General features: G+C 60.0%; 56 protein-coding genes and 3 pseudogenes (1 of these 59 cut by a window edge). 26 read left to right on the top strand and 33 right to left on the bottom strand.

All coding sequences use genetic code 11. The features are described from left to right. Positions 1-855, top strand: partial view of a murein transglycosylase A gene (gene mltA / locus GA0061098_RS31445; protein ID WP_165637719.1) — the 3' portion only. Its footprint begins 684 nt before the window's first position; only the last 855 of its 1,539 coding nucleotides appear in the window; its start codon lies beyond the left edge, outside the window; the stop codon is at positions 853-855. Continuing rightward, complete coding sequence (locus tag GA0061098_RS31440) at positions 852-1,442, top strand: Smr/MutS family protein (protein ID WP_091965354.1); 591 nt, start codon at positions 852-854, stop codon at positions 1,440-1,442. Before mltA ends, GA0061098_RS31440 begins: the two co-directional genes overlap by 4 nt. On the opposite strand, the gene GA0061098_RS31435 is transcribed toward GA0061098_RS31440, so the two are convergent. The 5 genes from GA0061098_RS31435 to hslV form a co-directional block, all read right to left on the bottom strand. Further along, positions 1,439-2,563, bottom strand: a complete 1,125-nt coding sequence (locus GA0061098_RS31435; protein ID WP_091965353.1) for a hypothetical protein — start codon at positions 2,561-2,563, stop codon at positions 1,439-1,441. The genes GA0061098_RS31440 and GA0061098_RS31435 overlap by 4 nt on opposite strands. A 212-nt stretch (positions 2,564-2,775) precedes the next feature. Then, on the bottom strand, positions 2,776-4,080 hold the full coding sequence (gene hslU / locus GA0061098_RS31430; RefSeq protein ID WP_091965352.1) for an ATP-dependent protease ATPase subunit HslU: 1,305 nt from the start codon (positions 4,078-4,080) through the stop codon (positions 2,776-2,778). Positions 4,081-4,129: 49 nt separating this feature from the next. Beyond that, positions 4,130-4,747 carry a DUF2585 domain-containing protein gene (locus tag GA0061098_RS31425; protein ID WP_091965351.1) on the bottom strand — a complete coding sequence of 206 codons (618 nt, stop codon included), beginning with the start codon at positions 4,745-4,747 and terminating at the stop codon, positions 4,130-4,132. Further along, the gene (locus tag GA0061098_RS31420) at positions 4,744-5,226 is read right to left on the bottom strand and encodes a GNAT family N-acetyltransferase (protein ID WP_091965350.1); all 483 of its coding nucleotides are present in this window, start codon (positions 5,224-5,226) and stop codon (positions 4,744-4,746) included. Before GA0061098_RS31420 ends, GA0061098_RS31425 begins: the two co-directional genes overlap by 4 nt. A 3-nt stretch (positions 5,227-5,229) precedes the next feature. After that, a complete protein-coding gene (hslV, locus tag GA0061098_RS31415; protein ID WP_018323528.1) occupies positions 5,230-5,790 on the bottom strand; it encodes an ATP-dependent protease subunit HslV in 561 nt (186 codons plus the stop codon). Positions 5,791-5,990: 200 nt separating this feature from the next. On the opposite strand from hslV, the gene hisB reads away from it, so the two are divergent. The 8 genes from hisB to GA0061098_RS31375 all read left to right on the top strand — a co-directional run bounded on the left by hisB (position 5,991) and on the right by GA0061098_RS31375 (position 11,250). Further along, positions 5,991-6,584, top strand: a complete 594-nt coding sequence (gene hisB / locus GA0061098_RS31410; protein WP_018323527.1) for an imidazoleglycerol-phosphate dehydratase HisB — start codon at positions 5,991-5,993, stop codon at positions 6,582-6,584. 67 nt (positions 6,585-6,651) lie between these two features. Beyond that, positions 6,652-7,182: a DUF2628 domain-containing protein gene (locus GA0061098_RS31405; RefSeq protein ID WP_091965349.1), complete on the top strand. Its 531-nt coding sequence runs from the start codon at positions 6,652-6,654 to the stop codon at positions 7,180-7,182. Beyond that, a complete protein-coding gene (gene hisH / locus GA0061098_RS31400) occupies positions 7,179-7,829 on the top strand; it encodes an imidazole glycerol phosphate synthase subunit HisH (protein ID WP_091965348.1) in 651 nt (216 codons plus the stop codon). Before GA0061098_RS31405 ends, hisH begins: the two co-directional genes overlap by 4 nt. 166 nt (positions 7,830-7,995) lie before the next feature. Next, a complete protein-coding gene (gene hisA / locus GA0061098_RS31395) occupies positions 7,996-8,739 on the top strand; it encodes a 1-(5-phosphoribosyl)-5-[(5-phosphoribosylamino)methylideneamino]imidazole-4-carboxamide isomerase (protein ID WP_091965347.1) in 744 nt (247 codons plus the stop codon). Between the two features lie 3 nt (positions 8,740-8,742). Continuing rightward, positions 8,743-9,516, top strand: a complete 774-nt coding sequence (gene hisF, locus GA0061098_RS31390) for an imidazole glycerol phosphate synthase subunit HisF (protein ID WP_018323523.1) — start codon at positions 8,743-8,745, stop codon at positions 9,514-9,516. A gap of 90 nt (positions 9,517-9,606) precedes the next feature. Next, on the top strand, positions 9,607-9,927 hold the full coding sequence (locus tag GA0061098_RS31385; RefSeq protein WP_018323522.1) for a phosphoribosyl-ATP diphosphatase: 321 nt from the start codon (positions 9,607-9,609) through the stop codon (positions 9,925-9,927). A gap of 27 nt (positions 9,928-9,954) precedes the next feature. Further along, positions 9,955-10,911, top strand: coding sequence for a type I pantothenate kinase (gene coaA / locus GA0061098_RS31380; RefSeq protein ID WP_028139389.1), 957 nt, complete (start codon positions 9,955-9,957; stop codon positions 10,909-10,911). A 99-nt stretch (positions 10,912-11,010) separates the two neighbouring features. Further along, complete coding sequence (locus GA0061098_RS31375) at positions 11,011-11,250, top strand: SIR2 family protein (RefSeq protein WP_091965415.1); 240 nt, start codon at positions 11,011-11,013, stop codon at positions 11,248-11,250. A gap of 4 nt (positions 11,251-11,254) precedes the next feature. On the opposite strand, the gene GA0061098_RS31370 is transcribed toward GA0061098_RS31375, so the two are convergent. The 5 genes and pseudogenes from GA0061098_RS31370 to GA0061098_RS31350 form a co-directional block, all read right to left on the bottom strand. Next, positions 11,255-12,313 carry an AI-2E family transporter gene (locus tag GA0061098_RS31370; RefSeq protein WP_165637718.1) on the bottom strand — a complete coding sequence of 353 codons (1,059 nt, stop codon included), beginning with the start codon at positions 12,311-12,313 and terminating at the stop codon, positions 11,255-11,257. Positions 12,314-12,541: 228 nt separating this feature from the next. Continuing rightward, the gene (locus GA0061098_RS31365; RefSeq protein ID WP_091965346.1) at positions 12,542-13,171 is read right to left on the bottom strand and encodes a histidine phosphatase family protein; all 630 of its coding nucleotides are present in this window, start codon (positions 13,169-13,171) and stop codon (positions 12,542-12,544) included. A 104-nt stretch (positions 13,172-13,275) separates the two neighbouring features. Beyond that, positions 13,276-15,513, bottom strand: a complete 2,238-nt coding sequence (locus GA0061098_RS31360; RefSeq protein WP_165637717.1) for a PAS domain-containing hybrid sensor histidine kinase/response regulator — start codon at positions 15,511-15,513, stop codon at positions 13,276-13,278. A gap of 126 nt (positions 15,514-15,639) precedes the next feature. Further along, positions 15,640-16,113 carry a hypothetical protein gene (locus GA0061098_RS31355; protein WP_091965344.1) on the bottom strand — a complete coding sequence of 158 codons (474 nt, stop codon included), beginning with the start codon at positions 16,111-16,113 and terminating at the stop codon, positions 15,640-15,642. Positions 16,114-16,210: 97 nt separating this feature from the next. Continuing rightward, positions 16,211-17,656, bottom strand: a pseudogene (locus GA0061098_RS31350) (YifB family Mg chelatase-like AAA ATPase); the annotation flags it as partial. A 729-nt stretch (positions 17,657-18,385) separates the two neighbouring features. Here GA0061098_RS31350 and GA0061098_RS31345 point away from each other — a divergent pair. Next, the gene (locus GA0061098_RS31345) at positions 18,386-19,342 is read left to right on the top strand and encodes a hypothetical protein (RefSeq protein ID WP_091965343.1); all 957 of its coding nucleotides are present in this window, start codon (positions 18,386-18,388) and stop codon (positions 19,340-19,342) included. 422 nt (positions 19,343-19,764) lie between these two features. On the opposite strand, the gene GA0061098_RS31340 is transcribed toward GA0061098_RS31345, so the two are convergent. The 7 genes from GA0061098_RS31340 to GA0061098_RS44170 form a co-directional block, all read right to left on the bottom strand. Further along, the gene (locus GA0061098_RS31340; RefSeq protein WP_091965342.1) at positions 19,765-22,584 is read right to left on the bottom strand and encodes a DNA polymerase; all 2,820 of its coding nucleotides are present in this window, start codon (positions 22,582-22,584) and stop codon (positions 19,765-19,767) included. Then, a complete protein-coding gene (locus tag GA0061098_RS31335) occupies positions 22,581-22,895 on the bottom strand; it encodes a hypothetical protein (protein WP_091965341.1) in 315 nt (104 codons plus the stop codon). Before GA0061098_RS31335 ends, GA0061098_RS31340 begins: the two co-directional genes overlap by 4 nt. A 167-nt stretch (positions 22,896-23,062) precedes the next feature. Next, a complete protein-coding gene (locus tag GA0061098_RS31330; protein ID WP_091965340.1) occupies positions 23,063-24,370 on the bottom strand; it encodes a hypothetical protein in 1,308 nt (435 codons plus the stop codon). Between the two features lie 130 nt (positions 24,371-24,500). Next, entirely contained in the window at positions 24,501-25,031 is a 531-nt protein-coding gene (locus GA0061098_RS31325) for a hypothetical protein (protein WP_091965339.1), read from the bottom strand. A 732-nt stretch (positions 25,032-25,763) separates the two neighbouring features. Next, positions 25,764-25,988, bottom strand: coding sequence for a hypothetical protein (locus tag GA0061098_RS46355; RefSeq protein ID WP_430649282.1), 225 nt, complete (start codon positions 25,986-25,988; stop codon positions 25,764-25,766). 206 nt (positions 25,989-26,194) lie between these two features. Beyond that, positions 26,195-26,617, bottom strand: a complete 423-nt coding sequence (locus GA0061098_RS31310; protein WP_091965337.1) for a rolling circle replication-associated protein — start codon at positions 26,615-26,617, stop codon at positions 26,195-26,197. 47 nt (positions 26,618-26,664) lie between these two features. Further along, complete coding sequence (locus GA0061098_RS44170) at positions 26,665-27,240, bottom strand: hypothetical protein (RefSeq protein WP_129590996.1); 576 nt, start codon at positions 27,238-27,240, stop codon at positions 26,665-26,667. Here GA0061098_RS44170 and GA0061098_RS31305 point away from each other — a divergent pair. After that, complete coding sequence (locus GA0061098_RS31305) at positions 27,239-27,631, top strand: hypothetical protein (protein ID WP_091965413.1); 393 nt, start codon at positions 27,239-27,241, stop codon at positions 27,629-27,631. The two genes, GA0061098_RS44170 and GA0061098_RS31305, sit on opposite strands and share 2 nt — an antisense overlap. Positions 27,632-28,154: 523 nt before the next feature. Here the strand turns inward: GA0061098_RS31305 and GA0061098_RS31295 are convergent. Further along, positions 28,155-28,388: a helix-turn-helix domain-containing protein gene (locus tag GA0061098_RS31295; RefSeq protein ID WP_091965335.1), complete on the bottom strand. Its 234-nt coding sequence runs from the start codon at positions 28,386-28,388 to the stop codon at positions 28,155-28,157. 76 nt (positions 28,389-28,464) lie between these two features. Here GA0061098_RS31295 and GA0061098_RS31290 point away from each other — a divergent pair, with 76 nt between their 5' ends. Beyond that, positions 28,465-29,355 carry a hypothetical protein gene (locus GA0061098_RS31290; RefSeq protein ID WP_091965334.1) on the top strand — a complete coding sequence of 297 codons (891 nt, stop codon included), beginning with the start codon at positions 28,465-28,467 and terminating at the stop codon, positions 29,353-29,355. Between the two features lie 348 nt (positions 29,356-29,703). Here the strand turns inward: GA0061098_RS31290 and GA0061098_RS31280 are convergent, their stop codons facing one another. Then, positions 29,704-29,913: a response regulator gene (locus GA0061098_RS31280; protein WP_091965332.1), complete on the bottom strand. Its 210-nt coding sequence runs from the start codon at positions 29,911-29,913 to the stop codon at positions 29,704-29,706. 325 nt (positions 29,914-30,238) lie between these two features. On the opposite strand from GA0061098_RS31280, the gene GA0061098_RS47035 reads away from it, so the two are divergent. Next, complete coding sequence (locus GA0061098_RS47035; protein WP_283808013.1) at positions 30,239-30,361, top strand: hypothetical protein; 123 nt, start codon at positions 30,239-30,241, stop codon at positions 30,359-30,361. Here the strand turns inward: GA0061098_RS47035 and GA0061098_RS46350 are convergent. Then, positions 30,358-30,627, bottom strand: coding sequence for a hypothetical protein (locus GA0061098_RS46350; protein WP_091965331.1), 270 nt, complete (start codon positions 30,625-30,627; stop codon positions 30,358-30,360). The two genes, GA0061098_RS47035 and GA0061098_RS46350, sit on opposite strands and share 4 nt — an antisense overlap. 283 nt (positions 30,628-30,910) lie before the next feature. On the opposite strand from GA0061098_RS46350, the gene ppk2 reads away from it, so the two are divergent. Beyond that, positions 30,911-31,744, top strand: a complete 834-nt coding sequence (gene ppk2 / locus GA0061098_RS31270) for a polyphosphate kinase 2 (RefSeq protein ID WP_091965330.1) — start codon at positions 30,911-30,913, stop codon at positions 31,742-31,744. Positions 31,745-32,006: 262 nt separating this feature from the next. Here the strand turns inward: ppk2 and GA0061098_RS47505 are convergent, their stop codons facing one another. The 3 genes from GA0061098_RS47505 to GA0061098_RS31255 all read right to left on the bottom strand — a co-directional run bounded on the left by GA0061098_RS47505 (position 32,007) and on the right by GA0061098_RS31255 (position 34,582). Next, on the bottom strand, positions 32,007-32,405 hold the full coding sequence (locus tag GA0061098_RS47505; protein WP_091965329.1) for a hypothetical protein: 399 nt from the start codon (positions 32,403-32,405) through the stop codon (positions 32,007-32,009). Positions 32,406-32,578: 173 nt separating this feature from the next. Continuing rightward, on the bottom strand, positions 32,579-33,751 hold the full coding sequence (locus tag GA0061098_RS31260; protein WP_091965328.1) for a patatin-like phospholipase family protein: 1,173 nt from the start codon (positions 33,749-33,751) through the stop codon (positions 32,579-32,581). Positions 33,752-33,802: 51 nt separating this feature from the next. Then, positions 33,803-34,582: a 3-hydroxybutyrate dehydrogenase gene (locus GA0061098_RS31255; protein ID WP_091965412.1), complete on the bottom strand. Its 780-nt coding sequence runs from the start codon at positions 34,580-34,582 to the stop codon at positions 33,803-33,805. A gap of 202 nt (positions 34,583-34,784) precedes the next feature. On the opposite strand from GA0061098_RS31255, the gene GA0061098_RS31250 reads away from it, so the two are divergent. The 3 genes from GA0061098_RS31250 (at position 34,785) to GA0061098_RS31240 (ending at position 37,806) form a co-directional block, all read left to right on the top strand. After that, complete coding sequence (locus tag GA0061098_RS31250) at positions 34,785-35,639, top strand: SDR family oxidoreductase (protein ID WP_091965327.1); 855 nt, start codon at positions 34,785-34,787, stop codon at positions 35,637-35,639. Between the two features lie 74 nt (positions 35,640-35,713). Next, complete coding sequence (locus GA0061098_RS31245; RefSeq protein ID WP_091965326.1) at positions 35,714-36,133, top strand: DoxX family protein; 420 nt, start codon at positions 35,714-35,716, stop codon at positions 36,131-36,133. 383 nt (positions 36,134-36,516) lie between these two features. Then, positions 36,517-37,806, top strand: coding sequence for a DNA methyltransferase (locus GA0061098_RS31240; RefSeq protein ID WP_091965325.1), 1,290 nt, complete (start codon positions 36,517-36,519; stop codon positions 37,804-37,806). On the opposite strand, the gene GA0061098_RS31235 is transcribed toward GA0061098_RS31240, so the two are convergent. Both GA0061098_RS31235 and GA0061098_RS31230 read right to left on the bottom strand, forming a co-directional pair. After that, positions 37,724-40,252: a hypothetical protein gene (locus GA0061098_RS31235; protein ID WP_129590995.1), complete on the bottom strand. Its 2,529-nt coding sequence runs from the start codon at positions 40,250-40,252 to the stop codon at positions 37,724-37,726. The genes GA0061098_RS31240 and GA0061098_RS31235 overlap by 83 nt on opposite strands. Positions 40,253-40,278: 26 nt before the next feature. Then, complete coding sequence (locus tag GA0061098_RS31230) at positions 40,279-40,539, bottom strand: hypothetical protein (RefSeq protein WP_091965323.1); 261 nt, start codon at positions 40,537-40,539, stop codon at positions 40,279-40,281. Positions 40,540-41,023: 484 nt separating this feature from the next. Between GA0061098_RS31230 and GA0061098_RS31225 the strand changes: the two genes are divergently transcribed. The 4 genes from GA0061098_RS31225 to GA0061098_RS31215 all read left to right on the top strand — a co-directional run bounded on the left by GA0061098_RS31225 (position 41,024) and on the right by GA0061098_RS31215 (position 43,964). Then, on the top strand, positions 41,024-41,674 hold the full coding sequence (locus GA0061098_RS31225; RefSeq protein ID WP_091965322.1) for a recombinase family protein: 651 nt from the start codon (positions 41,024-41,026) through the stop codon (positions 41,672-41,674). Between the two features lie 205 nt (positions 41,675-41,879). Beyond that, entirely contained in the window at positions 41,880-42,575 is a 696-nt protein-coding gene (locus GA0061098_RS31220; RefSeq protein WP_165637716.1) for an HNH endonuclease, read from the top strand. A gap of 56 nt (positions 42,576-42,631) precedes the next feature. Further along, positions 42,632-43,297, top strand: a complete 666-nt coding sequence (locus GA0061098_RS44165; protein WP_129590993.1) for a hypothetical protein — start codon at positions 42,632-42,634, stop codon at positions 43,295-43,297. Continuing rightward, positions 43,245-43,964 (top strand): hypothetical protein, encoded by a 720-nt coding sequence (locus tag GA0061098_RS31215; protein ID WP_091965320.1) that lies wholly within the window; start codon positions 43,245-43,247, stop codon positions 43,962-43,964. Before GA0061098_RS44165 ends, GA0061098_RS31215 begins: the two co-directional genes overlap by 53 nt. A gap of 392 nt (positions 43,965-44,356) precedes the next feature. Here GA0061098_RS31215 and GA0061098_RS31210 read toward each other — a convergent pair whose 3' ends face one another. After that, the gene (locus tag GA0061098_RS31210) at positions 44,357-44,725 is read right to left on the bottom strand and encodes a hypothetical protein (protein ID WP_091965319.1); all 369 of its coding nucleotides are present in this window, start codon (positions 44,723-44,725) and stop codon (positions 44,357-44,359) included. 406 nt (positions 44,726-45,131) lie between these two features. Between GA0061098_RS31210 and GA0061098_RS31205 the strand changes: the two genes are divergently transcribed. Next, positions 45,132-45,761 carry a hypothetical protein gene (locus GA0061098_RS31205; protein WP_091965318.1) on the top strand — a complete coding sequence of 210 codons (630 nt, stop codon included), beginning with the start codon at positions 45,132-45,134 and terminating at the stop codon, positions 45,759-45,761. A gap of 180 nt (positions 45,762-45,941) precedes the next feature. Here the strand turns inward: GA0061098_RS31205 and GA0061098_RS45260 are convergent, their stop codons facing one another. The 3 genes and pseudogenes from GA0061098_RS45260 to GA0061098_RS47500 form a co-directional block, all read right to left on the bottom strand. Then, complete coding sequence (locus GA0061098_RS45260; RefSeq protein ID WP_165637715.1) at positions 45,942-46,082, bottom strand: hypothetical protein; 141 nt, start codon at positions 46,080-46,082, stop codon at positions 45,942-45,944. Positions 46,083-46,131: 49 nt separating this feature from the next. After that, the gene (locus GA0061098_RS31200) at positions 46,132-47,895 is read right to left on the bottom strand and encodes a recombinase family protein (RefSeq protein WP_245323708.1); all 1,764 of its coding nucleotides are present in this window, start codon (positions 47,893-47,895) and stop codon (positions 46,132-46,134) included. A 34-nt stretch (positions 47,896-47,929) separates the two neighbouring features. Next, positions 47,930-48,031 (bottom strand): annotated as a pseudogene (locus tag GA0061098_RS47500) (ATP-binding protein); the annotation flags it as partial. A 227-nt stretch (positions 48,032-48,258) separates the two neighbouring features. Between GA0061098_RS47500 and GA0061098_RS31195 the strand changes: the two are divergent. Together GA0061098_RS31195 and GA0061098_RS31190 are read left to right on the top strand one after the other, a co-directional pair. After that, positions 48,259-48,504, top strand: coding sequence for a PilZ domain-containing protein (locus GA0061098_RS31195; RefSeq protein ID WP_091965316.1), 246 nt, complete (start codon positions 48,259-48,261; stop codon positions 48,502-48,504). Between the two features lie 79 nt (positions 48,505-48,583). Continuing rightward, a complete protein-coding gene (locus GA0061098_RS31190; protein WP_091965315.1) occupies positions 48,584-49,357 on the top strand; it encodes a tetratricopeptide repeat protein in 774 nt (257 codons plus the stop codon). A 21-nt stretch (positions 49,358-49,378) separates the two neighbouring features. Here the strand turns inward: GA0061098_RS31190 and GA0061098_RS31185 are convergent, their stop codons facing one another. The 4 genes from GA0061098_RS31185 to cpaB are packed head-to-tail and all read right to left on the bottom strand — an operon-like array spanning position 49,379 to position 53,807. Further along, on the bottom strand, positions 49,379-50,668 hold the full coding sequence (locus GA0061098_RS31185; protein WP_091965314.1) for a CpaE/TadZ family protein: 1,290 nt from the start codon (positions 50,666-50,668) through the stop codon (positions 49,379-49,381). Next, entirely contained in the window at positions 50,665-51,399 is a 735-nt protein-coding gene (locus GA0061098_RS31180) for a CpaD family pilus assembly protein (RefSeq protein ID WP_091965313.1), read from the bottom strand. The genes GA0061098_RS31185 and GA0061098_RS31180 overlap by 4 nt, the downstream gene beginning before the upstream one ends. Before the next feature lie 55 nt (positions 51,400-51,454). Next, positions 51,455-52,972, bottom strand: a complete 1,518-nt coding sequence (locus GA0061098_RS31175; protein WP_091965312.1) for a type II and III secretion system protein family protein — start codon at positions 52,970-52,972, stop codon at positions 51,455-51,457. Between the two features lie 13 nt (positions 52,973-52,985). After that, positions 52,986-53,807, bottom strand: coding sequence for a Flp pilus assembly protein CpaB (cpaB, locus tag GA0061098_RS31170; protein WP_091965311.1), 822 nt, complete (start codon positions 53,805-53,807; stop codon positions 52,986-52,988). A gap of 563 nt (positions 53,808-54,370) precedes the next feature. Between cpaB and GA0061098_RS31165 the strand changes: the two are divergent. Next, a pseudogene (locus GA0061098_RS31165) lies at positions 54,371-54,553 on the top strand (IS110 family transposase); the annotation flags it as partial.

Here is a 54,553-nt window from a genome sequence, read left to right as displayed (position 1 = left end):
AAGATCGCCGGCCGCGGGCTCGAGATCGCCTGGCTGAAGGATCCGACCGATCTGTTGTTCGCGCAGATTCAGGGCTCGGCGCGGATCAAGTTCGACGACGGCGGCACGGTCCGGCTGAATTACGACGCCTATAACGGCTATCCCTACACTGCCGTCGGGCGCGTCCTGATCGAGCGCGGCATCATTCCGAAGGAAGAGATGTCGATGCAGAAGATCAGGGAATGGATGACGCAGAATCCTGATGGCGCCAAGGAGCTGCGCCGCGCGAACCGCGCCTACATATTCTTCCGCGAGGTCAACCTCTCCGACAAGGAGGAGGCGGTGGGCGCGCAGGGCATTCCGCTGACGGCCGGACGCTCGATCGCGGTCGACAAATCGCTGCATGTCTACGGCACGCCGTTCTTCATTGAGGGCGAGCTGCCGATCGAGTCCGAACGCTCGAAGACGCCGTTTCATCGGCTGATGATCGCACAGGATACCGGCTCGGCCATCATCGGCCCCGCGCGCGCCGATCTGTTTTTCGGCGCCGGCGCGGATGCCGGCCGCGTCTCCGGACGGCTGCGCCACCCCATGCATTTCGTGATGCTGGTGCCGAAGGGCCTCGATCCCTCGGTGCGCGGCGCACGGCTGCCGGTGCCCGATCCGCGCCCCTCGGAGAAGATCGCCAAGCTGTTTCCGCAAACCGATCCCGGGAAGGGGACGGCGAAGCCGGCTACTGCCGCCGGCCCCGCGGAAACCAAGAGCGACACGGTCGCCATCGCGGGTCCAGTCCCGCTGCCGGCGCCGCGCCCCGTGATCGAGCCCGCTTCCGAACCGCAGCGACCGGTGAAGAAACGGCCCCATCGGCAGCAATGAAGCGATCGTCCCGTCCGCCCGTGCTCGAGCCTCGCCCCTCGCCGCGCCGCCGCGCGCTGAGCGAGGAGGAGCGCGAGCTGTGGGAGGTCGTTGCCAAACAGGTCAAGCCGCTGAGGAAGCACCGCGCGGTGAAGGCGCATGTCGCGCCGCGCACCGAGCCTTTGCCCGCAGCACCCGTCACGCGGCCCGCGTCATCGCCACGGCCGGTCGCCGCTGCACCGGCGCCCCGCGCCGCAAAACCGGCCGTCCCGCCCCTGGCGCCGCTCGGCAAGCGCGAGCGCACAAAACTGTCGCGCGGCCGCAGCGAGATCGAGGCGCGGCTCGATCTGCACGGCATGACACAGACGCGCGCGCATCGCGCCCTGACCGGATTCCTGCACCGCGCCCATCACGACGGCCTGACCTTCGTGCTCGTCATCACCGGCAAGGGCCGCAGCGGCGGCGAAAGCGGCGTGCTGCGCCGCCTGGTGCCGGAATGGCTGAGCCTGCCGGAATTCCGCGCCTTCGTCGTCGGCTTCGAGACGGCGCATATCGGCCATGGCGGCGAGGGCGCGCTGTATGTGCGGATCAGGCGGGCGAGGTTTTAGAACGGCCGGATGATTCCGACGCGCGGGATCAGCGTGAGGATCAAGCCGAAGATATTCGTCTTCTGATCCTCTGCCGGAATCAGCGGCGCCTCGCGCGCGGCCGGCAGCATCTTCACCGTATGCAGGAGCAGGAACATGCAGACCGCCCAGTTCGAGATCCAGCGCGAATAGTCGAACACCATCGCAAACATCACGAGATAGGCGAGGCTGATTCCGATCAGTGCCGCGAGCACGAGGCGGCGGTGCGTCTCGCTTGCGAGCGCTCCGATCAGCTTGGCAAAATAGTGCCACAGCGGCGTGTGCAGCCAGATCAGCAGCGCGAACACGGGCACGCCGAGGATGTTGTGCGGCAGGCGTCCCCAGGTGTCCGAGACCTCCTTCGCCAGCGGCTGGTACCAGATGTAGGCGAATTGCAGCAGGTCGGTTCGCGAGGGATCGGCCATCCGGCTCTTCAGATAGGCGACGAAATCCGCTTCAGGGATCGGCATCGTTCCCAAAAATTGCGCCGCAAAGAACAGCACCGCGACAATGAGCAGGGCGACGATGCCGAAGGCGACGTTGCCGCGATTTAGCCCGCAGGCGAGATAGTGCCTGATCACGACGATGGTGACGATCGTCGGCACATACATCAGCAGATGAATGTGGTGGATCAGCACGAGAACGATCGAGAACAGCGCGGCCAAAGCCACGAACAGCAGCGACCCCGCCGGCATCAGCAGCAGGACGAGCGCCAGCGCGCAGCCATAGATGTCGAAATGGCCGAGCGTGTGCATGAAGTTCTTGAGGAAGAACGGCGAGCCCGCGATGAAGACGAACAGCGGCAGCGTTTTCGCGGTGAAGCCAAAGCTCTTCTGAAACAGCCTTGCGTATAGGCCGAGCGTCACCAGCCACGTCACCCCGCCGATCGCGAACACCGACCAGACCGGCACCTTGTCCGTGAACAGCGCGACGATCGCCCCGATCAGCGCGCGCTTGATGAAGCCGAAATGGTAGTCGACCAGGAGATGGATGTAGGGGACGTAAGGCGGCAGCTGGATCTTGTGAACGAACACGCCGACGATAACCGCGGCGTTGATCGCGAGCAGCAGCCGCCAGGGATTTTTCTGGATATGAGCGATCACGCCGCACCTGGGCTGGCGCGATTGACCTCCGCTGTCGTCCCGGGCAAGCGAAGCGCGACCCGGGACCCATAACCACAGGACGCTGTTTGAGCCAAGGCTGGAGCCGCCATCTTTTCTAACAAGGACCGCTGGTGGTTATGGGTCCCCGCGCCCGTGCGCAATTGCGCACTAGGCGGGGACGACAGCGGGATAGATAGCGGACTGAACCCAAATTACAAAATGAACCGGCTCAGATCGGCGTTCTTGGCGAGGTCCCCGACGTGCTTCTGCACGAAATCCGCATCGATCTTGACGGTCTCGCCGCTGCGGTCGGGGGCGGTGAAGGAGATCTCGTCCAGCACCCGCTCCATCACGGTCTGCAGCCGCCGCGCGCCGATGTTCTCGACGGTGGAATTGACGGCGACCGCGACGTCGGCGAGCGCGTCGATGGCGCCGTCGGTGATGTCGAGCGTCACGCCCTCGGTCTGCATCAAGGCGACATATTGCTTGATCAGCGAGGCCTCGGGCTCGGTCAGGATGCGGCGCATGTCGTCGCGGGTCAGCGCCTGCAATTCGACGCGGATCGGCAGGCGGCCCTGCAATTCCGGCAGCAGGTCCGACGGCTTTGCGACGTGGAAGGCGCCGGAGGCGATGAACAGGATGTGGTCGGTCTTGACCGCGCCGTGCTTGGTCGAGACCGTGGTGCCCTCGATCAAGGGCAACAGATCGCGCTGCACGCCCTCGCGCGAGACGTCGCCGGCGGCACGGCCCTCGCGCGCGCAGATCTTGTCGATCTCGTCGAGGAACACGATGCCGTTGTTCTCGACCGCGTTGATCGCCTCCAGCGTCAGCTGATCGGTATCCAGCAGCTTGTCGGACTCCTCGTTGACCAGGATCTCGTGCGAGCCCTCGACCGTCAGCCGCCGCGTCTTGCTGCGGCCGCCGAGCTTGCCGAAGATGTCGCCGATCGAGATCGCGCCCATCTGCGCGCCCGGCATGCCCGGGATCTCGAACATCGGCATGCCGCTGCCGCCGCCTTGCGTCTCGATCTCGATTTCCTTGTCGTTGAGCTCGCCGGCACGCAGCTTCTTGCGGAAAGATTCACGCGTCGCAGGGCTGGCATTGGCACCGACCAGCGCATCGAGAACGCGCTCCTCGGCGGCGAGCTGCGCGCGAGCGTGCACGTCCTTGCGCTTCTTCTCGCGGACCTGGGCGATTGCGACCTCGACGAGATCGCGCACGATCTGCTCGACGTCGCGGCCGACATAACCGACCTCGGTGAACTTGGTCGCTTCCACCTTCAGGAACGGCGCATTGGCGAGCTTGGCGAGCCGCCGCGCGATTTCGGTCTTGCCGACGCCGGTGGGGCCGATCATCAGGATGTTCTTCGGCAGCACCTCTTCGCGCAGCGAGCCTTCAAGCTGCTGCCGGCGCCAGCGGTTGCGCAGCGCGATCGAGACGGCGCGCTTGGCGTCGGCCTGGCCGACGATGAAACGGTCGAGTTCGGAAACGATTTCGCGGGGAGAGAAGTCTGTCATGTCTGTCTAGCTAGGGCGGGAGGCGGTTAAGGACAAGTCGCTTTTTAGGTCAGATGATGGGCGGACCCGATTGCCATTGCTTCACTGCTTCGATCGGATGGATCAACATCAGGATATTGAGCGTCAGATTGTCGCGAATGTGCAGCGCCAGCATGATCTCGAAGGCGAGCCCGATCAGGACGCTCGCACTGACAGGCAGCGCGCGTGCGGCAAGGAACCCCAGCACCATCGCCAGATTGTCGGAGACCGAATTGACGATGCTGTCGCCGAAATAATCCAGCGAGATCGTGCCGGCGCGGTAGCGCTCGATGATGAAGGGCGAGTTCTCGACGATCTCCCAGGCGCCTTCGATCAGCATGGCGATGATCAGTCGAGCCGGCCAGGACAGAGACAGCAACGGCAATCGCGCGAACAGCAGCCAGGTGAGGCCATAGAACAGGAAGCCGTGCAGAACATGGGAAAAGGTGTACCAGTCGGCGATGTGCTGCGAGTTCTCCGAGCTGTTCACCACGCCGTGCCACAGCTTGACATAGCCGCAGGTGCAGATCGGCACCCGCCCCATGCCGAACAGGATCGCGGCCTGCAGCGCCAGCAGCAACAGCGCGATGCCGGCCCAGGCGAGCGGCGGAAATGCCGTCTTGACGGTGGAGGTTGCGGCAAGCGTCATGGGTCTTGGATCATCAGTAGAGCGGGACCATCGGGCGTAACGATCTCGTGCTGCGGCACGAATCCGGCTTTCTCATAGGCACGAATTGCGCGCGGATTGGCGGGGCTGGGGTCGATCACGATGCGCGGCACGCCGCGGGCAAAGAGCTGGTCGATGAATGCACGGATGAAAGCCGAGCCGTGGCCGCATCCGAGCATGTCGGCCTCGCCGATGAACTGATCGAGGCCGCGGGTGCCCACGGGCTGCGGGCCGAAGCTGACATGCCAATCGCCGATCTGGTAGCACTGCAGATAGGCGAAAGACCGGCCGTCAAGGCTGACGATGAACTGCGCCAAGTCAGGATGCTCGAGGTCGCCACCGACGAGCTCGAGCGTCTCCGGATCATGCCACCATTCGGCGACATGCGGCGCGCCCAGCCAGCGCCGGATCATCGGCAGATCGGCCGCGGTCATCGGGTGGAAGGTGTAGGCGGGCGCCATGGCCTATCCCGCTGCCAGGCTCTCGATCGTCAAATTCCGGTTGGTGTAGACGCAGATGTCGGCGGCGATGTCGAGGGAGCGGCGGACGATGGTCTCGGCGTCCTTGTCGGTGTCGAGCAGGGCCCGGGCCGCCGCCAGTGCGTAATTGCCGCCGGAGCCGATCGCCATCACGCCGGCCTCGGGTTCGAGCACGTCGCCGGTGCCTGTCAGCACCAGGGAGACATCCTTGTCGGCCACGATCATCATGGCCTCCAGCCGCCGCAAATAACGGTCGGTGCGCCAGTCCTTGGCCAGCTCGACCGCGGCCCGGGTCAGCTGCCCCGGGTACTGCTCGAGCTTGGCTTCCAACCGCTCAAACAGCGTGAAGGCGTCGGCGGTCGCGCCGGCAAAGCCGCCGATCACATCGCCCTTGCCGAGCTTGCGGACCTTCTTGGCGTTGGACTTGATCACGGTCTGGCCGATCGAGACCTGGCCGTCGCCGCCGACTACCACTTTGCCGCCCTTGCGGACGGTCAAGATCGTGGTGCCGTGCCAGCCCGGCGAGCTGTTCTGGGAATCCTGCATGAAGTACCTCGTTGTCCGGCCTGATTTAGGCGGTCGGGGGCAAGGGGACAACCTAGGCACAACGGGCCGCTCCGGCCCCAATTCGCTCACCATAGGTGGAAGTGCCGCCCAGCCAAGGCGATCCCGCGGTAGCGAAGGCGTCATTTGGCTGTTAAAAGACCGGCGTTTTCGGCCCCGAGCCAGGATGAGAGCCAGTTTCAATGCGCACCGCGACGATCAAGCGCAAGACCAAGGAAACCGACATCGAGGTCTCCGTGAACCTCGATGGCACCGGCGTGGCCAATATCGCGACCGGCATCGGCTTTTTCGACCATATGCTCGATCTCCTCGCCCGCCATTCCCGCATCGACCTCACGGTCAAGGCGGTGGGCGATTTGCACATTGATTACCACCATACCACCGAAGACACCGGCATCGCGCTCGGCCAGGCGGTCAAGCAGGCGCTCGGCAACATGGCGGGCATCACCCGCTATGCCGGCGTCCACATGCCGATGGACGAGACGCTGTCGCGCGTGGTCATCGACATCTCGGGCCGCCCGTTCCTGGTGTTCAAGGCCGACTTCCCCCGCGACAAGATCGGCGAGTTCGACACCGAGCTGGTGCGCGAGTGGTTCCAGGCCTTCGCCATGAACGCCGGCGTGACTCTCCACGTCGAGACCCTATATGGCGATAACAGCCACCATATCGCCGAGTCCTGCTTCAAGGGCCTGGCGCGGGCGCTGCGCACCGCGGTCGCGATCGATCCGAAAGCGGCGGGAGAAATCCCGTCCACCAAGGGCTCGCTCGGCGGCTGACGTCTTTCGGCCGGGCGGCTGCGCGCCGCTTGCGGCATCACTGAATTCCTAGGAACGGGGCATCACCATGCCTGTCTACACAGTTCATGCTCCCTCCCCTGCCGGAGCCGATCTGCGAGCGACCGACAAGTTCGTGTTCGTGCGCGACGGATTCCATTTCTGGGCGATGATCCTCGGTCCGTTCTGGCTGCTGTGGAATCGGCTGTGGCTGGCGCTGATCGGCTGGGTGGTTTTCGTCGCAGCGTTCAACGCCGGACTGTCGAGCCTCGGCGTCGGACGCGGCTCGATCTTCTTCGCCGATCTCATCGTCGCGCTGCTGATGGGCTTCGAGGCCTCGAGCCTGCGCCGCTGGACGCTGTCGCGCGGCAAATGGCGGCAGCTCGACGTGGTGGTTGGCGATGACGAGGACACCGCCGAGCGCCGCTTCTTCAAGCGCTGGAGCCAGAAGCAGCACGGCATCGTCAACGATCAATGGGCCGTCGATCGCGGCGGCCCGCCGCCGACCCGCAGCGTGCCGGGTCAGCAATTCTCGAATCCGCCGCCGCTTCCGGCCGGCGGCATCATCGGGTTGTTTCCAGAACCGGGAGGGTCAAGATGAGCGTCGCCATCATCGATTACGGTTCCGGCAATCTGCATTCCGCCGCCAAGGCGTTCGAGCGCGCCGCGCGCAGCCTCGAAAATCCGCAAAAGGTTTTCGTCACCAGCGATCCCGATCAGGCTTACGAAGCCGACCGGCTGGTGCTGCCGGGCGTCGGCGCCTTCGCCGATTGCCGGCGCGGGCTCGATGCCGTCAACGGCATGGTCGAGGCGATCACCGAAGCGGTGCGCGTCAAGGCGCGGCCGTTCTTCGGCATCTGCGTCGGCATGCAGCTGATGGCGACCCGCGGCAAGGAGCACGTCACGACCGATGGCCTGAACTGGATCGGCGGCGACGTCGAGAAGATCACGCCGCGCGACGAGAGCCTGAAGATTCCGCACATGGGCTGGAACACGCTCGACGTACTGCAGGAACATCCGGTGCTGAACAAGCTGCCGCTCGGTCCGAAAGGCCAGCACGCTTATTTCGTGCACTCCTACCACCTCAATGCTGCCAACGAGGCGGACGTGCTCGCGCGCGCCGACTACGGCGGAGCCGTCACCGCGATCGTCGCGAAGGACACGGCGATCGGCACCCAATTCCACCCCGAGAAGAGCCAGCGCTTTGGCCTCGCTCTGATCTCGAACTTTTTGCGATGGAAACCGTGATGCGTACCGCTCTTGTTACCTCCCCCCTTGTGGGGGAGGTCGAATGCGCAGCATTCGGGAGGGGGGTAGCGGCAACGGCGGTGCCCGTGGCTTACCCCTCTCCCCAACCCTCCCCCACAAGGGGGGAGGGAGCGCACCGTGTGCGCGGAAAAATCCTGGCTCAATCATGATTATCTTTCCCGCGATCGATCTCAAGAACGGCCAATGCGTGCGCCTCGAGCAAGGCGACATGGCGCGCGCGACGGTGTTCAACCTCAATCCTGCCGCGCAGGCGCAGAGCTTCGTCGAGCAGGGCTTTGAGTATCTCCATGTCGTCGATCTCGATGGCGCCTTCGCCGGCAAGCCGGTGAATGCAGAGGCCGTCGAGGCGATGCTGAAGACGATCAAGATCCCGGTGCAGCTCGGTGGCGGCATACGCGATCTCGCCACTGTCGAAGCCTGGCTCGACAAGGGCATCACCCGCGTCATCATCGGCACCGCTGCGGTGCGCGATCCGGAGCTCGTGAAGGCTGCGGCGAAAAAATTCCCCGGCCGCGTCGCGGTCGGGCTCGACGCCCGCGACGGCAAGGTCGCGGTCGAAGGCTGGGCCGAGACCTCGCAAGTGACTGTGCTGGAGATCGCAAAGCGCTTCGAGGATGCCGGCGTCGCCGCCATCATCTTCACCGACATCGCGCGCGACGGCCTGCTCAAGGGCCTGAACCTCGATGCGACCATTGCGCTGGCCGACGCCATCTCGATTCCCGTGATCGCTTCCGGAGGCCTTGCCTCGATCGAAGATGTGAAAGCCATGCTGACACCGGGCGCGAAGAAGCTCGCCGGCGCGATTGCCGGCCGCGCGCTCTATGACGGCCGGCTCGATCCCGCGGCCGCCCTCACCTTGATCCGCAACGCGCGCGCGCCTGGGAGCTGATACATGTTCAAGGTGCGCGTGATCCCCTGCCTCGACGTCAAGGACGGACGGGTCGTCAAGGGCGTCAACTTCGTTGATCTCAGAGATGCCGGCGATCCCGTCGAAGCCGCGATCGCCTATGACGCCGCCGGCGCCGACGAGCTCACCTTCCTCGACATCACCGCGACCCATGAGAATCGCGGCATCATGCTGGACGTGGTCCGGCGCACGGCGGAGGCCTGCTTCATGCCCGTGACCGTCGGCGGCGGCGTGCGTGAGGTCAACGACATCAAGACGCTGCTGCGCGCCGGCGCCGACAAGGTCTCGATCAACAGCGCCGCAGTATCCCGGCGCGAGTTCGTCAAGGAAGCGGCCGAAAAATTCGGCGAGCAATGCGTCGTGGTTGCGATCGATGCCAAGCGCGTCAAGCGCCCCGGCGGCGACCGCTGGGAGATCTTCACCCATGGCGGCCGCAACTCGACCGGCATCGACGCCATCGAATACGCCCAGGAAGTCGTCTCGCTCGGCGCCGGTGAAATCCTGCTCACCTCGATGGACCGCGACGGCACGAGGCAGGGCTTCGACATCCCGCTGACCCGGGCGATCGCCGACAGCGTTGCCGTGCCCGTGATCGCCTCAGGCGGCGTCGGCAATCTCGACCACCTTGTCGACGGTATCCGCGACGGCCACGCCACGGCCGTGCTGGCCGCCTCGATCTTCCATTTCGGGGAATTCACCATCCGCGAAGCCAAGGAGCACATGGCCCGGCGCGGACTGGCCATGCGCCTCGATGCCTGACGACTCCCGTTCGTAAAAGTGCTACATGAGGTAGCGGGGAATGGCCTCCGTGGCCAAGTGTGTTGCCAAGCGTGTTTCCGAGTAATTCCGATGCCGCGTTTCACGATCCACGATCTGGCCGAGACCATCGACGCCCGCGCGGCGGCCGGCGGCGAAGCGTCCTATACCCGCAAGCTCCTCGACAAGGGCGCCGAGCATTGCGCCAAGAAGTTCGGTGAGGAAGCAGTCGAAACCGTAATCGCAGCAGTCGAAAACGATCGCGCGCATCTGATCGCCGAGAGCGCCGACCTGCTCTATCACTTCCTTGTCTTGCTGAAGGCCCGCGGCGTAAAGCTGGAAGAGGTGGAAGCGGCGCTCGACAAGCGTACGAATATGTCAGGGTTGGAAGAGAAAGCGTCGCGTAAGGGCTAGTATAAGCCGCAACGGAAAGGTCGCGTTATGGATATCCGCGCACCCGAGCAGCAGTATAATCCGTACCGCATCTATTCGCGCGAGGAGTGGGCGCGTCTGCGCGACGATACGCCGATGACGCTGGAGCCGGGCGAGTTCGACCGGCTGCGTTCGCTGCACGATCGCCTCGATCTCAAGGAAGTCGAGGATATTTATCTTCCGTTGTCGCGCCTGCTCTCGATCTATGTCGATGCGATGCAGCGTCTGTATTATGCGGAGCGCCAGTTCCTCAACATCCGCGACCGCAAGGTGCCCTACATCATCGGCGTCGCCGGCTCGGTCGCGGTCGGAAAATCCACCACGGCCCGCGTGCTCCAGGCCCTGCTGGCGCGCTGGTCGCCGCGCCCGAAGGTCGAACTCATCACCACCGACGGATTCCTCTATCCGAACGCCGTGCTCGACCGGCAGGGCATCATGCAGAAGAAAGGCTTTCCGGAAAGCTACGACCTGCCGCTGCTGCTCAGCTTCCTCTCCGATATCAAGTCCGGCCGCCGCCATGTGCGTGCACCGGTCTATTCGCATCTGACCTACGACATCGTGCCCAACCAGTGGGCCGAGATCGACCAGCCCGACATCCTGATCGTCGAGGGCGTCAACGTGCTGCAGACCGGCAAGCTGCCGCGCGACGGCAAGGCGGTGCCTGTGGTCTCCGACTTCTTCGATTTCTCGGTCTATATCGACGCAGACGAAGCCCCGCTGCGGCAATGGTACATCAAGCGCTTCCTGGCGCTGCGCGACACCGCATTCACCAATCCAAAGTCCTACTTCAACCGCTACGCGCTGTTGTCAGACGAGGAAGCCACTGCCACCGCGATCGCGATCTGGGAGCGCACCAACCTCGCCAATCTCGAGGACAATATCCTGCCGACCCGCCCTCGCGCGACGCTGATCCTGAAGAAGGGCGCCGACCACACCGTGGAGAACGTGGCACTCAGGCGACTGTAGTCGCGGCGGTCGGCGGATCCTGCGCGTTCGTGCAGCGTGTCTTTTGTTGCAGACCGGCAAGAGGTATTGGGCTATGACCTTGGAAAACGCGAGGTCTCGATGGTTGATCGTCTCAGAAGTGCTGCGGAACAACTCGAAGCACCGACCTGTCCGGATTGCCATGTCGAGATGAGGTGGTACCGCTCGGAACTGCTCGCGGACGAGCCGGTTCCGGTGATCGCGCATCTCTTCGTCTGCCCGCATTGCAAGCGGGCGGCAAAGACCGACACCGTCTTCAAGGACACGTCGGGGCCGCCTGACAAGCTCTCGGCGCCGCGCTTCGTAGCTTACGCCGCGTAGCAGGTCATTTCCGGACCTCCTGTTGCTCTTTCGAGCGGACGAAGACCTGCCAGGCCGTCAGGAACATAGCCGCGACGAGTGGGCCGATGACGAAGCCGTTTGCTCCGAAAGCCGCAAGGCCGCCCAGCGTGGCGAGCAACACAATGTAGCTCGGCATCCGGATCGACTGTCCCACCAGGATGGGACGAAGAAAGTTGTCCGCAAGGCCAATCACGAAGGTGCCGAAAGCGAGCAGGATGATTCCCTTCGTGACTGAGCCTGCCACAAGCAGATAGAGCCCAGCTGGAAGCCATACCAGCGCGGAGCCGAGCACGGGCAGAAGCGAGAGCAGCGCCATCAGCGCGCCCGCCAGTAGCGGCGCGGTCAGTCCGAGCAGCCAGAAGATCACCCCGCCGAGCGCGCCCTGAATCAGGGCAACGAGGATGATTCCCTTGATCGTCCCGCGAACCGCCAGGGTGAACGCATTCAGAATCTCGGCGCTGTGGCTCGGACGCAGCGGCAGGGCGTCGCGGATGCGTGCGTTCAGCTCGTCACCATCGCGCAGCAGAAAGAACAGCAGGTACAACATCACGAGCAAGCTTGCGACGAATTCGAGGGTCAACTGACCGATGTTGATCGCGTGCCCGGCCAGCTGCTGGCCGGCCGGGACGAGCAGTCCCGACAGGCGTTCCTTCAGGGCCGAAAAATCGATGCTGGCGAGGCGATCCGCCATGGGAGCAGCCCAGTCGGGCAGCGCGGATTTCAGCTGCTGAAGCGGATGAGCAAAACTGATCTCCCCCGACTGAACGCGCTGATACAGCTCCCCTCCCTGGTCGATGAGCGAGGCGATGACGATCGCGACGGGGATCAAGACGATCACCACCACGACGACAACGGTGGAGAATGCGACAATGTTGCGCTTGCCCGGGAGGGTTTCCAGGAAGCGTCGATAGAGCGGGGCGAAGATGATGGCCAGCAGCGTGGCCCACAGCAATGCTCCGGAGAAAGGCCAGAGCACCCAGCCAAACGCTAGCGTGATTGCGGCAAGCAATACGAGAAATGAGCGGTCTTCCGATGTTCTCACGTGTTCGCCAGCCTTTCAGTCGGAACTCGCAAGACGTGGGTATCACAAGACGATCGTGCGGGGGCAAGTCGCACAAGGTCAATCTGTCCGCGGCGTTTCGGCAATGTCTCGGCATATCTCAGTTGCCGAGACATTGGCCGGATACCCTCCACGTGAGCCGGCTCGTCGAGAGGCCGGGGAAATCCGGCCCCTCCATCACACCAGCGATCAGGGCCGAATGCAGGCGCTTCACTTGCCGGCTTTGGCGCTCCAATCTGCAGGCTTGATGCGTCCGGCAAAGGTGGCCGGGCCGGAGCTGCCGGCCTTGTAAACGAAGGCCTCGCCTTCCCCGACGTCACCGGCCTCCTTGCCGAAGGCATCGGCGATGTTCGTCTTGTGGGTGACCAGGAAATTGTTGGTACCAGCTTTCGGCGGCGCGTCGACGAGCTGGCGCACCGCCTGCCCGGCCTTTGCATTGGCGCCGGTCGGGTTTGCCATTCCCGATGCGCTGGCGTTGCTGCTGTCCGTCAACGCGTCGACCGGCTTGACCTCGCCGCCGGAGATCAGCATGCCGGCCTCGATCGCACGGTTGAGCCGGCTGGTGTAGACATCGCCGATCGGGATCGCGAGGTCCTTAATCGCCGCCCCGATCTGGCGCGCCATGTCCCTGCCCTTTTCGCTGAGCTGACGCTGGGCGCTCATGTCGTCGAACTTGAAGGGGTAGACGTCCTTTTGGCTGTCGTCGGTGGCGGTGTGCCGAAAGATCAGCACGTAGCCGCCTTGCTTGAGCGAGGCGATGAGCTCCGGCGTATCGGCCGCGGCGTGTCGGGAAAATCCAGCGAGAAAGACAATGAATACGAGGCGGCAAAGCACGTTCATGCGCGAAACCCTCCTGCAATGCCCCCGGAGGATGGTGACGCGCAACGCGGTCGATTTCAATTATGGATTGCCTGATGGGATGAGGTTCCCGTGAGGTCTTCGGGTCAGACGGCCAGCCGCCGTGACGCCGCAAGCCCTGCCAGCGCTTCGCCCAGCTTGTCGCGATCGAGCGGCTTGATCAGGAATCCGTTCATGCCCGCCTCGAAGCAGGCATAGCGATCCTCCACCAGCGTATTGGCGGTGAGCGCTAGGATCGGCGTGTGGTGGCCGCCCGTCGCCGCCTCATGCGTGCGGATTCGCTTCGTCGCCTCGATGCCGTCGAGCTGCGGCATCTGGATGTCCATCAGCACGAGATCATAGGGCGTGCCGGCCGATGAAGCGGCGAGCCAGGACTCCAGCGCAGCCTCGCCATGGACGGCGATGACGACGCGATGGCCGAGCTTCGTCAGCAGCGAGCGCATCAACAGCGCGTTGATCTCGTTGTCCTCGGCGACGAGGATCGACAGGCCTTTGGTCGCTCCTTTGGCCGGTGTCGCGCCGGCAGCTTCCGCCGGAGTTTCCGGCGCCAGATCGGGCGAGGCCACCTCCGGCGTCATCGCAAGGCGCGCGGCGAGCGAAGCCGCCCGCAGCGGCTTCACCAGAAAACCGGTGAAGGCCGGCGACAGCTTTTCGTGGCGCGAGCTGGAGGTCAGCAGCACGAGGCGCTGCAGGGCATGTGTGCGGGCCATTTCGCCCAGCTGGTCGGCTATGGCAGGGCCGATCGCACGATCGATCAGCACCGCGTGCCATGAGCGTTCCGGCAGCAGCGCTTCGGCGACCGCGGCATCCGCAACCATGCAGGTCTGGCCACCCCAGCGCTCGAGGCGCCGTGCGATCAGCGAGGCCTCGATGCCGTCGGCGACGAGGAGCATCGACTTGCCGGTGAGGTCTGGGCTCGGGAAGGCCGTCTGTCCCGCGCTGGCTTGCGACGGCGGAAGCGGCACCGCAATCTCGAAGGTCGAGCCTTGGCCCGGCTCGCTCGCGAGCGTGATCCGGCCGCCCATGCGCTTGACGATGCGCTCGCTGATGGCAAGGCCAAGCCCGGTGCCGCCATAGGTGCGGGCGACGCGCTCGTCGGCCTGCTCGAATTCGCGGAAGATGCGCTGCTGCGCCTCCGGCGCAATGCCGATGCCGGTGTCGCGGACCAGGAAGCTGATCTCGTTCGGCCAGATGCCGGGCTCGACGATCAGCGCGACGCCACCGCTCGCGGTGAACTTGATAGCGTTGCCGGCGAGGTTGAGCAGCACCTGGCGCAGTCGCGCGGCATCGCCGACCACCTCCAGCGGCAGGCGCTCGTCGACATAGGCCGCGATCTCGAGCGACTTGGCCTGTGCGCGCGGTGCGAGCAGCTCGGTGATTTCCTCGACCAGGGTCGAGAGTGCGAAGGGACGTTGTTCGAGATCAAGCTTGCCGGCCTCGATCTTGGAATAGTCGAGCAGTTCCTCGATCAGCGCCATCAAGGCTTCGCCCGAGGTTTTCACCGCTTTGGCATAGGTCGCCTGCTCCGGGGTCAGCGTGGTGTCGAGCAGGAGGCTCCCCATGCCGATGATGCCGTTCAGGGGGGTGCGGATTTCGTGCGAGGCCATCGCGAGGAAGCGCGATTTGGCACGGTTGGCGGCGTCGGCCTGGTCGCGCGCGCCGGACAGAGCGCGTTCGGTCTCGGTGCGGTCGGTGACGTCGCGTCCCACGCTCTGCAATTCGGCGGGCTGTCCGGCATCGAGGCGGACATAGCCTTCGCGCCAGGCGATCCAGCGCGCGCCAAGCGGGGTTGCGATCTTCTGGTCGTGCATGCGTGTGCCGCTGCTCTCGCGGGCGCTGTCGCCCTGCTCCAGCACGTCGAAATCGAAACGCGTGCCGACCAGCGCGCTGCGCGCCTGTCCTGCGAGCGCGCAATAGGCTTCGTTGGCGAAGGTGATGCGGCCATCGGTAGCGCGCAGCACGATGAGGTCACCCTGCTGCTCGAACAGGCTGCGGGCGCGTTCTTCCGCCTCCTTCAGCTCCCAATTGCGGTCGATCAGCGCCTCGTTGTGGGCGGCGAGGGTACGCAGCCGCTTGTTCACGAAACGCAGGCGCATGCTCAGCGTTGCAAGGCCGAGGCAGGCGAGCGCGAACAGGAAGCTCGCGCCGATCGCAAAGGTGTGGGGATCGTAGCCGGAGTTCTCGGACCGGCTGCCGGACACGAAACCATAGGCGCCGCCGAAGGTCGCCGAGAAGATTATGAAGGAGCGGATCGCGAAGGCGATGCGGGGATGCTGTCGCCTGAAACGGCGCATGCGCACCTTGATCCGGAACGTCCGACCCATCGTCACCGACCCCGACTCTTTTTCGAAATCCCGCCACCCGCCGTCTGCGACGATGTCGCGCCGACCTTGCGAACAGCTTGAGGCTTTGGCGTTGCCTCCAAACAGGGTTGACGAGGTGTTAACGCTTCAGAGCGAGGCGGCCTGGAGCTGGAGCGGGCGATGGCCGCCATGGGCGCCGACGATCAGCGCCGCGGCCTCGCGCTGCGAGAACGATTTCGAGCGCACATAGATGCGGTAATCCGCCGGCCCTTCGGTAGAGAGATAGATCACCTGGCCGCCATCAACGGGCTGAGCGGCAATCGAGACGAGGCGCGTCGAGGGGTTGGCCTGGCAGGAATCCGACTCGGAATCGAGACCGTCGTCGACCACGGCGAAGTCCGCCGTATCAGCATCGTCGGTGATCTGAACCCGCACCGTGGCCCGGGCGGGATCTTCGGTGAAGGCGACATGGACGCCGGCGGTCCAGAACAGGGAGGTGAGCTCGACCGAGGTTTCGCCGAGAGCGATGCAGGGATGCGAGACCGAACCGATCTCCGCGCGGGCGAACACCGCAGCCGCCAACAAGGGAACAACCGAGGCCAGGATCTTGAAACGCAACATGACACTCTACTCGCCGGGGGCCCCGGGAACTCATTGGGCCTTATGGTTTGCAGAGCGTAAAGGAAACTCGTTACCGCCGGGTTGATGCGCGGAATGATCAAGCCATCTGCCGCACATCCTCCGCGAGTGCGCGGTAGGACAGCGCTTCGGCGAGATGCAGCCGGCCGATCTTGTCGGCGCGATCGAGGTCGGCCAGCGTGCGCGCCACCCGCAGCACGCGGTGATAGCCGCGCGCCGACAGCCGCATGGTCTCGGCGGCGTCGCGCAGCAGCTTCTGGCCCTGCGCGTCCGGCTTTGCGATCTCCTCCAGCACGGAGGCAGGAGCCTCGGCATTGGTGCGGACATGGGGCCGGCCGGCATCGGCATAACGCGCGAGCTGGATGTCGCGCGCCGCCGCCACGCGGGCGGCGACCTCGGCGGAGCCTTCTGCCGGTGGTGGCAGGATCAGATCGGCCGCGGTTACGGCGGGCACCTCGATGCGCAGGTCGATGCGGTCCATCAGCGGGCCGGAGATGCGCGCCTGGTAGTCGCCGGTGCAGCGGTCGACGCGGCCGCGCTTGCAGGCATAGCCGGGCTCGAACGCGTTGCCGCAGCGGCACGGATTCATCGCCGCGACCAGCATGAAGCGGGCAGGGTAGGTGACGCGATGATTGGCGCGCGACACCGCGACCTCGCCGTTCTCCAGAGGCTGCCGCAGCGAATCCAGCACGCGCGGATCGAACTCCGGCAATTCGTCGAGGAACAGCACGCCCTGATGCGCCAGCGAGATCTCGCCGGGTTTTGCGCGCATGCCGCCGCCGGTGAGCGCGGCCATGCTGGCGGAATGATGCGGCGAGCGGAACGGCCGCCGCGCCGTCAGCGCGCCGCCCTCGATCTCGCCGGCGACGGAGGCGATCATCGAGACCTCGAGCAGTTCGCTCGGTGACAGCGGCGGCAGGATCGAGGGCAGGCGTGCCGCCAGCATCGACTTGCCGGCGCCGGGCGCGCCGATCATCAGCAAATGATGCCCGCCGGCGGCGGCGATCTCCAGCGCGCGCTTGGCGCTTTCCTGACCCTTGATGTCGCGCAGGTCGAGCGTGGAGGCGGCGGGCTCGTGCACCTTCGGTGACGGCCGCGACAATACCTGCGTGCCCTTGAAGTGGTTGGCGATCTGGATCAGCGAGCTTGCTGCGATGATCTGGATGTCCGGGCTCGCCCACGCCGCTTCGGAGCCGCACGAGGCCGGGCAGATCAACCCTTCCTCGCGCATATTGGCGCCGAACGCGGCGGGAAGAACGCCGGCCACGGGCGCGATCGAGCCGTCGAGGCCGAGCTCGCCGAGCACGGTGAAGCCGGTCAGCGCATCCGGCGGGATCGCACCGATCGCCGCCATCAGGCCGAGCGCGATCGGCAAATCGTAATGGCTGCCTTCCTTGGGCAAGTCGGCCGGCGCCAGATTGACGATGATCCGCCGCGCCGGCAGCGCCAGGCCAGAGGCGATCAGCGCCGAGCGCACCCGCTCGCGCGCCTCAGACACCGCCTTGTCCGGCAGGCCGACGATCGCGATGGTAAAGACTATTAACCCCCAGTGTAGATCGAAATTCTAAGCCGGGGTAAGCGGCTCCGCCGACAAAGCGCGATATCCGTAGCATCCTCACGGCTCCGATCAGAGCTGAGCCTCGGAAGCGCAGCCGAACCTCAGTAAATGTCCCTATGGGAGAAGAGGAAACACGTTTACTGAAGCGTAACCTCGTTACCCGGAATGAAAAAAAAAGAAAAAAAGAAGTTCCAAGGTCCCAATTCGATCTCGGGTTCTGTGACGCTCAATCTGACGCCGTCGGAAGTTTCTTCGGAGGCCTGCACGTTCTGCATCGACGCGAGCAGGGCCGGGACAGTAATAACGCCGTGGCACCCCCTTGAACCCGGAACGGATGGGCGTGACTTACGTTGAGGTAACCCCTAGATTGTGCTTGTAGATGTGTTGCACATATGTCACAGTTCCGCGCAATTCTTTGTTTACCGAATCGATCGACTCTATGGAGTCTCAACCCAAGATGGTACCGATTCGGCGCCAGGGGGGAATTCGACAATGATTGAATTTTTAGTGGTCGCTGGAATCGCTAGCGGCGTCGCTGGTGCTGTGGCCGGCGGGATTACCCTTGGCTCACGCTATGTGGAAGCCAAGCTCCATTATGAAGATCAAGACGTTAAACTCGACCGTCCAATTCTCGCACCTCGGACTCGGCGCAGCTCCAATCTCGGAGAGAATCACGCCGCTTAAAGGCGGCGTGCAGTGTGGCTAATCGACAAATTTAGGGAGAAAGCCAAAGAGAAGGTTGCCGAAACGGGCGCGACCGTCTCGAATTGGCTTTGGGGTGTTATATTAGCTGCCCTTGGCGCGTATGCGCTCTCAATTTTCCAAGCTTACTTTCACCTGGATCACACCCCGACTTGGCCAGAAGTAGGGGGGCTGTTGCTCGATTCGGCGAAAAGCCTTCCATCGTTTCTTTGGGATTGGCTGATCTCGCGGCCATATGACGCAATAATAAAGGATCATCCAGCGATTTCGATCGCGGTCATTGTGTTGACCGTGACGGGCTTGATTTTGGCGAGCCTCCTCTTTCGCGCAAATCGAATCCTGAATCGTCAAGGCGAGATCTTGTCGGATGCTGCAGCCAACGAAGCTCTCGTTACTCAAGCTGGGATCAAAGGAAGGTTCCCGCACGCTCGGCAAGCTGATGACGGAGCGCCATGGAAATCTCTGTGTGAGGACATTCTCAGAGCGGAAAACAAGTTCGTCTACATATTAGGAGCCAACGGAATCGACACGTTCGGAAAACCGGGCTCTCCTCTCCATGAGGCGCTCCAAAACTTTCGAGGCCATATTCGCGTTATTCTGTGCAAGCCGGGCAGTAAGCAGATGAAAGGGCGCGCCGCTGCTGTCGGGATGATTTCCGGTGAATACGAGAAGGCGATCAAAGAATCGGTTCGTCGCTTGAAATTTTTGAAGAAACAGGCCCACTCGATCGAAGGCCGATATTATGAGGGTCAGCCGAATTGGAAATTGATCGTGACCAATTCAACCCTTTGGGTACAATACTATTTACCCGGCGGCCCGCACGTAGATCAAACGCCAGCTTGGTTGCTCAACGCGACTGACAATACTGATGGCTTTTATCATCTTTTCCATATGGAATTTAATCGCATATGGGAGCGATGTGTTGAGGCGCCAATCAATTTGAATTCATGAGCAGGACTGCAACTGCTGCAGTGGAACGGGGAGCTGCGACAGTTACTTCCCCGCCAACCCATCTCGCGAGCTCGGGCCGGAAGGTACGGAGCTGCCACAGGGAACGCCGGTCTCAGCGGCGCAAACGCGACTTTGTCCAATTGGTGTGTCGTCCGCCCGAATATGCCTCGATGTCGCTTAGCTGTAGGAGCTGTGCGACCAAGTGGCCGCTACGCGCTGCGCTTCGTCGCAGTGGATTGGAGCCACTAATTATCACCCCTCCGACCGTCGCGAATATCCCAGCAACTGACGATGACCAGGAGTTGCTAAGGGTCGTGCTCTTCGTCAAATACGATTCTTCGCTACCAACGATGGCTAACTTCCAAGACTCACCATTTCTTCCAAGCTCCGTAAGAGTCACGTAGGGGTATAGATTAAAACGATTACGGACCGACCGGCTCTTGATGCATAACCAACCGCTCCACGAAGGGGCACTTCGCAGTCAGTGCCGGGGAGAGCATGACTTGATCCGGCGCAATTGATCCCACCAAACTCTTCTGGTCAAGTTCCGGAAAGTGGGCCCGAAGCTCTCGACACACCGCCAGCACCTCTTTTGTGGGAGGAGTGGAATTAGGCGAGAATGGCGCTCGCTTTCCGTTCTCAACATCAGCGATTTTTGTCTTTACCCCGAGCTTCGCCATACTTGTCGAGTTTAGGATGTCTGCAAACTCCGACGCAGTATATGATGCGACCTTTGGAAACCCTGCCATGCCATGTTTGTAGGCACGACAAAGATCTCTCCGCAGCCTTTGCAGGCCGTGTCTGTCATGCTTTCTGAAATACTTCTTTGATCCACCCGGAAGCGACTTCATCATTTCAAAGAACTCGGCAAAGTCAGCGAACACATCGATTGTTTTCAGACAAACACCGGAGCCGCTGCGCCAGTAATCCTCCCACATTGCTCGAACCATCTTGAACTCGGAAATGTCTCGCCAAGGCTTCGTGCTAAATGCCACATGCTCGGCCTTGCTGAGGTTAGGCAAGACCGCTGTTGCCATCGCAATAGCCTTCGGACATCGCTTGAAATCATACTCCAGCGACGCGCGCTTTCTACTTTGTTTTGAGACAAGGTCGGCGCCATGTTTTATCATGTCGGCCATCGTTGTGTGGACCTCGATGTCAATCATAGTTTCAGGCGTGCGGCCAAAGAATAACTTCAGCATATAATCGTTTTGCTCGTGGATCTCCCGGTATTCCATAGGAGGGCGCACACCAGCCTTCGCCAGGACATAGCGCGTCTCCTGTTCGCCATTGCCGGGTTTTATCGTTGCTTGACCTCGTGTTCGCATGCCGAGCAGCTGCCTCACTGAATGCTTCTCGGTCAGAACCTCATCCTTACCAGTAAGGGCGACGACCGTGCGTTCATAATGACGCATGATCGGGCCTCGCTTAGCAACGGCCATTTCTTCCTCGGTCGCATTCGTATTCAAGCCATCGGTCGTAACACTGAACACCATCTTATCGGCTGGCAGAGCGTTCATGATCTCGCCAACAGCGGCACGAACGAACGATGTGATATGTGCTGCGAAAAATGGATTGGTGATTGCGCTTGGCCCGATCTTCTCGGTTTCTCCTGTGCGCAGGTCGAATACTCGCTTCTTGCGCAATCCCTGAGCAGTCTTTCCATAACAAGAGTTCGTCACTTCTTTCCAGAATTCTTTCTCAATGGGCGAAATCGCATGATTCCTTCGTGCGATTGACTCCTTGATGAATGGCAAGAAAACCGGGTCACTCAGGTCCTGTGGGATTACTACGCCCTGTCGGATACGAAGATCGCAACCCAAGTTGATAGCCAGCTGAATTTCTGGAGCCGCACAGTAGCTTCTGCCTGCCAACGGGAAGATTATGCCGTTGTCTGACCGGACCGGCAGCGTCGGATATCGTGTTTCGGCTGGGAATCTGAAATCGACGCAAGCGAACCCGAAAGTATCGATCGTAAACTGCGATACATCATCTGTGTAATAGAGCTCCTTCCAGTTTGGCCGGCCGATGGTAGCCATTCCCGTTGGATAGGCGCTCTTTAGATCGTAGTCGGACCAGTCATCTTCGAATGTCGGCCCAAACCACAGTTGCTCATTGCGACCGCCTTGGTAACACTCGGTCACGAAGTCCGCCCACCAGTAAATTTCCTCAATGTAGGGATGGTATGACTTCGTGTTGAATTGAGCTGTTTTATTGTTCCATACGACTTCCCTCTGAGTCTCGCGGCCCACCATTGCCACTGGATCGACAACAGGCGTACGAGAGTTCCATTCGTCCTGCAGGATCCTCAATCCGATTTTGGAAAGCTGCGAAGGAACGAACTTTGCGCCGGTCGCCTCCTGATAAACGCGCGTGACCTCGCGGAAATATTGAGCGCTGATTCTCGCATCGAGCAGTGCATATTCGCGGAACAGCGCCGGCTTGTTGGCGCGCACGAATTTCATCTGCCGTTTCAGACGCAGATCACCCTCGCGCGTTTCGTGTAGCATCATTTTTGGAATGCCGACCAGCTCGCCTAGAGATGCCAAACTTTTTCGTCCGGCTGGGGCCAGCAACATTGTATCGCGCAGATACACTTTGAACTCAACCGGACCCAGTTGATCCTTGAATGACATCTTGACCGAGATCGGGACCGCTTGCGTCACCAGCGAATTCCGGACGTTCTTCACGCGGTCGAAAACTTGGCCCCGATCGGCGAAAGCCGGGATGTCTGCCCGATTGTAATGTCCGACCAGTACGATCACGCTCGGGATCGGCTCACCCCTCTCCGCACCTGCGGCGAGTGCATAAGTGAGAAACTCCGTGAATGTCAGGCGCTGATTTGGATTCGGGATTGCCATGCCGTTCCATGACGATCCATTCAACTGTATTGCGTGGAATTGATACGACAGCACCTCGTAAAGTGCCTTGCCGGCCTCGACGTCCCTGTTGTCAAACACTGGCTTGAGCGGCTGATATTCAGTGTCGAATCCGATCAACAGATAGTTGTTGGCGTGACCGACCTCGATGTCAGAGCGATCGATTTCAAACGTTGCAAGCGGCTGATAAGGCATTTCGCGAATTGTTACTTCGCTGGCCGCCTCAAGGAACGTCTCCCCCTTCTTTGAGGCCTTTTTCACAGCCTCTATTTCGAACATCTCTAATTGATTGGGATCGATGATTGAGTCGGCAGCCAACTCTCGTTCCGGCTTCTTCTTCCGCTTACGGACAAGTCCGCTCATAGGACAAGCTCCGCCATCGCAAGGCGCTCTTTGGCTGCCTCGACCTCATCGACCGAAAATATCTCGCCACGCTCACCGAAATCGACGATGATCTGCTCGACTGAAAGCCGTAGCAGACCTGCCTTCTTGAGCTCTCGCATTCCCATTTGGAATTTCGTATCGCCCTTTGGATCGATGAGACGACGAGCTGTCGCGATCGCTCCATCGTCACGAATGGCCTTGCGCAAGCCGTAAAACGAGTGGCCAGTCAAAAGCTCCGCTTCGGCTGTACGCCGTAAGATCTCTTCTCGAACCTTATCTTCGTCAAACATTTGAATTCCCGATGGCTCAGGGTTATCGGAGGCGAGGACTCGTTGCGACGCCGGCTGTTTGGAATTTAAGAGAAGGGCACTACCGTCCTTCTCGGAAAAGGCAGTTAAATGCAGCCGCGTTCGAATAAGCAGCCCGACGAGTCGGGCTGCTTATTGCGTCGCTTCAATTACTCTTCGTCGATGGTCAGAATTTCCCAACCGACGGGCGGCGCATCACCGAAGAAGAATACGGACCGGCCGCTCACGCCTTGTAGGAACTGCTCCATGATCAACACTGGAGTCTCGTTGACCTTCCAATTCGGGACGCCATCGATGGAAACGCCCTCGCCACGCTCGTAGATTGCAAGCACGTTACAGCTCGTTAGCTCAGATTTGTGCGGCTCAGCGAGCAGGTAGGCGTTGGAGCATCGAAAGCCATCGAACGTCTCGATCACCTGGCCGATGTTCAGCAGGATCTGCAGCGGACTGAAAACAATAAGGACCGAGTCTTCGTCCATCTGATCGGCCAAACGCTGCCACTCGCTCGTTTGGGAGGCACGAACCACCATTTCCTCGTCCAGCGGATGGACGGTAACCATTGCTGCGGTGATCGGCTTGCTAGCTTCACTGACTACAATATCAGCAGCCTTGGCTTCCAAATGCTTGGAAGGGAAATTGCGTGTGGACCGATCGAGCGTACTGCCACCCTCCGCATTGTCGAGGGTTTCCGGGAAGCTGTCGTCGTCTTCGTTGTCGGCATCTCCGTTATCAACGGTGTCGTCGCCGTAGTCGCGATCATGGTGATCTTCTTCATCATAAAGGTCCGGCGCCTTAGCCGACTCGTTGTCATCGGGCGGTTCTCCCGATTTCACCTTTCTCTCCCGAGTCGCAATCGGGCCCACACTCTCACGCACACCCTTAATCCATCGGCGTGTCAAATCTCCATCGAGAGTTTCGAGATGCAGGCCCAACAGCTTGCTGACCTGGCCCTTCACCTCTTCAGTAATGTCTCCCTCCGGCATGAGCTGATCAATGAGCAAGCCCAATTCGTAAAGAACGGAGTATCCAGTGCAGAGTTTGTCAGCGACGCTCTGGTGCAAGATGACGTCGCGATGTTCGTAAATCTTCTGGATCTTTGAAAGAGTCGACATATCTGCGCGCTTCTTCTTGGCCGCCTCGGCTTGTGACATGACCTTCGCATCGGCCAGCGCCTTCACAAATCGCCGAAACTCGGTCTGATCTTCGCCGATAGCATCGAGCCCTTCACACACGGCAATAGTGCTCTTCACGACCTCACGGACGCTTTGCTCGCGGTGTTTACGAAATCGGTTGACGTACCAGATAGGATCGTTGACCGGGTCGTTATGGCTACTTGATCCGTGGATCAAGTACGAGCTGCGATCGTCGTTCGATCCCTTGGTGCGGCTTTGAGTGATTTCCTCACCGGTTGACGCAACCGGCGCAAGTGCTGTTTCCGAAATATACGCTTCAGTCATGTGATTGCTGACCCTACTTGGCTTGAACCGCGATCTTGCGGTCTTCAAACGCTAGCGGGGGGCAAACTGAGCTTCATCGGCGACAACCGCGCCGAAAGTTGCATCAACTCCGGACAAGGAATTCGCAAGTTTAGGCCGGCGACTGCCTCTCTTTTCTTTGGGCACGCTTCTTGAACATAGAGACTATCTCGATATCCCGCTTCGATGCCGTGCCATTCTTTACGGCTGCTCTAATTGGCCTGATCGCTTCCTGAAACCTAAACGGCAAACTTTGTGTGGGATCCTCACCTTCAAAGGGGCCACCCTTTTCGGCTAGTTTTTTACAGATATCTTCGATCGAGATACCGTGTGGATCGCGCTTCTTGAGTTGATAGGCTCGCTCTATGAGAAGCCTCTTGCGATCCGTCGTCCACTCCAATGACCTGCCACCGATGCCGACACGGATGAAGTTTGATAATGCTCGGGTCAGAAGCTGCCAGTGCACAACGTTGTTACGATCGAGTGAGTATTCCTGGAATAGCTTGAAGAGCTCCGGATCGACCTCTTCATCGATCGTCGGATCAAATCCTCCCGAATAGTAACCTTGCTCCACGCCCTCTTTTATCGACTCCATAATATCGTAAAATTCTGCCATCGAGAATTTGTCTTGATTCTTGTTCATCGGCGCACCCCCTTTTCGGTAGAAGCTGTAACAGTAACCGAGGCAACTAATTTTGTTGGTCGATCGATGCCGGGCAATCCCCAGCTGCTTAGTATGTCCAGCGAGCATGCAGTCCACGGCCGTACCGCGGTTAAGCTAGGCGTGCAGTTTCCGACCGACCTCCTCTCGATTGCTGATGAGGTCATCGGGCTGCATTAACCAAATAATTAAGTCGTCATAATCCCGGCCCAATATCCTCTAGGCTCGATCCCTCGGTGTGGGGACATCGCTGTGATTAAGGTCGTCGTACTTGGATTGATTTGCGTTGCGGGAGTCGGAGCTATTGCTGCCGCCACATCTAAGCCTGCTGCGGTGCCGATAACTCCAGTCACCTATCCCGTTGTAGCCGGCAATAAGGCCGATCGACTGTCGCTAGTCAGCGCGCAAGACGTCCAGCCGACGGTCGGCAAGGCCGAACTTGCCTTCGCACCTCCTCCCGGGCCTTCAGTTCCGGTGCAGGCCCAACCGAAAGAGCTGGCGAAAGCCAAGACCCCAGACTTCATTCCTCGCCACTGGCACGATCCGCATGACACCCGAGCCAGTGCCATCAAGTTGAAGCCTGAGCGATCCAGAAGCACACCCCGGAATGATCTTTCCACCACTAAGGTTGCTGAGACCCAAGACTGCCGAACGGATGGCCTCGGTTCGTTGATGCGCAAACTTTCTTTGCAGCCGGCGTGTAGCCGTTGATGCCTATCTTTGGTGCCCTAGACCGATGCCGAGCGTCAATGCCTTCTGCCTCAAAGATCCTTCGCTACGCTTCATCAGCTTCGATATCTTCGCAACCGGCGTACGAGACTTCGAATGATCTTTGAGCAATTTGATATCGGCTGTTGAGTAAGGCTTTCGTACCCGCTTTACTCTTTTCGACTTCTTGGCCAATTGCCGCCTCCCATTAGTAATCTGGAGGCGCTTCATTAGCAGCCGCCAACCATAGTTCAATCTCTAAGACTCGCTACGCTCGATGACATTCAATTGACTTGGCTTACCGATCAGCCCGGCCCTGCGACGAGTGCCTTCGAACTCTGCGTCACTTTCATTGGAGTACAGTTAGCTATTAAAGCGTCCCGACATGGGGACGCCTTTGCACTTCAAACGAACGATCGGTTGCCTGAGAGGAGACTTCACTCAGCAAACAATTGGCAATTGGCCCAATCTATGGAGTCAAGCAGCGACCGCTTCTGACGCCGCTTGAGGAGGTAACTTGTCCAGCCTTCGTCAGGCTCGTCTTGGATATCGACCTGGCGATACCCGAAATCTGTCCTCGCCCATTCTTCACGCACTACGGTAATGAACCGGTGGAAAGTGCAATGGTATGGGCGGTCAATGATGCAGTGATAGTGCAATCGATTGTCCGCGCTGGTTTCGAGCACTACGATCATCAGCAGGTGTCTGCCATATCGCTTGGCCGCACTCCCGAGTAACGAATGCTCAAGTCTGTTGCGGAAATGCTTGAAGTTCTCGGAAGCAGCTATGTCATCTACCGAACGTGCGCCGTGTCGCTTCTTCATTGTGAGCGTCACGGCTGCCGGCGCTATGAATGGCATTGTGTTTATCAGACGAGCCAATTGCTCCCGACATGCCTGCTCGGATGTCATCGTCGATACCGAATAGGTTGCCAGCGACGAGCTCTGCGAAGTCTACACAAAGTACGAAGGAGAAAGTGGCGAGCCTTATCACTGAGGATCAGAACAGCACTTGCCGGGCCAGTCAGCAGCATCTTCTGCTCACCCATATAGGTTAGACCGCCGAGCCGGATACGATATTTTCCTGTGGTCCGACGCGCATAGAGAGACTTGCGCAGGTCCATCAGCTCGGCGAAATCGGCTGGCTCGTTCTGCTTCAACCATTCGAGCACATCGGTTGGAAAGCCATTCCGGTATCGATCGCGATATTCTGGCTTGCCCTTGAGAGCGTCCTCGAAGGCGGAAGATGAAGTATTGGAAAGAGGCTCTGAGTCCCAGAGTGGTGGCGCTATTGTCATGAAGGAAATATCTCCGTTTCGTTGCGAATTGGGATTGCGGACCGCGATGCCAGCCCCAACGGAGGTATTTAGAAATTCTGCTGATAACGCCTTCGGTGACTGGGTGAATTTTTTGACCCAAATCGCTGTTGCCCAAGTGCCGGATTCAGAAGACGGCGGCTCCATCAACAACGAGGAGCCCATCATGGCACGAGCGACGATCTCTCTAGTTTCCGTTCAGAAGCCGACCGCGAATACACCGGTCCTTCAGCGCCGCAACAAATTCACGTCCAGCATTGAACAGCAGATCACCAAGATTGGCTTGTTCCGTGAAGGGAAGCGCATCTCACGCGAACAGTTCTGGGTGGACGCAAACGGAGCTATTTTTTTCCAGCTCCGTTACGGCAAGCAGCCCCTGGAGCTTGAGAAGGGCAAGAGCACGCTGAAGGCGTCGACGTTCGATGATCTCGTCGAGCAACTCGATCAGATCAAAACGATCGCGGTGGCCGGCGGCATGGATGAGGCGCTGGCCGCCTGCGCAAACGCTGTCAGGTCGAACTTTAAGACGGCGAAGGACAAGAAGGCGGGCAGGGGTTAGCTCCGTCCGGTGGCCGAATGTCACGGCCTGCACCTCACTCGCACTATCCGACCCTTGCGGCGCTCTGTTTCGCATTCAGCGTGGCAGTAGCGCCGTTCGTCGGTTCCGCGTGGGTGACATCAGCAAGTCCGTTCGTTCGCGGTGCTGTTTTGCTTTTTGGTCCTCTCTCCTTCCTGGCTTGGGTTGTGTTGACGATACGGTCGCTACACCTTCTCGGACTCGCTTACTGGTCTCTTGCGTCCACCTACGTAATTCTCGTGTCAGAGCTGGCCGCAGCAGTGCTGGCCTTGGTCGCCGGTTCATTGCACACGCCCGGATCAGTCTGCGATTGGCGGGAGGCACTCCTCTGGACTGCCGCTATGACTTGCCTCGCCGGGTTAACGTGGTCCGCTTCCTACAATTGGAGGAAGGCGGGGAGCCTGCAGATCGCCGTCAGCGTGACCGTGCTCCAGCTCATTACGGGCAGCCTGATCGTTCTGATTTTGATGCTTCGTAGCCGTCCACCGGAGAAGAGCCGTGCGGATTAGGATTTCCTCGCCGTTTTCCGGGCTGGACGCTGGAGGAAATCGGCTGGTTCTGCCTGGAGTACCGTCGACAGCTTCACCAGGATCTCCAGGCCTACCCAGGTCGACCCCTTTTCGAGCTTGCCGATGTAGGTGCGATTGATGTCGGCCTCATACGCGAGCGTTTCCTGCGAGAAGCCTCGTTCTCGCCGAATCCTTCGCAAATTAGCTGCAACAACCTGGCGCCAATCCATGGGCCAAAGTGAGCAGGATGCCGCTTATTGACCCACCGCTTTAAAGCGTCAAAATGCCGATCGGCTGGAGGAAAACATGAAAGCAAATTACTCGGTTCTGGCGTTTGCCTCGGTGTTGCTTTGCGCGTTATCGGCTCACGCCCAGCAGCAGAGCCTTGCAACCAGAGAATGGGGCATGCTGCCGGCGGGGCTACGAACCTGTGTGGATAATCAGCTCCGTCAGGAGCAAGGCACCAATCTCGCAGCACTCATAGCGGCGGGTGTTCGCCCGTCTGATCCGAAGCTCGTGACGATAAAGGAGTTCTGTCTCAGCCCCGCAGGCGAGGCTTCTGTGACCCAGCCCTCTTTTGGAGGCCCCGATCGGTCAGTTGTAGAGTTTGCCGAGTGGATGAACACCGCGATCCTGGCGAAGCCGGTCTTCGCGAGGGCGTTCACTCAGTGTCGCGAGGTCGTGGGACTCTACCAAGATAAGGTGTTAGGCCGATTGCAGGTTGCCGAGGCCGGAGCAGTGTCAAAAAGCGATCAGCTCCGCATTCGCACCATCAAAGATGACCTTGGTTCCAAAAGGGGCGCCGCTGCTACGGTCGCATGCATCAAGCAATTCGTCGCTTCACTGGCAATCGCCAATGCGTCGAGCGGCTTCTACGCGGATCAGTTGGGCGCACTCAACGGACGGCTGCTCAACAACGGGATCAAGCTGAAAGAGGCGGCTGCCTCCAGGGTCGATGACATGACCGATCAGGGGTTGGCGCAGCTGGCAATCAAGATCGGACTTGAGAATTTTCAAGCCCAAGAGCTACAGGCCGACATCGACTCTGTAGGACAATATGGGTCAGGATCAGGACCGTTGACGTGCTTCCTGCCAGCGGAATGGGTTGGTGTTGAGCCCGGCGGCTATTCGCCATGCCATGGCTCGTACCTGGAAAAGAAGGCGGCTGAAATCGCACCGCTCTTAAGAACTCAGTGATGCATCGCAATAAGCGGGCGAATACTCCGTAACTCTTCCGTATGGGATAGATACATTACCATTTACGGACATTCAGGCGGCACTCCGGCAGCCGCTCTATCATCATGCCTCGCCCGACCCCCTGAAGATCGATGCCGGCGGCGCAGTGCGCACAGGCGGTGGCTGGCCGATCCTCGAGCCCCTCGACGAACTGTCCGCTTTCGCGTCGTAGCGGCTAACCAGCGCTAGCAGACGCCGCTTGGTGAAAGGATCGGCTCGCTCGGCCAGAGCCTGAATGCGCTGTACCTGCTCTCTGCAGAAGTCCTCGTCCATCAGACCACCCCACTCACGCAAATCTGCAACTGAACTTCATTGAGGCGGCTTCAACTCGCCTGCCAGCCAGCCGACCGCATCTGTCTTCATCGGATCCACGGTGAAGGACACCACTTCAATACGTTCGCACGTCGAGCATTCGAACGTTCGCTCCTCGAATCCGCGTTTGCCGGGAGTGATGCGTGCCAAGGCCATCCGGTGCTTACATACCGGACACATCGGCCGCTCGTTGATGGACGCAGTCATCCCTTGACCCAGAACAGATCATACGCTTTCCGGAGCGGGAGTCTGCAACATTCGTGCTTCCGAGTTCTCGTTGCCCTGCCAGGAGGAACGACTGCTGTCCGACCGGATTGCTCAATCGGGTCGCGCGCACCTGCGTGGCTCCGCCCTCAAATGCCAAAAGCTCCCAGAGGCGGGGCCGCACTTATGCAGATTGGTGGTCGCTCAGGTCAGCCCCTTCGCAGGGCCGGATTCCTACGGAGCTTTCGCGGCATGATCGTTTACAATCTGCCGCTACATTCCCAGGATGGAGAACCACTTCGATCCCGAACGAGAAGCCGAAGCGGCAATGAAGCTCGCTGTCGCGGTCAATGGTGCGGAGCGGCAGAAATGGATCCGCGTCGCCATGGCCTGGCATGAGCTGGCCCGCGAGCGGAATAGATGGGACAGGATCGCCGAAGAGGCCGCCTAACCGCACTCCGGCGGGCATTCTGGGCATGTGTCACCGAACGAATCAAGCACGTCGCGGATCTCAGCATCTGCCTGTACGGCAGTGACGCCGGGCGGGGGATTCTCCCGTGCAATAGCGAGAGCTCGCTCCCTGGCATGAGGATCAGCGCGGTCCCGCATCCACCCATGCTCCTCGCATTCTCGAACGGCTCCGGCTTCCAGCAGCACCGATATGGCCCAGCCGCTTAGGGTCCGGATCGCCGGCTGTCGTTCGTTGACCATCAGCATAGAGGTAGCTCCAGGTTCGACGAATCGCTGAGGACCGCCTCTCGTTCCCTGCTGCTACCACAGGTCTGAGATTCGGAGATGCAAGAGCTAGCCGTTTTCCCGATTTCTGAGGACCGCTTTGTGCTTCTATTCTCGTCTGGTGTCGAAGGAGCAGGCGGACCACCGTCCTTTGATCTAGATCAACGGAAACAGGCGCCGCTCTGCTCCCGTCCGGCATTAGGATCGTCCTGGCACGAGCGTATCACCATCGATTTGTTGTCAGCAGTGGCTGGGAGGGTGTCGGATGTTGAAGGACAAGCGGAATAAGGACGAGGTAATTGAGGCGCACGCCGCGTCTGGCAAGGTGAGCCGCAAGGAATTTGAGAAGGAACTCGCAAAGCTTCAGGTCGAGCTAACGCGGCTGCAGGCCTGGGTCAAAGACAAGGGGGCACGCATCATTGTGGTCTTCGAGGGCCGGGACACCGCGGGCAAGGGCGGCGTGATCAGCCGGATAACTGCACGCACCAGTCCGCGCGTCTACCGCCACGTGGCACTGCCCGTCCCATCGGGTCGCGAGAAGACACAGGTTTTCATTCAGCGCTACGTCGCGCATTTCCCGGCGGCGGGCGAGATCGTCCTCTTCGACCGCTCGTGGTACAACCGGGCCGGGGTCGAGCGGGTGATGGGCTTCGTCACCGATGAGGATTACGAGCGGTTCTTGACGATGGTCCCCGCGGTCGAGCGCGAGATGATCGTCAACAACGGTATCATCCTGCGCAAGTACTTTCTCGATGTCAGCCAGGACGAGCAGCGGCGCCGATTTGAGGCGAGGATCAAGGACCCGATGAGACACTGGAAGCTGAGCCCGATGGACACTGAATCGGTGCGGCGCTGGTGGGACTACACCGCAGCCTACCAGCGTATGATCAAGGCCACCGACACGCCATCGGCTCCTTGGTACATCGTTCCCGCCGACAATAAGCGTCGCGCCCGGCTAAACCTGATCCGGCATCTGCTCGACAGTATCCCATACAAGAAGGTCGACGTAGACCTGCCGAAGATTCCCAAGGCGCAGCAGCGGCCCAAGAACGTTACCGACGGCCTAGGCGCCGGCCAGCCGATCCCCAACCACTACTGATCGGAGCGTTGCGTTTTCCGCCTGCCTGTGGCGCTGACACTACGCCAGACATCGGATGGGAATATTATATGATGCACGATGCCGTCTAGTCGCTCGCGGGAATGAAAGATGGCTTTCTATGCATCGTCTACCTTGAGGCTAGGATAGGCAGAAAGCTGGAGCCTCGCTACTTCGCAAAACGTCTTTGGCAGCGACCCCAGCTTCCCTGGCTCAGCCCCAGACTCAAGAGTCGCCTAACCGGAGTTGGGCCGCGAACCCGCCCTTAACCTCTCCTCCTGGCCGCTTGCCACATGGTCTCCTTACATCGCGCGCTCAAATCCGTGAAATGATCTTTGAGACAGGCCTGAACACGGTCGCGGCCCGGCAAAACACTCGCACAGTTCTTTTTGATGTCAGCCTGACAGTTCCTACTGACGGCACCGAACTTTACGATCGTAAGTTGGCAGGGCAAAGAGAACTCTCTGAAATTGGTCGCGATGCAGGCTTGACGGGCTTCGCCCTCGGATCCGTTGCACCAAGTCCTTAGGTCAGGGGCACACGCTTCAAGAACGGGATGTTCTGCCAACGCGGCGGAACGTTGTGCCAGCGCGGTGGACGGTATCGCGACCTGAAACGAGGCGACCGAGATGAACGCGAGCAAAAAAGCGATTTGTGCGTTCATATCCAACCCGCTCCTGAAACCAAGGTCGAATAACCTTGCAGAACAACAATTGAAGGAGACAAGACGCTTCGAGTCGCTTCTATTGATGATCTAAATCAACCTTTCCGCCCAGAAAGATGGGGCGTTGAACGAGTACTTTGTCATCGATCGGCGTTTCGCGGACTCCGCTATCTTCAATCCGATCTTTTTTTGCAGTAGTCGAAAGTTCGAACACCCTCCGGGTTGTCAGGACGCTGGAACACCTCTGGATGTCCGAGACTACGCACGGCATCGTCGTAACCGGACTTCCAGTGTTCTTCCATGGTCCTGCGCGAGAACTCGTAATCCTTCGAGGCCCCCTCGTATGCCTTGGAATGATAAATGAGATGAACAATGTTGTAGACCTTTTCGTCGGCTTCCCGCGCAAGAATTTCGACCTCGGGCGTCGTAAGCAGGTCATCGGGAAGATGTGAAAGTACCTTCCTGAATGCCCTACGGAGCATCTGCGCATACTTGAACTGGTTTGTCGCTGCGCGAGTCCTGCTTGAGTATTGGATTTCTTTTTGACGCACTTCCGCTTCTTGCAGGTTGTCTGGGAGTTCGCCATCTGCGCTCCACAAATCGACCTGAAAGGCAAGCGTGTCCTCATGAGGTCTGTTCTCCAACATCCATTGCAACGGCGTATTGGATACGAGGCCGCCATCCCAATAGTATTCGCCCTCGATCTCGGTCGCCGGAAATCCAGGCGGCAGCGAGCCACTGGCGATGATGTGAGCCGGGCAGATGCGATGCGTCCTGTTGTCGAAGTAGAGGAAGTTGCCTGTGCGTACATTTACGGCGCCGACGCTAAACCGCATACGTTCCGAATTGATGCGATCGAAGTCTACCAATCGTTCGAGCGTGGTTTTGAGCGGGGCGACATCGTAGTAGCTGACCGAACTCGCAGATCCAGCGGACCAGAACAATGGCGGCAGGACGCGGGGCGTGAAGAAATTTGGTGCGCCAAAAAGCATGATGCCGAGTGCGCGGCTCTGATTGACGAAACGCCGTGTGAGTTCGTTGGTGATTTCGATGGACTTCAGGTAGGGAACACCTAGCGGCGCCGTACTGACGGCTTCCCAAAACTCCCTGAGTCTTTCGACGCGTTTTTCGGGAGCATTGCCTGCTATCAAGGCGGCATTCACTGCACCAATCGAAATGCCAGCAACCCAGTCGAGGTCGAGGTTGGCCTCGGTCAGAGCTTCATAAACGCCGGCTTGGTAGGCGCCGAGCGCTCCACCACCTTGCAGGAGGAGCGCGATACGCTCAAACGGCGGGCGCTGTCCCTCTCTGACGAGCGGCTCTTCGGTATTTGAACTGCTCGTCATGGTGTCGCCTTTGCCCGATCGTAGAGCCTATTTCCCGTAGTGTCCCGCTTCCTACTCCATGAACCAGCCGTGGCTAACGATGATGGATTGTCCGGTTAGCGCGTTGGACTCGAAAGCAGCCAGGAACAAAGCAGCCTCGGCGATATCTTCGACTTTGGTGAACTGGTGATCTACCGTGTCCTTCAGCATCACATTATCGATGACTTCCTGCTCTGTAATACCGAGTTCCTTTGCCTGCTCGGGAATCTGCTTATCGACCAGAGGGGTGCGGACGAAGCCGGGGCAGACGACGTTCGCGCGTACACCGTGCTCGGCTGCTTCCTTGGCAACGACCCGTGCCAGTCCAAGCAGGCCGTGCTTGGCGGCAACGTAAGGCGCCTTGAGCTTCGAAGCCTCCTTCGAATGAACCGACCCGATGTATATGATGCTGCCGCTCTTCTGTTTGTACATTTGCCGCAGGGAGGCGCGAGTGGTCAGAAACGCCCCGTCCAGATGGATGGCAAGCATCTTCTTCCATTTGGCGAATTCGAAGTCGACCACCGGCGCCACGATCTGAATGCCTGCATTGCTGACAAGAATGTCGAGCCTCCCGAAATGCTGGACCGTCTTCGCAATTCCGGCTTCCACCTGCTCCTCGTCCGAAACGTCCATGGCGACGCCGATCGAGCGCTTTTGGCTCGGGTCGATTTCGCGGGCGGTCGCTTCAGCGGCCCGCTGATCGAGGTCGGCGATCGCTACATTTGCCCCTTCACGCGCAAATGCGATCGCAATCTGCTTTCCGATGCCGCTCGCCGCACCGGTGATGATCGCGGTCTTATCCTTGAGGCGCATCGGATCCTCCTTCACTAGCCTGCACGCCGTTTCACATGAATGCCTCCTGTTTGGGTGCGTCAGAGCAGGAACTCTTGATGTAAATCAAAGGACGCAATTGAGGTTCGCTTCAGAGCTATCGAATACGTAATTGACCAAGACCATTGGGAACCACTGCCCGTGTCCCCTGGATCACCGCGCACCCGCGAATGAGGAGGGAACTATGATTCTCGTGACCGGCGGTACCGGCGTCATTGGGAGTGAACTTCTGCGATTACTCTCCCAAGCGGGGATCCCCGCACGTGCACTTGTCCGCAACTCGAACAAAGCGCAAAAACTGCCGGGCATCACATACTTTGTCGGAGATTTGGCGCGACCAGAAACCTTAAAAGCGGCTTTCGAGGGTGCCAGCGCCCTATTCCTGCTCACCCACTATTACGAAGACATGGTGGAGTTGCAGCACAACGCCATTGTTGCAGCACGCGCCGCTGGCGTTGCCCATGTCGTGAAGGTCTCGGCTTTCGCCGCATCGGGCCACTCAAAGGCTCCCATTGGGCGATGGCACTACCAGGTCGAGCAGGAACTGAAAGAGTCGGGGATGGGTTGGACGATGCTCCGACCTCACCACTTCATGCTGAACCTTCTTGCCCAGGCCGAATACGTCCGAACGGAGGGAGCCATCTACTCGCCTTCGGGCGACGGCAAAATTCCGTACATCGACCCGCGTGACGTGGCAGCGGTCGCCTTTGTCACACTCACTCAACCGGGACACCTCGGCAAAACCTATGTGCTTACGGGAAGCGAAGCGATTTCATATCGGCAAGCTTCAGAGATTATCGGTCAAATAATCGGGAAGGAGCTGCGGTTTGTCGATGAAACTCCAGAGCAGGCTCGGGCGCGCCGCGTTCGAGAGGGCGTTCCGCCCGCCGTCATCGAGAGCGTGCTGGCTATCGGTGCCTATCAGCGCGCGGGTGGAAAAACCGTGACAATCACCAATACTGTCGCCGAGATCACTGGACGGCCGCCACGAACCGTTACCGAGTTCGTCCAAGAAAACGCGTCAGTTTTTCGCGGATAAGATGGAGGGAGCACGGCGCCCTCCAGACTAGCAATGGTCTTGGAGATAGTCGCACGCGATAGGAGGGACGCGCCATGACCTATCTTGAAAACCGCAGTGATTATGCGGCACTCGTCGGTCGCATTCTGTATGCATCGATGTTTCTTCTGTTCGGCTATGGCAAGATAACCGCCTTTGCCGGCACCACGAGCTATATGGGCTCACTTGGCCTTCCAGCACCTTCGCTGTTTACCTTGCTTGCCATCATCGTCGAGATTGCGGGTGGCTTGCTGATGTTGGTTGGCTATCAAACCCGGCTCGTAGCTCTCGGGTTGGCGATTTACATCTTGGTCTCGGCGTTTATCGGGCACTTCCAACTCAGCGACTTTAATCAGTTCCAGCATTTCATGAAGAACATGGCGATAGTCGGTGGTTCGCTGGCGTTTGTCGCTTTGGGGGCTGGTGCCTATTCACTCGACGCGAGGCGATCGCCGCAAGTGCGGTCGCTTGCGTGAAGGGCCATTAGAGTATGCAGCTCCAGCAAGACAGCCGGAATCGCGCCAGGCGTCACACACAGCCTGGGCCCATCTGCGACATTGATCAAGGCAACGGGAATGTCCGCTGTCTGAAGCAAATAAAACGTTGGGTTTTGAGTCTTGTTTGAGGACCGTCAAACATAAACGCTGGTTTATGTTTTAAGCTTCTCGGTTCATCGCTTGGGAAGCAGACGTGCAACTGAGTCTGATCAATGAGTTGCGCGAATTTGGCCCTGTTTGGCTTCCGTATCGTCACGTCGTGGCCTAGCGGCCCACCCATCCTCTTCCCAGTCGACCCCCATTTCGTAGGACGATGCGCCCGGTAAGACGGCATTAACCAAATATGTCGTTTATGGTTACCGATGTATGAATCGGGCAAACGTTCTTACCTGGACCTGCCGAGCGAGCAGCAGGCTGCATTGATCGATGGCGCCCGCGACGCGTCGCCGGTGCGCGGGCTCACGCACGGCTATTACAAATATCCCGCCCGTTTCTCGCCAATCTTCGCGAAGATGGCTATCCAGACCTTCAGCAAACCAGGCGATGTTGTGCTCGATCCCCACGTCGGCGGCGGCACGACGCTCGTCGAAGCGTTGGCGGCAGGCCGCCAAGCGGTCGGTGTGGACATCAGCACGCTGGCCGAGTTCGTCGCGTCGGTGAAATGCACCGTCTTCTCAGAGGCCGATCTCGACACGCTACAACGCTGGGCTGGCAAGCTGCCCGCACGGATAGACATTCACCGGCCCTCCGTGACCTTCGAAGACTACGAAGCACTCGGCTACTACAAGCATCTTGACGACCCGTCGCGCTGGCGGCTGCGCAAAGCCATCGATCAAGCGCTTGCATCAGCCGTCAAGCTGCAAAAGCCCAGAATGGTTTCATTTGGCCGGTGCGTCGTGCTGCGCACGGCCCAATGGGCGCTGGATGGCAGGAAGCACCAGCCAGCCATCGACGACTTTCGTAAAGCCCTCCAGGAATACGCCGAAGAGATGTTATGCGGTGCTCGTGAGCTCCGAGCCGCGGTCAAAGAGAACGGTCGCAATCGTGTCACGGTGTTGCGCCGGAATGCTGCGGGCCTCGAACATGATCCGTCCGTCTGCGATATCCGTGCCCCTCGGCTTGTTGTGACTTCGCCGCCATATCCAGGCGTACATGTGCTGTATCACCGCTGGCAAGTCGATGGCGGCAAAGAAGCGCCGCTGCCGTTCATGATCGCGAACAAGCTGGATGGCGCAGGCGGCAGCTACTACACCATGGGCGACCGGAAGTATCCTGAACTCGCCACGTACTTCGCCAATATCAAAGCAACGATGTCCTCGGTAGCCGCTCTTGCCGACCGCAAGACTACATTTGTGCAGATGCTTGCGTTTTCAGAAGCTCATTGGCAGCTCCCGAAGTACCTCGAAGCGATGAAGCAGGCAGGCCTCGCCGAGGTTTTCCTTTCGGACCTCAAGCATGAGGGCGACGGGCGTTTATGGCGCGAGGTGCCGGGCCGCCGCTGGTACAGCGATCAGCGAGGCGCCACGCCGGGAAGTAAAGAAGTCGTCCTGCTACATAAAAAGGCCGACCTCACCCCGTCGCAGCTTCAAGGCCGTCGATCTGCTCGCCATCAGACAGGTCTTCCTGTCCGAGCGTCGTCAGCGAGAGCATGAACGGCGCGAGCGCGCGGCACATCGCGTAGATGCGATCCTCAACCTTCTCCTGCGGCGGCGCATCGGCACCAGGCTCTCCCTTGTCCTTGTCCTGAAGCAGGAGCGCGAGACCGACGAGGACGTTGCCGTACATGAACTGATTGCGCGCGTTCTCGTCGTTGAGGCGGCGCTGCTTGATCTCGTTCAAGAGCGGCGTGTTGTCCATGTTGATGCGGAACACCGAAATTTCGTTATCAGCCTCGTCGTACTCCGTGTCCATCTTCATGGCGGTGTATTCGTCGAACTTGAACTTCTCCCAGCGGTCGCGATAGACCGGATCCATCTTCGGCGTGCTGAGCTGGCGCGGCCGTTCGCGTTCATCGCCCTTCTTGTTGTCGGGGTTCTTGTCCTTCTTCTTCGTGCCGCCGCCCTTGTGATGCTCCGCCCAGGGGCGGACGTTCACCTCGATCTTGTTCTTGAAGGTGGCGCGGGAATCCTCCGTCACGGCCACCATCGACAAGATGTCGCCGACGTTGACGCCCTCCGGCAGCGTGACCATGACGCTGGCCGACCCGCTGCGCAGGTTCGGGCCGACAATCGACACCTTGTGCTCCGCGCCGGTCTTATCGATCCATATGATCGAGAACTTGCCGGCCTCGATGCGGCGGCTGAAGTAATCGTCCCGGGCGTCGGTCTCAAAGGTCAGGCGCATCCGGTAATTGATCGGACAGTCGCGCTTGTGCGGCTCGCCGTATGACGTGCCCTTTGCCTTGAAGAAGGTGGGGTACACCTCGCCCTTGAACGGCTTCTCTTCCTGCGTGCCGGTCGGGTTGGCGTTGAACGGCGCCGTGATGCGCTGCCCGAGTTGGAGCAGCGCGGTCAGATTCGGAGAGCTCTTGATCAGATTCTGGAGCTTGTCTGCGAGCGGCTTATCGTCCTTCAGCTTGTCCGACATCATCTCCTTCTGCCGCTGATTGCGGAGCTGCCGCAGCGTGTCGTCATTGCGCAGGGTCTGTTCTAGCACCTCGATCAGCTCGACCTTGAAATCATTCTCAGTCAGCCGGTCGCGCGACGGCATGAACAGGTCTTCCCGGTTCTCGTCGCCCATCTGGTCGCACTCGACGAACACCAGCAGGTCGTCAGCGATGGTCTTCAGCTTCATCGTGTCGCGGCGGAAGAAATCCTTCGGCAGCGTGCCCTGCGTCTGGCCATTGCGCACGAACAGCACACCCTCGCGCTTGCGGTAGCGCGTCAGGCCGCCGAGCTTCTTCTTTTTCGTCTCGGCCTCGTCTTCTTCATCATCGTCACGCGCGGTGCCGGCCTGCTTGAACGCGTAGACCGTGGCGAACAACGGCTCCCCCGACGGCGAAAAAGGGATGCGGATCGGGAAACCTTCCTCGACGTTCGTCGTGTTGTTGAGGCGGCGGCGCAGGCCGCTCAGCGAAGTCTCGCGGCTGCCGGGGTCGAGATACTTGCCCTGCGCGTTCTTGCGGAACTCGTAGAGCCGGATCGGCAGCGCGATCTCCGGCAGCAGCAGATCGAGGCGGCTCAGGATGCTGCGGCCACGGATGATGTTCGAGCGCTCGCCGAGATACTTGTAGTCATAGAGCTTGATGGCCGTGCCGTAGGTCGACTCGCGGCCATAGGGGCTCTCCTTGTCCGGAAAAATCTTCATGCTCGGCGAGGCGAACGACAGGATGTCGCCCTTGCGGTCGGGGTGCTCGGTGCCGACGCCGACCGGTGCAAGGTAGGAGAGAATCGAGTTCTTGCGGCCGCCCTCGGGACGCTCGCGGCGAACCACCGTGAAGCCCCAGTTCTTGTCGCCGTCATCGGGGTCGGAGCCGAGCAGCTTCGGGTTACGGCGGCTGATGACGAGCTGCATGTTGTGCTTGCCGCAGAACCGCAGCGCGCCGGTGCCGCCCTGATTGAACTGGCCCTGCACGAACGGGATGTACATCTTGTTGCTCTTGCTGAGCGACATGATCGTGAGCGGGATCTTGCGCGGGGTCTGGCCCTCGCCGCAGTCGGCGATGGTCAGGTTCATGACCGGCCGGGTGCCGGTGCCGCAGAGCGTGATGCCCTGCGCGACCTCCCGGATTTTCTCGTCGTTCCAGTCCTCGACCAAGCCGCCGGTCGCCAGCTTCTTGCCGGTGCCGCTCTCGAAAAAGCGGGCAACGGCCTCGCGGATGGTCTTGGGGGCGTCCTGGCCCTTGGGGTCCACGCCGTTGACCAGGCACTCATTAATAAGGCGGGCATCGACCGAATTGACGATCTTTTCGACAAGCGCGGCCTCGGCGAGGCTCTGCTGATTGCCGCCCTGCCCCCAGTTGTTTTCCAGATCGCCGTAGTGGCGCCAGAGTTCAGGCTTGTCCCAGTACCCGTGCTTCGTGAGCAACTCGATAACTTCGTCCTCGGTCTCGGCATGAAGCAGCGCGATACACAAGTCCCTAATCTGACCATTGGTCATTAAAGCCCTCCCACCCCATTGAAATATCAGTCTAATTTGAAATCGACTGACTCTTTGCCACCCGTCGAGGACATCCGCGCTTTCAGCGCATCGACCTCTTTATTGAGCGCCCGGACGATCTTCTGAACGTCCGAGTCGTCGAACTGGTAGGCGTTTTTATTGCCCAGCTTTCCGATTATACGGATTGCTTTGATGGCATTAACAGTGCGACTTTCGGCTAGCTCAACGAACTTTTGACGCTTTGCAGCCTTCGCCGTAGAAGCTTCCTTGTTTGTCTGATCCAGCATCTGGCTCCTCCTGCGGTTACGTGTACCGCCTCAATTGATCGATGTAATTCCCTCTAAATTACACGATATACGGAGTCCAGAAGATTCTGCTGTGGTCGCTCAGTTAGTTTGCTGACGGCACAGAAGGCGTGTGATTCCAGAGCCATAACGCAAATAGCCCGGCTTAAGGGCCGGGCAACAGGCGTTGTGCAGGGCTGATTATGCGGTTGTTCAGTTACCGAGCCTTAGGATCAGATGCTCGTCGCGCGGCTCTATTGTTGACGACGCTGAATTGGCTCGCATTTGGAAATGGTCATCACGGCTCGCGAGGAGTGTTTCGAAAATTGCCGATGGCAGGTCACCTTAGTTGAAACTCATTCGCACGTCAGCCCGACTCGCGCGGTGAGCCGCCAAGCTAATTTTGAATGCGGAACGAGGCACTGTCCGTTGTCTTGCTGAACAATAGTCCGGACCCCTGATCCAAACTAATTGCGATTCAGGGATCATGATCAAATTCGTCGCGTACTTTCGTGTCTCCACTCAGCGTCAGGGTAAGTCGGGACTTGGCCTAGCAGCTCAGCATCGCAAGATTTCCGAGTTTGTAGCCGGTGAAGGGACTTTGATCGCGGACTTCTGCGACGTCCAGTCAGGCAAAGATGATTCACGCACCGAGTTGCAAAAGGCCATTCAGCTGGCCAAGCGCGAGAACGCCAAGATCGTTATCGCGCGCCTTGATCGATTTTCTCGGCGAGTCAGCTTCATCGCCGGCATTCTTGAACAGGGCATTGGCTTGGTTTGTGCTGAGATGCCCAATGCTACAGATTTTCAGCTGCATATATTCGCAGCCCTCGCCCAGGAAGAGCGTAGGTTGATTTCCGAGCGAACGAAGGCAGCCTTGGCCGAAGCCAAACGCCGAGGCAAAATTCTTGGATCAAATGGAAGGAATTTGGCCGCAAAGAATCGCAAGGACGCTGACGATTTTGCATCCCAACTCAGGGCCAAATTGGATGAGGATTTATTGCGGCGATCTTACTGTGAGATTGCGCGACACTTGAACGATGCGGGAATTACGACGGCGACTGGGCGGAAATTCTATCCGCAGACAGTCAAGAACTACCTGACCCGACACCGTGAATTTTCCGACGGGGGAATTTAAGTTCTCTGAGTGACCTGTTTGGGATTCTTTATTTCCCCCGGATTGATCGTTGCCGAGGGATCCTCCGTGCCGGGAATCATGCGATCAAACCGTCCCGATACCTGTGGAAAAGACCTTAGTTGCTGCACCGGCTGGTTCAGTAATCTATGGACCTTCTATGCAACCGTGCGGACACTCAAAACGCGGTGCAGGGGGGTATATTCGAATGATTATCGTCAAATGGCTCGAAGGCGATAGCAAGGGTTATGATGATCATTTGCCAAACGATTGCATACGCGTCTCTGCCCCTTTGTTGGAACATGCGATTGTCGGGCCACGTGGATGGATTCGGATCGGACGATGCTCCGTCTCGGTAAACGGCAAGTCCGTCACGTTCGACTACACGGGAGAACATTCTGCCTGGAATACAGAGCAAGAGTTCTACCTTGGGCAAATGAGCTTCGAATTCAGAGATAGCAGTCGCGCAGGAATTCCCGAGGTCCTTTGGAAGGATCGGGGCGACGGCGAAGAATTTCAGTCGGGGTACGCAGTTGCTGAGTTTCGCAATGACTCAAACACTCGATCCATAAGCTCCGATGAGGGTGATGGCCAGTTGAAAACTCATCTTGAGAGGGAACGAAGCACCGCCCTCAGGCAAGAGAAACTTCTCGACGAGTTGGAACGGAAAGGGTCAATCCGGTGTGAAGTGTGTCTAGTTGACCTCGTAGAGCAATATGGAAAACATGGCTTGGCTGGCTATGAGATCCACCATCGGAAACCAATCGCCAACGGTTCACGCGAGACCTACCTGAAGGATCTGGCAATTTTGTGCGCCAACTGCCATCGCGTTCTACACCGGACTAAGCCGCTTTCGTCTGTAAAAGACTTTGCAAAGGCAATTCGGCTTAAAGGACCCAACTGACGGTGGAGTTATCGCTTTGCGTTGGCAGTGGTCTGCACTGAACAGGCGACACGAACATGGACGACGCAACTGAACCGCAACGTAAGCCGGCATATCAAGAGACCACGGAAGCTTTCGTACCAACGCCACGCTGGCTGTATCTGAGCGCAGAGCTAGCGCGGATCGAACGGAAGTTTCGATTGGACCAAGACCATACAGAGTCGAGAACAATACTGTTCGGGAAAGCGACGATCGACCTTGATCGCGTCTCAATTGCGACCGACACGACGAACACTACCTGCGAACTAACATGCTCAATAGAAACCGCATCGGACAAGCCAAGCCGAGACCCTTGGGCCATAAACGTAGGCTACAACTCAATTAATCGCGAGCTCGGACTTCCTGACGAGTGGTTCGTCGCCTGCTATCTGCCGAAGGAAAGTTTTGACCAGCTTGAGAGCGAGTTTCTGGCCAAGAACGCCAGATACGTTTCCGCATCGTGCACAACCGATATGTGCGTGTCCAAAGCCGACTTCAATGCTCCATTGGCGCAAGGGGTCACGTGGCTTTTGCAGCCAGGCCATTATAGCAACCCCAAAATGGGGCTAGGGAAACTAACTATGTTCCGCTGGTCGTTGGCGCCGCAATCCCTCTCGACGCAGAACCCGTACATTCACAACGAGCACGCAAATGAGTTTCACGGCGCAAGAGTTAGCCAAAACAGCGAACGAACTGCGGGGTGAAATCAACCGCTTCCTGTCGCAGCCGACGAACCCGGACGTGCTTCTCGGGAATCATCCAGCAGTGGCTCTTGCCAGTCAAAAACAGAGCATCGCGATTTGGCACGGTCAGCGCATCGAAGATCATCTTGCCGACTGGATAAACAGAGTGCCCGGCTGGATCGCCCGCGCGCGAGAGCGCATCTCGATTGCCAGTTCGATTCATGAGATCGACAATCTCGCGTGGAATCCGCAGATAGGTGTTGTCCTCGCGGTCGAAGCCAAGAGAGTGTGGGCCAACCAAGATGGTAGCAGCAAGGCTGACGTCCGTCGCAAGAACAAGCTCTACATGGACCCCGCGAACACACCGACGATCACCTCTCACGTGGGTCTGTCAGGAGCGAGCTTCCGTCATTTTGTTTTCGATGTTTACGGCAGGACCAAAACAGGCAGCAGAGGTCTGCCCGTCATCGCGGGTGACAAGATCAGCCACGTTTTTGATCACACTCTAGCTACCTATGTTGAATGGGAGCGCCAGGTAATGGCTAACGCAATCTTCGAGAAGATTGATCCGAACAGCCACCACCTAAAACGAGAGCACTCGCTCGCGGATGAGAGCCTCGGCACGCGCGCAGACGTTTACCCCTCAAGGGAAGGCGTACTGGACTACATTGACAAGCACGCGAATTGATCGAGGTCACCCAGGTTGATCGGTCGACATTTGAAACAGCCGGTGCATTGGAGACCGCGGTCGCGCGGCGGCTTCCATCCACCGACGTGCCGAAGGAAGGCAGTGCACCCAGGTACTGTCGCGACGCAGGTGCAGGAGGAGCGGGCGGTAGGGAGACAATATCCTCTAGCCTACGAACGATGTTTAAGCTTCCGCTCGGCTACTTGGTAGTCATTGGTGGGATGAACGTTCGGCACGTCACTCGCGTCTCACGCCCCGCGTCGCGGCAATACTTGCAGATGCAATCCGTGAATTGCTTGTCCGTGTGACCGTTAGTGCAACAATGTGCCACGACGGAGGCTGAGAAACCCATTACGTTCGAGACGAAATTTGCAGGGCAACTTGCTCAGTGGCTAGAGGCCATCCTCGGCTTCTTCTTCGGCCGGCAGTTGACGAACGGTGCCATCAGCGGAAAGCACGTCGAAATCAGGAACCTTCCCACTGACCTTTTGGATGAATTTCGTCGGGTCTTCAGGATCGACGAACAGTGTCATCCCCTGGCCGTCCCGGAAGACCACCTCAAAGCGCTGAGTGTCAGGGTCCACGGTCAGGCGCATCTCGCTGATCAACGATTGCAGTCTCGATGCGATCTGAGTTCGGAGCTTGTACACGTCTCCACCTTTGGCGGCCCGCACGCGCTCGATCAGCTCCGCGACCTGACCGGGGCGCTTTTTTGCCGGCTTAGCCGATCGATCGACTCGACCAGCAGGTACGAGCCACATTCGATTTTTCCCTCCGAAGGCAGGCAGAAACTGTCCAAGCCGGATGCGAGGTTTCCCCGGTAGGCCGAAACACCAAGGTCGTGGAGGTCGGGGGTCGTCGACCAATTCCAGGCCATTCTCGTCGGCATACTTTCGTGAGGCATCAAGCTGCCTTCGGCCACCAGCGGGCATGGGAGCTCAACAGCCTGTCAACGCGCCGGCGGCTGGTGCATAGCGATTTTTGCCCGCTGGTGTCCCACCGGGAGCTGCGTCTGGGGCGTCGGGAGGCAAATGAGACCCGGTTGGAAGCTATCAATGGAATAACGTCGATCTTATCAGATAGCTATTGCTTTATCTGGCGCGACGAGCTATCTTATCTTCGTTGGCTCAGGGTAATCGGGCAGACATATTGCAGAGGGAGCTTTAGATGACTATTTCTCAGAAGGAGGCTATCAGTGCGGCCCACAAAGCTATTATTCGCCGCTACGGAGGCAAACTTGAGCCTATTTCCGTGCAGGGAGTTCCAGCCGGCCAGCGAGTAATATTCAACCACGAAGGCAAGCCGGCGCGCTGTGTAATAAAATTCAGCTCATCCAAATCCAACGGCCGTATCTCATTTGCACCGACGGAAGACGGAGGATTCAGCGGACTGTCTGACACCGATTTTATTGCTGTCGTGGCGCCCAAAAGCCTCGGCAGTGCTGAATGGCTGCTGAGTTTCTACGACCAGGAAACGTTGCTCAGAGCGTTCACGGCAAACCGCGAAGCTTTGAAAGCATCCGGCAACTCCGAAGGAGGGCAGAGCTGGCTTGCGCCCTTCCACGAAGAGGGCCGCAACTTTCGGGGCGAGGGCGACGGTTATCTGAAAGACGCTCTATGGACTGAGCCATTAAGCGTTCGGCCGTCTACCGGCTCTACGGTACCGCCGCTCGAACCGCCGCCCAAGCCACCAAGCGGACAGCCTCAGCTCGCCTTGTCCATCAAGGATGCGAAGGAAGCTCTGGCGCGGAAGTACGATGTATCTCCGGATTCCATCGACATCATAATTCGTGGATAATTAACCGAAAGGCGCCGCGTCCTCGAGGAGGCGGCGCCTTCAGCCCCTTCATAGGGCTCGTTATTGATACTCCAGAGTTTCCAATCCATCTGCTTTTTTCGTCACGCCGCATCTACGATCGAGACGTTTCTCAATATCATTCAAACTGGCGATAGCCTCTCTGAGCGGCCTACTTGAATTCTATTTCCCGTCCGGAGTTGATTCGTCGGCTGGCAGTTGGACAACCGCGCCTTCAGCATCAAGCATTCCAAAATCTGGCGGCTTCCCACTGACCTTTTGAATTAACTTCGCCGGGTCTTCGGGATCGACGAACAGCGTCATCCCCTGACTCGGAAGGCCACCTCAAAGGGCTGAGTATCTGAGCCCACTGTCAACCTGTCACGCGTTCGATGCCGTCGTCCGTTGCAATGACCTGCTGACGGTATTTCAGGGGCTCTTCATCATCAGGAAACACAATCCTTACGCGGCTATCGCGCAGTCCGACGGCGAAATAACGATGCGTCTGTTCCGGCTGTTGGCCCCGGCGTGCAATATAATGGGCGACGTTGGCAGCATCCCCGCCAAACTTTGTCAGCGTTTCGGTAGCAATTCTCATTAGTCGGGGCCGACTCCCCTGCGGCGCAACTGTCAGCGTTTCGATCATCGCCTTGAGGTGCGATGCGATCTTGGCTCGCAAGTCGAAAAGATCTGGGTCATTCGCATCGCGAAGCCTATTCACCAAACTCTGTATTTCATCTCGACTTTCGGCCGCTCTATGCTGACTGGATTGCATCTCCTCCAGCGCTGCGCGAGAGGCAGCGACACTTGCTGCCAGCGATTCCTTGCGCAGTTGCATTTCTTGCAGTTTAGTCGACACGAAATCTGGCGGAGCGCCGGTCTCCAGAAGCGCAAACGCCTTATCCATCAATGCGATCACGCTTGCCAATTCGCCCTCTAGGGACGCGAGTTTCTGGCTCAGCTGACTTTGCGCTGTCGATCGCTCATCTGCATCTACAATACTAGCGAAGTCTATCTCGGTGATGAAAGCCAGGAACGACGCCTCAAAGTCGGTGTATTTCCACCGCTTGCCTTGACACCCAAGTCGTCGTTTTGAATTTGTGCAGACGAGATATTGATTACCTTTGGGACCGCTCCCTTTGTTGTCATAGGTCATCGAAGCGCCGCAATACGCGCATGTCGCAAGACCTGAAAACAGATTGCTAAACGCCTTACCTTTTCGGCCAGCGCCATTGCGCTGTCGCTGCGCCTTCGCTTGATGGGCGCGATAGAAGAGTTCTTTGTCGATGATGGCGGGAAAGTAGTCCTCGATCGGCTCACCTTCGATCGTTCGCTTACCGTCTCGCCGAACGGCCGGCTGAAATTCGCCAATGACAGCTCGGTTTGCGAGAATCTTGGCGACGTAGGACTGATGCCAACCGTCCGAATCGTTGAAGGTCGGCGTACTCGACTGATTCAGACGATGTGCGATTTTGTAGACGCCGATCCCATCCGCGCTGTCGCTGAAGATTTGCCGAACGATCTGGACCCGATCGGGAATGCATTCGTAGCCGCTTCTGTCGTCAGCAAGTTGAAGCCAAGCCGGACACCACTTCGTCATCGGCTTCAGGCTGGCGGCTGCTGCCCTCTTGTTCTTCCACGCGGCAGAAAGTCGCAGGCTCTTCGTCTGAGACTCTTCGTGTGCCCTGCTCATGATCACGAGGGACATGATCAGGTCGCCCAGATCGGTCTTCCCTGCACGGTAGACCCGATTATCCGCGAGGGTAACGAGATTGATCCCGGCTTGAATGATGCCGAGGAAGAGCGACTGAGCGGCGAGGACCTGCTCCCTGCTCAGTCGGTCCAGAGATTCAACGATCAGATACGAACCCGGCTGAACGCGTCGGGACCGAACCGCCTCAAGAAACCCACCGAGAGCACCTTCGCGAACGTTTGCTCCCTTGAACGCGGAGATACCGATGTCCTCAAGCTCACCGCCTTCGGCAAACTCAAGTCCGTTCGCCTCGGCATATGCCCGGGAGGCTTCCAGCTGCCTCTTCCGGCCGTGCCCTTTCTGTTGCAGGTCAGTCGAAATTCTTAGGTACGAATAAGCTAATGGTTTCAATATCTTGATCGCCGACGAAAAAAATTTTCGCAACGACGACTGATAGTCATCTTGGGTTAATAGTCAACACCTTCGCAAACGCCGGCAAGCCCGGCGCGACCTGCACCTGCACGTCGACCGCACGGGCCTCGATCCCCTCAAAGGCGACGGTGGAAACCCGTTGAACCATGCTCAAACCAGCCTGCCCCTCTCGCACAATTAGGGGTAGCAGAGCCCGGCCCTTTCCGCAAGAACAATACGGGAACAATCCCGGAGGGCCAGCAAGCCCTAACCAATCGTAAACGCCACGCCGACACTAAGCCTCGAATGCCAGCTTCTGTCCTCAGCACATCCCAACAAATGTCAGCTACTCCTACGCTTGCGGGATGGGCCGTGGTCAACGGGTGAACAGTTCAAATGCTTGCAAATCGCCGGAGAAGCGAACGTCGGATGTGCAGCCGGCTCGCCAAGATCCATTTTGGCGCGGGCTCCCTGCCGCGGGACTGCACGATCACGGATATTTCGGATGGCGGCGTGAAAGTCGTGGCGGAATTCCTGGAAGTGCCGCCGCAATTCACCATCATCTTCGCACCTGATTATTCCCGCCAATGCCGCCTGCGATGGCGCATCGGCTGCGAATTCGGTGCCGAGTTCACCGACTAAGATCTCACAGGCCGCGTCCTTAACGGGACTTTAGCGTTAATCGGTAAGCATCTCTGATCAGTTGCCGAGTGATCAGAGTATGTCCAAGCGTTCGTCCCTCGCCTCTCCCCGGGCGAGATTGCTGCTTCCCGCACTCCTGGTGCTCGTCCTCGGTGGCTGCCAGACCGCCGGCATCGAGGATGTGACCGGCGCGCTCGGCGTCAGATCGGAAGCGGCTGTCAAGGTGGACGCCAGGCCCGAGATGGACGCGTTGCGCGAGCGCTATCGCGCCAAGCCCAGTGATCCCAACGTTGCGCTCGCCTACGGTAAGGCGCTGCGCGAGACCGGCCAGCGCGCGCAGGCGGTTGCGGTCATGGAGCAGGCGGTGCTCGCTCATCCCAGCAACAAGGCGCTGCTCGCCGGGTATGGCCGCGCGCTCGCCGACAGCGGCAGTTTCCAGCAGGCCTTCGACGTCCTCAGCCGCGCGCATACGCCCGAGGATCCGGACTGGCGCATCCTGTCGGCGCAGGGTGCGGCGCTCGATCAGCTCGGCCGCAACGAGGAGGCGCAGCAATATTATGCCGCGGCGCTGAAGATCGTGCCGGACGAGCCGACCGTGCTGTCCAATCTCGGCCTGTCCTATATGCTGCAAAACAATCTGCCGAAGGCCGAACAGGTGCTCGGCCGCGCTTATCAGCGCAATCAGAACGATGCGCGGGTCCGCGCCAATCTCGCGCTCGTGCTGGGGTTGCAGGGCCGCGAGGCCGAGGCCGAAATCCTCGTGAAGGCGGATTTGCCGCCGGACCAGGCCGCGGCCAAGGTGGCGGCGCTGCGGCAGCTGCTGGCGAAGAAGCAGCAGCGGGCGGACAAGTAATCCGCCCCTTTTGGTGTACGGTTACGACGCCTTGCGATGCGGCGCCGAGTTGCGGCTTGATCTGCCCTTCAGCTTCTTGAGCAGCGGTCCGAGCAGCGAGCGCTTCGGCTTCTTCACCTCGCCGCGCCCGGCGAGGCGGTTCGCCATGTTCTGGAACAGCTCGGTGGTGCGGTGGCTCTTGGAGACCTCCGCGATCATCTGGCCGTTATTGGCTGCGGTCGAGAACAGTTTCGAATCGAACGGGATCACCGCGATCGGCTGGCTTTCCATCGTCTTGGCGAACGCCTTGACCTCGATCTCCGCGCGCTTGTGCATGCCGACCTGGTTGAGGCAGTACAGCGGCGGCCGGTCGTTCGGCCGCGCCGCCTTCAGCACGCTCAGCATGTTCTTGGTGTTGCGCAGATTGGCGAGATCGGGCTCGGCCACGATCACGATGTCGTCGGCGTTCACCAGCGCGCGCCGCGTCCAGCCGGACCATTGGTGGGGAACGTCGAGCACGATGCAGGGCGTGGTCATGCGCAGCGTGTCGAACACGGCGTCGAAAGCTTCGGCGCCGAAATCATAGACCCGGTCGAGGGTGGCAGGCGCCGCGAGCAGGCTGAGGCGCTCGGTGCATTTGGAGAGCAGGCGCTCCATCAGCGCCGTGTCCGGCCGGTCCTGCGACAGCACCGCGTTGGCGATGCCCTGCACCGGGTCCTGGTTGTAGTCGAGGCCCGCGGTGCCGAAAGCGAGGTCGAGGTCGATCACGACGGAATCGAGCGCGAGGTCACGCGCGATGGTCCAGGCCAAATTGTGCGCGACGGTGGAGGCGCCGACGCCGCCCTTGGCGCCGACCACCGCGATGACGCGGCCGGTGATGATGGCTTCGGAGGCCGAGAACAGGCTGCAGATGGAGCGGACGACGTCGAGCGTTTCGACCGGCCCCACCACGTAATCGTTGACGCCGCGGCGCACCAGCTCGCGATAGGGCGCGGTGTCGTTGGGATTGCCGATCACGACCACGCGGGTGCCGGGGTCGCAGACGCCGGCGAGGTCGTCGAGTCCCTCGAGGATGTCGCGCGTACCGTCGGATTCGATCACGATCACGTTCGGCGTCGGCATCGATTCATAGACTTCGATCGCCGCGGCAAGGCCACCGTCCTTGGCGGTGAGGTGCGCCTTGGCGAGCCGGCGATCTTGCCCGGCCGCGGTTACCGCGGCGAGCGTCTTCTCGGTTTCGCAAAAGGCCTGCACCGAAATGCGGGGAACCGGCGCAATGTGTTCCTCGGGGTGCTGCGGATCGTCCGCTTCTTCGTCGTGGATGCCGGTCATTTGCCTGTGTCGCTGAGCTTGGCCCTGTCGGCCTCGGAATTGGGAGTCGAGATCGCAGTGCCCTTGCGATAGCGATCAAAGGCGATGTCGCGCCGCGCGGTATAGGCCGGCGTCTCCGATCGCGGCTGCTCGAGGTCGGCCGGATTGTCGATCATCGCGGCGAGATTGCGCTGGCTGGCGCAGCCCAGATTGAAGTAGGGCCGGTTCTCGTTGTAGCCGGGATCGAGGATGTTGGGGCCGAGGTCTTCCGGCCACAGCCCGCAGGGGCCGGCGACCGCGGCGATCTTCGAATAGCTCAGGCGGATGGTGGGCAGCAGGCCGGGATCCTCGGGGCGATAAGGGTGCTGGACGATGGCACGCGACGGCACGCCGCCGGATGCGAGCACGGAACGGATTTCCCGATAGGTCGCAGCCGCCGCGCGCGAATTCGTGCTGTCGACGGGAACGTCGACGACGACGGAGCCGGTGCCTTCGCGCACCCAGTCCCGGGCGATGCCCGCGACGTCCGAATGCTGCGCGGCCGACAGGCCGCCCCTCGCCTTGCCGACGAAGATCACGATCGACTTCTTGCCTTCCTGCACCGCGATCGGGTGGCGCTGGCGATAGTCGGTCGGCACCGTCTGGGTGACGATCTCGCCGGTGGTGTTGCAGGCGCCCAGCATGACGGAGAGTCCCGTTAGTGCCAGCGCGACGCCCAGATTGCGACGTCGATCGGCTGTCGTCTTCGTCATCGCTTCATCCCCTCTTGCCCCAAATCCCGCCCCGTTCCCCAGCCGTCCGTTCGTCTCAGTCGATGATGAAGCCGAAATCGCCGGGCGCGCCGGCGATCGGATCGACGCGACGCGCGATGCCATAGAGGCGGTTCATGCGGCCGAGCAGCGCGGTCTGCGCGTCCGAGGCCGGCGCGAAGCCGTCGTCGGGCCGCGCCAATTCCTTCTGGGCGACCGCGCGCACCACATAGGGCGTCACGATCACCATCAGCTCGGTCTCGTTGTTGACGAAGTCCTGGCTGCGAAACAGCGCGCCGATGATCGGCACCTGGTCGACGCCGGGCAGGCCGTTGATCGCCTGCTTGGTCTGCTGCTGGATCAGGCCGGCCATCGCCATCGAGCCGCCCGAGGGAATTTCCAGCGTCGTCTCGGCGCGGCGAGTCTGGATCGAGGGGATGGTGATCGAGTTGCTCGAGGTCGAGGACACCGCCTGCGTCAACGTGATCGAATTCGTATTCGACAGCTCCGAGACCTCGGTCATCACGCGCAGGCTGATGCGGCCTTCGCTGAGCACGACCGGGGTGAAGTTCAGGGAGATGCCAAACTTCTTGTAGGTGACCTGGGTGGTACAGACGTGGGTGACCGGATCGCAGGAATAGCCCGCCGGAATCGGGAATTCGCCGCCGGCGATGAAGGTGGCGGATTCGCCCGAGATCGCGGTCAGGCTCGGTTCGGCGAGCGTGCGCATGACGCCGGCGCTTTCCATCGCGCGCATGGTGGCGCTGACGGTGGCGACGCCCTTGGCGAGGCCGGCGACGCCGAGCCCGTTGCTGCCGACGATCGGCCCGCCCGAGACCGAGAACGGGTTGGAATTGTTGAAATTCACCACCGCGGTGCCGGCGTTCAGGCTGGCGCTGAGATCGACGCCGAGCTGCTTGACGATGTCGCGGCGCACTTCGCCGACGACGACCTTGAGCATCACCTGGTCGCGGCCGCGCACGACGATGCTGTTGACGACCTTGTCCGAGCCGCCGACCAGTTTTGCGGCGACCTCGCCGGCCTGCTGGGCCTCGACCGGGCTCGACACCGATCCGGTCAGCATCACGCTGTCGCCGACGCCTTCGATCTGGACGCCCGGCAGCGACTGGCGCAGGGCCGCGCGCATGCCGTTGAGGTCGCGCTTCACTGCGATGTCATAGGAGGCGACCTGCTGGCCGTCGGCGGTGAAGAACACGACGTTGGTCTGGCCGACCTGGCCGCCGATGATATAGGCGCGCTGGGCCGAGCGGATCACTGCATTGGCGATCTTGGGATCGGCCACCAGCACGTCCTTGACCTCGCGCGGCAGATCGATAACGACGGACTTGCCGACGCCAAGCGAGAGAAAGCGCGTCTTCGCCGACGCGATGGTCGCGACCGAAGACACGCCGAGATCCGGTGCCTGCATCGGCGCCTGGTCGCCGACCGGCGCATCCGTCGCGCTGACGAGGTCTGGGGCTGCGAGCAGCCCCAGCATTAGCATCGTCCCCGTCCAGAACGAGCGCGTGCGCTTCCCCCGAAGGCGCAGGCCCATCCGATCATCCCCGTAGTTCATGCTATCCCCATCATCACTTCTGTGACGTCAATTGCCGTGCCTGCACCCCGTAACGGATCACGTTCACGCCGCCCGCACGCTTGATCCCCTGGTCCTCAGGCGTGCCGTCGACTGCGTTGGCATCGACGATGCTGCGTAGCGCGAGCTGGAGCGTGCCGCCCTGGCGCGCGGCTGCGAGGACTCCGACCTGGTCGGGCCGGAGCTCGAGCGTGACGGTCTTGCCGACGACGGCGTTCTGGCCGTCCTTCTCCTTCGGCGCCTGGTCGATCGCGAGCACGCGGATATTGGTCAGGATGACCTCGGACAGGACGAGGTCGTTGCCGCCGGTCGGACCGTTGTTGTTGGCGCCGTCGGGGTTCTTCAGACGGCGAGTCAGGACGATGTCGACGCGGTCATTCGGAAGGATGAAGCCGCCAGCGGCGGTCTCGGCTGAAATCTCGGTGGAAACCGCGCGCATCCCGGCGGGCAGGATCGCGGCCATGAAGCCGGAGCCGTCGGCCTTGACCAGCTTCTGCTCGCGGATCGGTTCGCCCTGCATCAGCGGGACGCGGGCGATCGAGCCGGCGATCTGGGTCTGCGCCTCGGGCCTGCTGTCGCGGCGGATGAAGGCGCTGCTCGCGGTCGCTGCCGGCCAGGCCTGCCATTGCAGGTCGTCGGGCTTTACGGCCTGCCCGAGCCCGATGTCGGACTTGGCGACGAGGACCTCGACGGTCGGCAGCTTCTCGGCGACGGGCAGAACGGGCGCGGGCTTGTTGTCGAAGCCGCTCGCCAGATACGCAGCGACACCGCCGGCGCCCAGCGCGATGACGAGAACGACAATGCGTGCGGTATTCATACGCTTCTACTCTTACGCGGGGCACTCGAACCGCACCTGGCGGGTTCCCCCGTGTCGATGAGTAGGGAGTAAAAGTATAAGGGGTGTTGCAAGGCCGAACGCGCCGGCCGGCCGCGATGCTGGTTTTCGGCAGATGGTGAACGCGGCGTTATCCGGTCGGCCAGCGGCCCCGTAGATTCACGCAGTACGAGGCGTCCGTTCGAATGACAGGCGCGGCGTCATGGTGAATGGGGGGTTAGTGGTGCGCGGGTGCGATCATGCCAATGAGATCGCAGCAGTGCTCCACAACATCGGTGTCGTCCCGGCGAACGCCGGGACCCATAACCCCAGGGAGCAGTTTGACGAAGATTGAGCGCCCGGTACCGCGACCAATCTCGCCGGATAGATTCCGCGGTATGGGTCCCTGTGTCTTGGAAGTCTGTCAGGATGGGGTTGGGCGGGAAGCCGTTGGGTCCTTGGCGCTTGACGCCGTGAGCCGGCTCGGTCTCCCGCCCGTTCCATTACCAACCTGAACAGTTGCACGAGGCTGCGCCAACAGACCTCGCATCACAGGGACAGGCACCGTGATCATACCCGCTCGTTGCGTCGGAATCGACGTCTCCAAACAACACCTCGATATCTTCGATGACGGTTTAGGCGTGCCGGAGCGCATCGCCAACGCGCCGCAGGCCATCACACAGATCGCGGCGCGTTGGCGATGCAACGTGCTGGTCGTCTTCGAGGCCACGGGTGTCTATGACCTCGAG

Source organism: Bradyrhizobium shewense, assembly GCF_900094605.1.
Classification (GTDB): domain Bacteria; phylum Pseudomonadota; class Alphaproteobacteria; order Rhizobiales; family Xanthobacteraceae; genus Bradyrhizobium; species Bradyrhizobium shewense.
This window is presented reverse-complemented; position numbering and strand designations above follow the sequence as displayed.

Excerpts from the sequence above, each read along its gene's own strand:
- GA0061098_RS31355 (WP_091965344.1), bottom strand. The coding sequence starts at position 16,113 with ATGTTGCGTTTCAAGATCCTGGCCTCGGTTGTTCCCTTGTTGGCGGCT.
- GA0061098_RS31205 (WP_091965318.1), top strand. The coding sequence starts at position 45,132 with ATGACTATTTCTCAGAAGGAGGCTATCAGTGCGGCCCACAAAGCTATT.
- GA0061098_RS31360 (WP_165637717.1), bottom strand. The coding sequence starts at position 15,513 with ATGGGTCGGACGTTCCGGATCAAGGTGCGCATGCGCCGTTTCAGGCGA.
- GA0061098_RS31235 (WP_129590995.1), bottom strand. The coding sequence starts at position 40,252 with ATGACCAATGGTCAGATTAGGGACTTGTGTATCGCGCTGCTTCATGCC.
- GA0061098_RS31250 (WP_091965327.1), top strand. The coding sequence starts at position 34,785 with ATGATTCTCGTGACCGGCGGTACCGGCGTCATTGGGAGTGAACTTCTG.
- GA0061098_RS31225 (WP_091965322.1), top strand. The coding sequence starts at position 41,024 with ATGATCAAATTCGTCGCGTACTTTCGTGTCTCCACTCAGCGTCAGGGT.
- GA0061098_RS31340 (WP_091965342.1), bottom strand. The coding sequence starts at position 22,584 with ATGAGCGGACTTGTCCGTAAGCGGAAGAAGAAGCCGGAACGAGAGTTG.
- GA0061098_RS31190 (WP_091965315.1), top strand. The coding sequence starts at position 48,584 with ATGTCCAAGCGTTCGTCCCTCGCCTCTCCCCGGGCGAGATTGCTGCTT.
- GA0061098_RS31375 (WP_091965415.1), top strand. The coding sequence starts at position 11,011 with ATGGTTGATCGTCTCAGAAGTGCTGCGGAACAACTCGAAGCACCGACC.
- GA0061098_RS31240 (WP_091965325.1), top strand. The coding sequence starts at position 36,517 with ATGTATGAATCGGGCAAACGTTCTTACCTGGACCTGCCGAGCGAGCAG.
- GA0061098_RS31245 (WP_091965326.1), top strand. The coding sequence starts at position 35,714 with ATGACCTATCTTGAAAACCGCAGTGATTATGCGGCACTCGTCGGTCGC.
- GA0061098_RS31330 (WP_091965340.1), bottom strand. The coding sequence starts at position 24,370 with ATGACTGAAGCGTATATTTCGGAAACAGCACTTGCGCCGGTTGCGTCA.
- GA0061098_RS31295 (WP_091965335.1), bottom strand. The coding sequence starts at position 28,388 with ATGGATTGGCGCCAGGTTGTTGCAGCTAATTTGCGAAGGATTCGGCGA.
- GA0061098_RS44165 (WP_129590993.1), top strand. The coding sequence starts at position 42,632 with ATGGACGACGCAACTGAACCGCAACGTAAGCCGGCATATCAAGAGACC.
- GA0061098_RS31440 (WP_091965354.1), top strand. The coding sequence starts at position 852 with ATGAAGCGATCGTCCCGTCCGCCCGTGCTCGAGCCTCGCCCCTCGCCG.
- GA0061098_RS31365 (WP_091965346.1), bottom strand. The coding sequence starts at position 13,171 with ATGAACGTGCTTTGCCGCCTCGTATTCATTGTCTTTCTCGCTGGATTT.
- hisB (WP_018323527.1), top strand. The coding sequence starts at position 5,991 with ATGCGCACCGCGACGATCAAGCGCAAGACCAAGGAAACCGACATCGAG.
- GA0061098_RS31220 (WP_165637716.1), top strand. The coding sequence starts at position 41,880 with ATGATTATCGTCAAATGGCTCGAAGGCGATAGCAAGGGTTATGATGAT.
- hisF (WP_018323523.1), top strand. The coding sequence starts at position 8,743 with ATGTTCAAGGTGCGCGTGATCCCCTGCCTCGACGTCAAGGACGGACGG.
- GA0061098_RS31215 (WP_091965320.1), top strand. The coding sequence starts at position 43,245 with ATGAGTTTCACGGCGCAAGAGTTAGCCAAAACAGCGAACGAACTGCGG.
- GA0061098_RS46355 (WP_430649282.1), bottom strand. The coding sequence starts at position 25,988 with ATGAAGCGCCTCCAGATTACTAATGGGAGGCGGCAATTGGCCAAGAAG.
- GA0061098_RS31425 (WP_091965351.1), bottom strand. The coding sequence starts at position 4,747 with ATGACGCTTGCCGCAACCTCCACCGTCAAGACGGCATTTCCGCCGCTC.
- GA0061098_RS31230 (WP_091965323.1), bottom strand. The coding sequence starts at position 40,539 with ATGCTGGATCAGACAAACAAGGAAGCTTCTACGGCGAAGGCTGCAAAG.
- GA0061098_RS31305 (WP_091965413.1), top strand. The coding sequence starts at position 27,239 with ATGGCACGAGCGACGATCTCTCTAGTTTCCGTTCAGAAGCCGACCGCG.
- GA0061098_RS31260 (WP_091965328.1), bottom strand. The coding sequence starts at position 33,751 with ATGACGAGCAGTTCAAATACCGAAGAGCCGCTCGTCAGAGAGGGACAG.
- GA0061098_RS46350 (WP_091965331.1), bottom strand. The coding sequence starts at position 30,627 with ATGCTGATGGTCAACGAACGACAGCCGGCGATCCGGACCCTAAGCGGC.
- GA0061098_RS45260 (WP_165637715.1), bottom strand. The coding sequence starts at position 46,082 with ATGACGCTGTTCGTCGATCCCGAAGACCCGGCGAAGTTAATTCAAAAG.
- GA0061098_RS31180 (WP_091965313.1), bottom strand. The coding sequence starts at position 51,399 with ATGACGAAGACGACAGCCGATCGACGTCGCAATCTGGGCGTCGCGCTG.
- GA0061098_RS31310 (WP_091965337.1), bottom strand. The coding sequence starts at position 26,617 with ATGCCATTCATAGCGCCGGCAGCCGTGACGCTCACAATGAAGAAGCGA.
- GA0061098_RS31175 (WP_091965312.1), bottom strand. The coding sequence starts at position 52,972 with ATGAACTACGGGGATGATCGGATGGGCCTGCGCCTTCGGGGGAAGCGC.
- GA0061098_RS31210 (WP_091965319.1), bottom strand. The coding sequence starts at position 44,725 with ATGTGGCTCGTACCTGCTGGTCGAGTCGATCGATCGGCTAAGCCGGCA.
- GA0061098_RS44170 (WP_129590996.1), bottom strand. The coding sequence starts at position 27,240 with ATGATGGGCTCCTCGTTGTTGATGGAGCCGCCGTCTTCTGAATCCGGC.
- hslV (WP_018323528.1), bottom strand. The coding sequence starts at position 5,790 with ATGCAGGATTCCCAGAACAGCTCGCCGGGCTGGCACGGCACCACGATC.
- GA0061098_RS31195 (WP_091965316.1), top strand. The coding sequence starts at position 48,259 with ATGCTTGCAAATCGCCGGAGAAGCGAACGTCGGATGTGCAGCCGGCTC.
- GA0061098_RS31280 (WP_091965332.1), bottom strand. The coding sequence starts at position 29,913 with ATGACTGCGTCCATCAACGAGCGGCCGATGTGTCCGGTATGTAAGCAC.
- hslU (WP_091965352.1), bottom strand. The coding sequence starts at position 4,080 with ATGACAGACTTCTCTCCCCGCGAAATCGTTTCCGAACTCGACCGTTTC.
- GA0061098_RS47035 (WP_283808013.1), top strand. The coding sequence starts at position 30,239 with ATGAAGCTCGCTGTCGCGGTCAATGGTGCGGAGCGGCAGAAATGGATC.
- hisA (WP_091965347.1), top strand. The coding sequence starts at position 7,996 with ATGATTATCTTTCCCGCGATCGATCTCAAGAACGGCCAATGCGTGCGC.
- GA0061098_RS47505 (WP_091965329.1), bottom strand. The coding sequence starts at position 32,405 with ATGAACGCACAAATCGCTTTTTTGCTCGCGTTCATCTCGGTCGCCTCG.
- ppk2 (WP_091965330.1), top strand. The coding sequence starts at position 30,911 with ATGTTGAAGGACAAGCGGAATAAGGACGAGGTAATTGAGGCGCACGCC.
- GA0061098_RS31420 (WP_091965350.1), bottom strand. The coding sequence starts at position 5,226 with ATGGCGCCCGCCTACACCTTCCACCCGATGACCGCGGCCGATCTGCCG.
- GA0061098_RS31290 (WP_091965334.1), top strand. The coding sequence starts at position 28,465 with ATGAAAGCAAATTACTCGGTTCTGGCGTTTGCCTCGGTGTTGCTTTGC.
- GA0061098_RS31185 (WP_091965314.1), bottom strand. The coding sequence starts at position 50,668 with ATGACCGGCATCCACGACGAAGAAGCGGACGATCCGCAGCACCCCGAG.
- GA0061098_RS31325 (WP_091965339.1), bottom strand. The coding sequence starts at position 25,031 with ATGAACAAGAATCAAGACAAATTCTCGATGGCAGAATTTTACGATATT.
- GA0061098_RS31255 (WP_091965412.1), bottom strand. The coding sequence starts at position 34,582 with ATGCGCCTCAAGGATAAGACCGCGATCATCACCGGTGCGGCGAGCGGC.
- GA0061098_RS31405 (WP_091965349.1), top strand. The coding sequence starts at position 6,652 with ATGCCTGTCTACACAGTTCATGCTCCCTCCCCTGCCGGAGCCGATCTG.
- GA0061098_RS31335 (WP_091965341.1), bottom strand. The coding sequence starts at position 22,895 with ATGTTTGACGAAGATAAGGTTCGAGAAGAGATCTTACGGCGTACAGCC.
- coaA (WP_028139389.1), top strand. The coding sequence starts at position 9,955 with ATGGATATCCGCGCACCCGAGCAGCAGTATAATCCGTACCGCATCTAT.
- GA0061098_RS31385 (WP_018323522.1), top strand. The coding sequence starts at position 9,607 with ATGCCGCGTTTCACGATCCACGATCTGGCCGAGACCATCGACGCCCGC.
- cpaB (WP_091965311.1), bottom strand. The coding sequence starts at position 53,807 with ATGAATACCGCACGCATTGTCGTTCTCGTCATCGCGCTGGGCGCCGGC.
- hisH (WP_091965348.1), top strand. The coding sequence starts at position 7,179 with ATGAGCGTCGCCATCATCGATTACGGTTCCGGCAATCTGCATTCCGCC.